Source organism: Streptosporangium canum (genome assembly GCF_900113865.1).
In the GTDB taxonomy this organism is placed as follows: Bacteria; Actinomycetota; Actinomycetes; order Streptosporangiales; family Streptosporangiaceae; genus Streptosporangium; species Streptosporangium canum.
In genome coordinates, this window is record NZ_FOQY01000044.1 from 4725 (window position 1) to 62202 (window position 57478).

Here is a 57478-nt window from a genome sequence, read left to right on the forward strand (position 1 = left end):
CTGGGAAGGCTGCTGGCCGTAGGCGGGCTGCTGCCCGTAGGCACCCGTCCCCTGCTGCCCGTACCCCTGCTGCTGGCCGTAACCCGGCTGGGTCTGGCCCGGACCGGTGTGCGGCTGTGAGGTCTCCGATCGATATCCCACAATTGTCATGTCGGGGTCGTGTTCGCCAGGGGCTCGACCCGCGTTGTGCTGTCCGTACTCCGGCTGCCCCGACGGTGTGCGATCGCGGTCGGGATCATCCTGATACGGCGGCTGTCCGGTGCTCACCGCGTCACCTCACTACTTCGACGGCGCATGTGGCCATATGCGAGACTCACATGCTTGCTGCAGCACAAGGTATCGACATAGGTATCAACAGTCATCTTTCCGATCGGTAACCGTCAAGGTCACGTCAGTCGCGATCCCGTGACAGGTGGAGCAGCATCCGGGTGTTTCCCAAGGTGTTCGGCTTGACGTGCTCCAGGTCGAGGAACTCCGCGACGCCCTCGTCATATGAGGCCAGAAGTTCGGCGTAGACCTCCGGTGAGACGGGCGTTCCCTGGATCTCGCGGAAGCCGTGCCGGGTGAAGAAATCGACCTCGAAGGTGAGGCAGAAGACCCGGCGGAGCCCGAGGCCGCCGGCGGTGCGGATGAGCTCCGAGACGATCCGGTGGCCGATGCCCAGCCCCCGGCAGGCGGGGTCGACGGCGACGGTGCGGATCTCGGCGAGATCCTCCCAGAGCACATGGAGCGCTCCGCAGCCCACGACGACGCCCGCCCGCTCGGCCACCCAGAATTCCTGGATGTCCTCGTACAGGGTGACCGTGGCCTTCTCCAGAAGGCGCGGGCCGGCTCCCCCGTAGGTGTCGACGAGCCGCCGGATGACGCGCACGTCCGGGGTGCGGGCCCGCCGTACCGTGATCTCCGCCGCGTCCGCCGCGTCCGCCGGGCGGTCCCGCGGATCCCGTTCCACGTCCGCGCCTCCGTCCCCGGCCACGGCGCGTCGTCCCGCGATCTCGGTGTCGCGAACGGCCGGGGTGGGGGAATGCTCCGCAACCTGCTCCATAACCGATCAGCGTACGTCCTCGGCACGTGCGAATTACGGCTCACCCTTAACTCGCGCCCCATGGCCAACAGATGACAGATGGTAGTCGGGTCGCGACACTGGGCTGCGGGCGCCGACAACGGGTCAAAACTCGCCTTTCGCATGGTCCCGGAGCTGCGAAGACCTCCACCTCCCGCAGACCGAGGACACATAAAACCAGCGCATGCACATGTTGATCATGAAAATGCGTGATCTTCCTGTGACGTTCCGGTTGTGAAAGCTCTACCGAGTTTGTAGTTCTGGTTGAGCATGAACCTCCAATTGCACTAATGTCCGTGCTCGATGTCAGCGACGTTAAAGCGCTGAACCGCCGAATCCCCGGACCCGGGGAACCGGGGACCCACCCTTTAGTCCCCTGGGGTGAATCCGAGGTGCCACCAGCACCTCGGTAGGGCTGCCTCCGGCCCGAACCCGTCAGCTAACCCGGTAGGCGGCCGAGAGAGGAGCCTGTTGGTGAAGCGCACGCGTGACCGTGGGGGGAAGAACGCGGGCAGACATGCCCGCTATCGAGAACACGCCCCGCGTGGACTCGCCCGCCGGATGGCGTTCATCGGACTGGCCTTCGCCACTCTGACCCTCGGCACCCCTCTCGTCGCGGCCACCGCCGACCCGGAGCCCAGCCTCCCGGAGCTCGCCAAGCAGGTCGAGAAGCTACACACCGACATCGAAACGCTCACCGAGCAGTACAACGGCGGGCGTGTCAAGCTCAAGCAGGCGCAGCGCGCCGCCGCGAGCGCCAAGAAGACCCTCGCGGTCAGCGAGTCCGAGCTGGCGTCCCGGCGCACCAAGGCCAGCCTCCTCGCGCAGAGCTCCTACATGTCGGGAGGTCTGGGCTCCGCCATGCTCTTCAGCCAGCCGACCGATCCCGACACCTTCCTCGACCAGGCCACCACGAACTATGCCCTCCAGCAGCAGCAGAGCGAGGAGGTCGCCCAGGTCGCACGGGCGATCGAGGCCGCCGAGCGGGCACAGGCCAGCGCCAAGGCCCGGACCGCCGAGGTCAAGAGCCTCCTGTCGGAGATCGGCACCAAGCGCACCAAGATCGAGCGGCTCGTCGACAAGGTCGAGAGCAACCTGTTCAGCGAGGTGCGCAGCCGGGCCAAGTCCAACAGCCGGGGCAGCCGGGTGAAGATCAGCGTGCCGATCGTCGGCAGCGGCAAGGCGGCCGAGGCCGCCCGCTGGGCACTCACCCAGCAGCTCAAGCCGTATGTCTGGGGCGCCGAGGGGCCCAACTCCTTCGACTGCTCCGGCCTGGTCATGTGGGCCTACCAGAAGGTCGGCATCAGCCTGCCGCACTACACCGGTGACCAGTGGACCGCGGGCACCCACATCTCCAGGGACGAGCTGCGCCCGGGTGACCTGGTCTTCTTCTACAACGACCTGCACCACGTCGGCATCTACATCGGCGCCGGACTGATGGTCCACGCGCCCCAGACCGGCGACGTCATCCACATCGCCTCGATCGACAACCGGCCCTTCGCCGGCGGCGTGCGCGTCGCGGACTGAACCGGGCGGCGGAAGATCGCCCGATCCGGCCGGACGGCGGACCGCCCGGCCGGATCAGACAGCGGACCATCCGACCCGATCAAGCGGCGGCGGACCGCGCGACCGGATCAGGCGGCCGACCGTCCGACCCGATCAGACGGCGGCGGACCGCGCGGCCAGGACAGACCGGGCGGCTAGATCAGACGGCGGCGAGCCGCCCAGGCCACGGCTTCGATCGCCGTGGCGACACCGATGCGGTCGCAGATTCCACGGAGCCTGCGCCGGACGGTCCGGCCGCTGATGTCGAGGCGACGCCCCACCCGGTCCACGGTGACGCCCTTGGCAAGCTCTGCCAGGAGCACGAGATCTTCGTCACTGAGACCGATCTCGCCCATGCCCAGGAGGCTGTCGCCGCGACGGGAATCCACTTCTGGATATGCCATCTAGAGTCGCTCCCCCCGCACTGGAACTCGGGCGCGAGTATGTTGGATATCAATGTCGCCCGTCAGGAACGGTAAACGCCTTGTTCAAAGGTCGTCAAGTTCCCCTCTTGATAGAGGTGACGAGCGCCATTGACATAGCGGGCGCTACGTGAAGTACTCATGATATGTCGGTGCCTTTGCGGTTAAGTCGTGGCCAAGCCAAGGCACGCACCCGCAACCGCCTGCTGGCCGCGGCTGCCGAAGTCTTCGCAGAACAAGGTTTCGCCGGGGCCTCCGTCGACGAGATCGCCTCCAGGGCGGGCCACACGGTCGGCGCCCTCTACTCCCATTTCACCGGGAAAGATGAGCTGTTCCTCACTCTCTTCGACGAGCACGCCGCCCACCGCCTTGACGGCGTCGAGGAAATCGCCTCCCAATGGGAGGAGGACCAGACCGTTTTCGTCGCGCTCGGTGAGTATCTGGCCGAGATCGCCGATCAGCACACGGTATGGAGCACGCTGGAAATGGAGTTTCTGCGCTACGCGCTGACCCGGCCGGAATTGCTCGACCGTCTGGCCGCCCGCTGGTGGGCTCCCCGTACGGCCGTCGCCCGCCTGGTGGCCCCGCACTGCGCCGCGCACGACCCGGTCGCCGTCTCGACCGCGATCATCGGGCTCTTCGAAGGGCTCGTCACGCAGCGCCGCGTCGACCGCGCCGCGGTGCCGTCCGAGCTGTTCGCCGAGGCGCTGCGCTGGCTGACGGCCGGACTCGCCCACTCTTCCGGACCGGCGGCCGCGAACACACCGCAGCCCCCTCGGCCGGCATGCCGGGAGACCGGCCGTAAGCGCACCCGGAGGACCTCGTGAACACGCCGGAGGACCCTCAGTGAGCGCGCCGGGGGATTCTCGTGAACACGCCGGGAGACCGGCCGTGAGGCGGCTGAAAGGCCGTCGGCCTCCGACGGCGGCACCGGGTCCGGCCCTGGCCAGGCCCGGCACCGCCGTACGGGATCACGGTGTAGGGAGCCGGCAGGCTCAGCCCGCCGGCTTGACCAGCGGGAACAGGATGGTCTCGCGGATGTTCTTGCCGGTGAAGGCCATGACGAGACGGTCCACGCCGAGCCCCATGCCACCGGTGGGCGGCATCGCGTATTCCAGGGCGGTCAGGAAGTCCTCGTCAAGCTGCATGGCCTCGGGGTCGCCGCCCGCGGCGAGCAGGGACTGCTCGGTGAGGCGGCGGCGCTGCTCGACGGGGTCGACCAGCTCCGAGTAGGCGGTGCCGAGCTCGGTGCCGAAGCCGATCAGGTCCCACTTCTCGGTGAGGAGCGGGTTGTCCCGATGCTGGCGGGTCAGCGGGGAGGTCTCCAGCGGGTAGTCCATGACGAACGTGGGCTGGATGAGGGTGTGCTCGACGAGCTCCTCGAAGATCTCCTGGACGAGCTTGCCCTGGCCCCACTTCGGGTCCCAGCGGATCTCGTGCGCGTCGGCGTGCTTGCGGACGTGCTCCAGCGGCGTCTCGGTGGTGATCTCCTCGCCCAGTGCCTCCGAGACCGCCCCGTAGAGGGTGATCCTCGGCCACTCCGGCAGTCCCAGGTCGATCTCCTGACCCTCGTGGGTCACCACGGAATGGCCGAGCGCGGCCACGACCGCGCTCTGGATCATCCGCTGGGTCAGGTCGGCCATGTCGTTGTAGTCGAGATACGTGCCGTAGGCCTCGAGCATGGTGAACTCGGGGTTGTGGGTGGCGTCCGCGCCCTCGTTGCGGAAGTTGCGGTTGATCTCGAAGACCTTCTCGATGCCGCCCACCACGAGCCGCTTGAGGTAGAGCTCGATCGCGATGCGGAGGTAGAGCTCCATGCTGTAGGCGTTGATGTGGGTCTTGAACGGCCGGGCCGTCGCGCCGCCGTGGATCGGCTGGAGCATCGGCGTCTCGACCTCGAGGTAGCCCTCACCGTGCCAGAAGTCACGCATCGCCCGCACCACGGCGCTACGGGTGTAGGCCATCTTCCGCGCCTCGTCGTTGACGATGAGGTCCAGGTAGCGCTGGCGGACCCGCGCCTCGGGGTCGGTGAGCCCGGCGTGCTTCTCCGGCAGCGGGCGCAGGCACTTGGAGGTGATCGCCCAGCGGTCGGCGAGGATGGACAGCTCGCCCCGGCGGGAGGTGATGACCTCGCCCTCGATGCCGACGTGGTCGCCGAGGTCGACGTCGCGCTTCCACGCCGCCAGGGACTCCTCGCCCACCTTGTCCAGGGAGATCATGACCTGGAGGTCGGCGGAGCCGTCCCGGACCGTGGCGAAGCAGAGCTTGCCTCCGGTCCTGGAGAGCATGATCCGTCCGGTGACGCCGACCCGGTCGCCGGTCGCGGTGTCAGCGGCGAGATCGGCGTATTTTTCACGGATCTCGCCGTTGGTCGCGGTGCGCGGGAAATTCACCGGGTAGGGGTCGACGCCCTCGGAACGGAGGCGGTCGAGCTTCTCCCGGCGCACGCGCATCTGCTCGGGCAGATCCTCGGCTGGGTTCGTCACTTCATCGGTCACAGGGCAAGGTTACCGATGTCCGTGCTAAGCGGTGTTGCGGTGATAGATCAGCCGGAGACCGATCAGTGTGAGCCACGGCTCGTGCACGTCGATCGAGCGCGCCTCGCTGACCACGAGCGGCGCCGCGCTGCCGGTCGCGACGACGGTGACGTCGTCCGGGTCGTCGGCCAGCTCGGCCGCCATCCGCTCGACGATCCCGTCGACCTGACCGGCGAACCCGTAGATGATGCCCGACTGGAGCGCCTCGACCGTGTTCTTGGCGATCACCGACCGGGGCCGGATCAGCTCCACCTTGTGCAGCTGCGCCCCGGCCGCGGCCAGCGCGTCCACCGAGATCTCGATGCCGGGGGCCGTCACGGCGCCGATGTACTCTCCCTTGGCGGAGACCGCGTCGAAGGAGGTCGCGGTGCCGAAGTCGACGATGATGCACGGCCCGCCGTACAGCTGGATGGCCGCCAGCGCGTTGACGATCCGGTCGCTGCCGACCTCCTTCGGGTTGTCCATCCTGACCGGCACCCCGGTCCGGATGCCGGGCTCGACGATCACCGCGGTGACGTCGCCGTAGTAGCGGCGGCACATCTCGCGCATCTCGTTGAGCACCGACGGCACCGTGGAGCAGAGCGCTATGCCGTCGACGTCGGCGCCTTTCAGCAGTGGCGACTGTCCGAGCAGTCCCTGCAGCACGACGGCTATCTCGTCGGCCGTGCGCCGGGCGTCGGTGGCGATCCGCCAGTGCTCGATGACCTCGTCGCCCTCGAACAGGCCGAGAACGGTGTGCGTGTTACCGACGTCGATGGCGAGCAGCATCAATTCCCCCGAAGGTCCAATGCGATGTCAAGAGCCGGCGCCGAGTGAGTGAGCGCGCCCACTGCAAGGTAGTCAACGCCTGTTTCGGCCACATCACGGGCGGAGTCGAGGGTCAGCCCGCCGCTGGACTCCAGCCGCGCCCTGCCGTCCACCAGCCGTACGGCCAGCACCAGGTCGTCCACGGTGAAATTGTCCAACAGGATCTCCTCGGCTCCCTCGGCGAGCACCGGCTCGATCTGGTCGATCCGGTCGACCTCGACCTCGATCGGCAGACCGGGGTAGGCGTCGCGCACCGCCCGGAACGCCTCGGCCACGCCACCCGCGGCCACCACGTGATTGTCCTTGATCAGCGCCGCGTCCGAAAGCGACATGCGGTGATTGACCCCGCCCCCGCACCGCACGGCGTACTTCTCCAGGGCCCGCAGCCCGGGCAGCGTCTTGCGGCTGTCCCTGATCCGCGCCCCGGTCCCCTCCACCGCGCGGACCCAGCGGTCGGTGAGGGTCGCGATGCCGGACAGGTGGGTGAGCAGGTTGAGCGCGGTCCGCTCGGCGGTCAGCAGGTCCCGCGTGGGGCCGGTGACGGTCATCAGCACGTCGCCCCGGGTGACGCGCTCGCCGTCCTTGACCAGCCGCTCGGCCGTGAGGCGGCCCTGGCTGAGATGGGAGAACGCGCCCTCGGCGACGGCGAGCCCGGAGACCACCCCGTCCGCGCGGGCCACCACGTCGGCGGTGTCGGTCTGCCCGGCCGGGATGGTGGCGAGGCTGGTGACGTCGCCCGGGGCCTGGAGGTCCTCGTCCGCGGCGGCCTGGAAGAGGGCCGTCACCGTGGCCGGGTCGAGCCCCGCCTCGATCAGGTCCGTCTCCACCCGGGGCGGCAGCACGGTCGCGCGCTGTCCGTGCGGCACGTACGTCATGGTCATTCCCTCCGCTGTCAGAGTCACGTCGAGGTGGCCCAGCCACCAGGCATCGTTGCGTTCGGGGAAGTCCTCGCGCCAGTGCGACCCGCGGGTCTCCTCGCGATTGCGGGCGGCCTCCACCAGCGCCGACGCGACCGTCAGCAGGTTGGTGGCCTCCCATGACTCGGTGCACGGCTCGACCGCCACCGGGGTCCACCGGGAGCTCACCAGTGCCCGGGCGACCTCGCTCAGGGACTCCTGGCCGCGCAGCACGCTCGCGCCCCGGCTCATGTGCCCCTGGATCCTGGGCCTGGCCCTGGGGTCGACCAGGCCGGTGGGCCGGTCGTCGGCCACCGGCTCGCCCGGCGCGGGCCGTACGGCGGCCGGGGCCGCGCCCGTCCCGTTCTCACGCGGATCCCGCGCCGCGCCGGAGCCCGCGGATCCGGCCCGTCGCCCGGCGTGGATGTCGGCGGCGATCCGCTCGGCGAAGACCAGGCCTTCGAGCAGCGAGTTCGAGGCCAGCCGGTTGGCGCCGTGCACCCCGGTGCAGGCCACCTCGCCGCAGGCGTACAGGCCCGGCACGCTGGTACGGCCGTGCAGGTCGGCGCGGACGCCGCCGCTGGCGTAGTGGGCGGCCGGGGCGACCGGGATGGGCTGGGTGACCGGGTCGATGCCGTGTTCCCGGCAGACCGCGTGAATCGTCGGGAAGCGGGTGCGCCACTTCTCCTCGCCGAAGTGGCGGGCGTCGAGATACATGTGGTCGGCGCCGGTCTCGCGCATCCGCCGCATGATCGCCTTGGCCACGACGTCGCGGGGCGCGAGGTCGGCGAGCTCGTGGACGTCCTTCATGAAGCGGACGCCCTCGGCGTCGACCAGCACCGCGCCCTCGCCGCGGACCGCCTCGGAGATCAGCGGCTGCTGGCCGGTGGAGTCCTCGCCGAGCCAGAGCACGGTCGGGTGGAACTGGACGAACTCCAGGTCCCTGACGACGGCGCCGGCCCGCAGCGCCAGCGCCACCCCGTCTCCGGTCGAGACGACGGGGTTGGTGGTGGCGGCGTAGACCTGGCCCATGCCGCCGGTGGCCAGCACCACGGCCCCGGCCCGGACCGCTCCGACGCCGTCGCGCTCGCCCTCGCCCATGACGTGCAGGGTCACCCCGGCGGCCCGGCCGCCGGAGTCCTTCAGGAGGTCGAGCACGAGAGCGTGCTCGATCACCTCGATGGACGACTCCCGGAGGGCCTGGACGAGCGCCCGCTGCACCTCCGCGCCGGTGGCGTCGCCGCCCGCGTGCACGATGCGGTTGCGCCGGTGGCCGCCCTCCCGGGTGAGCTGGAGCTCTCCCGAGTCGTCGGTGTCGAACCGGGCGCCCGCCGCGATCAGCCCGCGCAGCGCGCCGGGTCCCTCGGTCACCAGGACCCGCACGGCCTCCTCGTCGCAGAGGCCGACCCCCGCGACGAGCGTGTCGGACAGGTGCTCGGCCGGGGTGTCCTGCGGGTCGAGCACGGCGGCGATCCCGCCCTGCGCCCAGCGGGTGGATCCCGACGACAGCACGTCCTTGGTGACGACCAGGACCTTCGCCTCGGGGTCGAGACCGGCGTACCGCAGCGCCAGGGTCAGCCCCGCGATTCCGGATCCCACCACGACTACGTCGGCCTCGACCGTCCAGCCCGGGGCGGGCGCGGTCAACCTCTGGGGAATGGCAGGGATCGCCATGACCGTCTCCTCGCGGGGGTTGAGAGGCTTCATTTCGTCAACGTGACGATAACGTGCGCGTCCTCGTGCTTCTTCCCCGGGGGTGCCCCTGTCGAGTCCGTTCCGCGGTGCGGCCGGCGGGCGGCGGCCTCACACGCCGGCGGGTCGCGGGGGCGCGGGCCGAGAGCCCGCCGCGACCGCCGGGACTCCCCGAGACGCGTGTTCGGAGATCCGCGGCGTCAGGTCGGCCACTTCAAGGACCTGCGACTTTCTTGATCTTTATTCACCCGTCGTTGACATACACGCAACCTCCCTACATAACATGCATGTAGCCGATGATCATCCCCCACCCATCGCAGCGGAGGCATCGCCGTGGCCCCTGAACCAGAACCACAACAGTGGCGCGAGTGGGACGACGGACCTGAGCTCTCCCGCTCGTGGCCCTCCCCCCACGCGGACATCGATGTCGACACCGCCGGTCTCAGGAAGGTTGGCAACGCGATCACGATAGAGGTGGACGGCGCGCGCGGCTACGAATCCTCCGCCCTGAAGCCCTGGAGGGACATGGCCGCCGAGGTCGGCCACCTCGACATGGTCACGGAGCTCGAATCCCTGGCGTGGCTGGACTGGACTGCGTTCAGGACACTCGGGTGGACGCTGGGGCTCATCGGCGGCCGCGTCACAGACGGAACCCAGTCCGCCCTGGAGAGTTACGACAGCTTCGGCAACATGATCTTCGCGACCTCGGCGAACTACGCCATGGCCGACAGCGTCTTCGACAAGAACATCTCCGTGCTGCGATACGCCGTCAACGGCGCAGGCGTCCGCCACCAGACCTCGCCCACGAAGGACGGGTGGCCAGAGGACGACGTCTCAGGCTATGACGCGCCCAAGATCAAGTCCATGCTGGCCGGCATCGAGGTGGCGAGCATGCTGCGCAAGGGCGGCGCGTGCGCCGAACTGGCCACATGGTTGACCAACCTGCAGTCCCTCATCGAGGAGCACGCCAAGCAACTGGCCGGCGCCTGGCGGGGCGAGCCGGCCGAACTCGCCCTGGACGCCTTCCGCAAGGTGCACGCCACCACCAGAGCGCTGGCCCACTCTGTCGGCACGACCGGTGAAACGATCATCTGGCTGGCCAACGTGATCCACCGATATCAGGTGAACTTCGAATCCGTGGTCAAGCTGGGCGACTGGGAGTTCGACGACGACCTGCCGGACTGGCTGCTCCCGTCGGGCGGCGGCGCGCACGACCGCGCCCGCGACTACCTGCGCGACCTCAACCAGTACATGAAAGCCGCCTACGACATGCTTCCCGCGGAGATCGAGACCCTCCTCCCCACCGCCCGGAGCGATGACGCGAAGAGCGCCTACAAGGGTGACGGGCTCAAGGACGGCAGCGACTACTGGGATTCCATGATCACTTACCAGCAGCCTCTGGGCTCCGGCGAGCCGGTGTACTGACGGAGCCCGTCCGCATACGGGCGGCGGGAGGGGTTGAGAGGCGCCGGAGGGCCCTCCCCCACGCGTCTTCCCGCGAAAAAGGCTCTCAGCCCGCCGGCCGGTGGAGCACGTCACCGCGCAGGAGGTCGGTGACGGGCTCCGGGGCCGAGGCGGGGTCGTGACCGAGATCGACGATCCGGTTGCCGCGGTCGACGTGGACGACCCTGGGCCGGAAGGTCCGCGCCTCGGCGTCGTCGAGCTGGCCGTACGCGATGATGATCACCAGATCGCCCTGGTGGACGAGGCGGGCGGCCGCGCCGTTGATACCGATGACCCCGGAACCGCGGGGGCCCGCGATCGTGTAGGTCACCAGCCGGGCGCCGTTGTCGATGTCCACCACGTGGACCTGTTCGCCGGGGAGCAGGCCCGCCGCGTCCAGCAGATCCTCGTCGACGGTCAGCGATCCCACGTAGTGCAGATCGGCCTGGGTGACGGTGGCACGATGGATCTTGGACGTGAGCATGGTGCGGAGCATGTGTCGATCACCTCTCACTCGGTCGCGCCGCCTGGTGACGTGCACGCCTGCGCGGAATATATCCGACACCCCGGAGCCGCCGCAGTGCTTCCGTCCCCGGACTCCCCGAAGACCGGTCACCGCTGAAGGCCGGTCTCGGTGCCGGCCGCCTCTGAAGCCCGGTCACCGCTGAAGCCCGGCCGACCCCGAGAGCCTGCCGCCCCTGAAGACCGGCCGTCTCTAGAGGCCGATCGTCACGTTGTCGATCAGCCTGGTCGAGCCGACCCCGGCGGCCACGGCGAGGATCGCCTCGCCCGTGTGGCCCTCGCCGACCTCCGCGAAGGTCGCCGGGTCCACCAGGACCAGGTAGTCGACGGCCACCGAGGGCTCCTCCGCCAGCACGGCGCGCGCGACCCGCCGGATCTCCCCGGGGGTCCGCTGCCCGGCCCCCGCGAACAGGGCCCGGGACAGGACCGTCGCGGTCCCGCGCTCCTCCGGGGACAGGTAGCGGTTGCGGCTGGACAGGGCCAGGCCGTCGGCCTCCCGGAGCGTGGGCGCCCCGACGACGGAGATCGGCAGGTCGAGGTCGGCGACCATCCGGCGGATCATCGCGAGCTGCTGGGCGTCCTTCTGCCCGAACACCGCCACGTCCGGCCGGACCAGGTTGAACAGCTTGAGCACCACGGTCAGCACGCCGTCGAGGTGCCCCGGCCGGAACGCCCCCTCGACGATCGCGCCCATCTTCCCCGCCGAGACGCCGACCTGCCGGTCCGGCAGATACATGTCCTCGGCGGCGGGGGCGAACACCAGGCTCACACCCTCCGCGGCGCAGACCTCCAGGTCGTCGTCGAACGTGCGGGGATAGCGGGAGAAGTCCTCGCCGGGACCGAACTGCAGCGGGTTCACGAAGATGCTCACGGCCACGTGCTCGGCGTGCTCGCGGGCCAGCCGCATGAGCGAGCGGTGTCCCTCGTGCAGCGCGCCCATGGTCGGCACCAGCGCCAGGGCGGCCTTCCCCGGGGATGCCGGGCCGCCGATCCCCAGGGCCCGCCTCGCCTCGGCCAGCTCGGCGCGGTCACCCGCCACGATCACGTCCATATGTTGCCTCCCAGGGCGTCCAGGAGGCGCTCGGCGGCCTCGGGCTTGAGCAGCCCGGCCGCCAGCGCCCGGTCCGCCGTGAGCCTAGCGAGGGCCACATAGGCGTCCGCGGCCTCGGGGGCGGCCAGGATCAGCGCGTCCACGTGCTTGCGGACGGTCCCCGCGTCTCCGCGCACCACCGGGCCGGTCAGCCCGGCGATGCCGAGCCGCAGCACGTTCTCCAGGGCGGCGCCCAGCAGCGGGCCGAGCATCCGGCCCGGCTGCTCCACGCCGATCCTCTCCAGCAGCTCGGAGGACTCCGCGACGAGCGTCACCATGTGGTTGGCCGCTCCCGCCAGGGCCGCGTGGTAGAGCGCCCGGTCCTCGTCCTCGATCCAGACCGGCTCACCCTCCATCTCGATGACCAGGGCCTCGGCCACCGGACGGAGCGGGTCGGGCGCGGTGACGCCGTAGGAGATGCCGACGAGCCGGCGGAGGTCGTCGTCCTTGCCGGTGAAGGTCATCACCGGGTGGAGGGCCAGCGGGAGCGCCCCCGCCTTGATCGCCGGGTTCAGCACCGCCAGGCCGTACGCGCCGCTGGTGTGGGCCACCAGCTTGCCCCGCAGGTCGGCTCCGGTGCCGACCAGGCCGGAGACCAGGTCGGGCAGGACGTCGTCGGGGACCGTCAGGAGGATGAGGTCGGATTTCGAGACCACGTCCTCGGGGCGGGTGGGGATCAGGCCGAGCCGCTCCGCGGCCCGTTCCCTGGAGGAGTCGGAGACCCCGCTCGCGGCGACGACTCGGTGGCCCGCTCGCGCGAGCGCGGCGCCGAGTGCCGAGCCGACCCGGCCCGCGCCGACCACTCCGACGGCCAGCCGTGCCGGGCGATCACGTGTGTCCATCAGATGCCCATCAGATCTAGCGAGCGAACTGCCGGGTTTATCCGCCAGGGGAATCGCTTCATTGATCGCGTTCTTTCGTCCGAAACGGGCAGGGCTTGTCCGTCGCCCACCTCGGCTGAGGAAGGCGAGAAGCCACTCCCTTCAGGGAGTCGAGTGGTCACGACGTCCCGTCCTTCGACCATCTGGGCTCCTTGCCCAGGTGACCAGCGTAACGGGCCGAGCCGTTCCAGCCACGTCACGGCGTGAATCGGAGAACGGCGACGGGTGCCGGCCTCCCTTCAGCCCGGCGTCCGCCGGGTATCCGGCCGGTCATGGGGCGACCTGCGCCGTACTCCTCAGGTGAGCGGGCCGGGCGCTGTAGCGTCTGTTGACGTGTGGCTCACCTGGCGCGACGCGATGGAGCATGCGCTCTACGGCGACAACGGCTTCTACCTGCGGGAGCGTCCCTCGGGGCACTTCCGGACCTCGGTCGGCGCCTCCCCCGTCTTCGCCGAGGCGGTGCTGCGCGAGCTCGTCGCGGTGGACGACGTGCTCGGCGCCCCGCCGGCGATCGACCTGGTGGACATCGGCGCGGGCGAGGGCGTTCTGGCGGCCGGCGTGCTCGCCGCCGCACCGCCCGGCCTCCGCTCCCGGCTGCGGGTGACCGGGGTGGACCTGGCCCGCCGGCCCGCCCGGCTGCCGGAGGAGATCAGGTGGACGGCGTCCGTGCCGGACGGGATCCACGGGCTCGTGATCGCCAACGAGTGGCTGGACAACGTGCCCGTGGACGTCGCCGAGCAGACGGCGGACGGCCCCCGGCTGGTCCTGGTCGACCCGTCGAACGGCGCGGAACGGCTCGGAGACAGGCCGCAGGACGCCGACCTGGCCTGGCTGGCCCGCTGGTGGCCGATGCGGGCGGCGGGCGAGCGGGCCGAGATCGGCAGGCCACGCGACGAGGCCTGGACATCGGTGATCGCGGGGCTGGTAGGCGGGCGTGCGGTCGCGATCGACTACGCACACCCTGTGGACGACCGCCCGCCGTGCGGGACGCTGGCCGGTTACCGTGACGGGGCGGTCGTCGCGCCCGTGCCGGATGGATCGTGCGACATCACCGCGCACGTGGCCCTGGACGCCTGCGCGGCCGCCGGGGAGCGCGCCGGGGCCGCCACGACGGTTCTGACCACGCAGCGGCAGGCGCTGCGCGCCCTCGGCGTCACCGGCGCCCGCCCACCCGTCGAGCAGGCCCGCAGCGACCCGCGCGGCTACCTCCGCGCCCTGGCCAGATCCTCCGAGGAGGCCGAGCTGATCGCCGCCGAAGGGCTAGGCGGCTTCGGCTGGCTGTCCCAGACACGCTTTCCGGTTGCGCGGCCCGGTTAAATGAGGACATGCGTCCTGATCTGACTCTCCCCCCGAAGCTGACGGCCGGAGACCGGGTGGCGGTGGTCTCGCCCTCCTTCGCGGCGCCGGGGATGTTCCCTGCCGTGCATGAGCTGGCGATGCGGCGGCTCCGCGACGAGTTCGGGCTGGAACCTGTGGAGTATCCGACGACCCGCCGGTTGGGCGCCACGGCGCGGGATCGGGCGGCCGATCTGATGGACGCGTTCGCCGACCCGGGCATCCGCGCGGTGCTGGCCACGATCGGAGGGGACGACCAGCTCGGCGTGCTGCCCTTCCTCGATCCGGCCGTGGTCACCGCCGATCCCAAGCCGTTCGTCGGCTACAGCGACAACACCAACCTGCTCAACTGGCTGTGGAACCTCGGTGTGGCGGGCTATCACGGCGGGTCGACGATGGTGCACCTCGGCCGCGGTGGCGGTCTGCACCCGGTGTCGGCCGGTTCGCTGCGGGCGGCGCTGCTGACCGGCGGGGACATGGAGCTGCATCCGGTCGAGGTGTTCAGCGAGGACGAGCTCGACTGGGGCGATCCCGCGTCGCTGGACCGCGCGGCGCCGACCCTGCCCAGCCCCGGCTGGACCTGGCACCGGCCCGACCGGGTCGTCACCGCCCCCACGTGGGGCGGCAACCTGGAGATCCTGCACTGGAACCTGGCCGCGGACCGGTGGATCCGTCCGGTCGAGGACTACGCCGGGTGCGTGCTGCTGCTGGAGACCTCCGAGGAGATGCCCTCGGCCCAGGAGGTGTTCCACATGCTGCGCAACGCGGGCGAACGCGGGCTGCTCGCGCAGTTCCCGGCCGTCCTCGTCGGTACGGCCAAGGCCAGCAGCCTGATGCGCCGCACCACGCCCGAGGAGCGGGACGGCTACCGCACCGAGCAGCGCGAGGCGATCCTGCGGGCGCTGGACCACTACAGTCCCGAGGCCATGGCGGTGTTCGGCGTCGACTTCGGACACACCGATCCCCAGTGGATCCTGCCCTACGGCGGGCTGGTGACCGTGGACGGCCCCGCTCGCCGCGTCATTGCCCATTTCTGATCAGCCGTGCGCAGGTGGAACACCGTACCGACTGACCGTGGGCGGGCCCCACCTCCCAGCCCTGCCCTGACAGGGCGTAGACCACCTGGGGGCCGGAGCGCGGCCGTCCTGCGTCACCACGCTGGGCTCTCCCCACGTGACCTGGCTGCATGCCGCCGTACGGACCTGCGGGTCAGAAGTCTCCGTCGCGGACGCCCCTGAGGAAGTCACGCCAGACCGCCGGAGCGAAGGTCAGCACCAGCCCGGACGGGTCCTTACTGTCGCGCACAGCGACGACACCCGAAAGGTTCGTAGCCACCTCGACACAGTTGTCACCACCACCGCTGTAGCTGGACTTGCGGAACTCGGCACCGGATAGGTCAGGGGAGATCATGCTCACTCCTTACCGCAGCGATGAGCACTGCGGACTCCTGGGGGGACAAGCACGCACCGGTAAGGCGCTCGAATGTCAGCTTAAGATTCCGCACCTGGTCCGGCGCCTCTACATAGATCTCTCCACCCGGACACCCGGTATAGCCCGCATCCGGATCTTCATCATCGAATGACAGCAGAGAGAAAGCGCCCTCCAAGCCGCCGTGCGCACCAGACCGGAGCGGCAGGACCTGAATCGTGACGTTGGGCCGGTCCACGACCTGAAGAATCTCGCCAAGCTGGCGAGCCATGACGCCGGGCGGCCCAACGGGGCGGCGCAGGACACATTCGTCCATGAGAACATGCAGCGTCGGCGCGTGTGCGCCGACGATACTGATCTTCCGCGCCATCCGGGCGTCCACACGCCGGTCCAGTTCGGCACTGGCCAGTTCCGGACGCACGGCGTGGATGATCTCACGAGCATATTCTTCGTCCTGGAGCAGACCTGGCACCAGGAGTGGCTCCCAGGTACAGATGGCCGTCGCTTCGGCTTCCAAGCCGACATATGCACCGGCAAGCACATCACTGTAAGCAGTCCACCAGCCGCGACGGCCAGCATCACGACCGAGCTGGATCAATGCGGTCTTCGTCGGCAGGTCCACGCCGTACAGATCGCAGGCGTTGGCGATGTCCGTACCGCTGGGCATGGTCCGGGCGTTCTCGATACGGCTCAGCTTGGCCGTGGACCAGCCAAGCCGTGTGGCCACCTCCTCCAGCGTGAGGCTCGCCTTCTCGCGAAGTCCCCGCAGCTCACGACCAAGGCGGCGATGCCGCACAGTAGGACCCATAGAAGCCATGCCGCCAAGTCTGCCCGATCGCGGTCACCGTACGTCCGGCAGATGGAAAGCCGCTGCGGCTGCTTCTCCGAAGCTCCGCCCATGCCCATGGGCTGTGCCCTCTGCGGCCACCCGCCGTACGCCCACGGCTGCGCCGGCACCGTGCCCGATCACGACTACGCGCAGCCGTCCGGCACGCTGATCTCCGAGCGGCTGGAGACGCGCCGTCGGCTTGGGTCTCAGCAGTTGCCGCGCTTCACACCACCCGCCGTCGTAGCACCCGGCGAGGTGATCCCGCTGGTCCCCGCACAGCGCCGTCCCGAGCCGCCTCCGGCCGCCCTCGCCGTACCGGTACCACCGCCACCGCCGCTGCCGCTGCCCAAGAGAGCGCCCCACCCCGTACGGCGCGCGGCACCCCGGCCCGCCGCCACCACGCCGCCCCGGCGCGACGACGGACGGCGTTCGGGGCCCCGCCGCACCCGAGGGGCCGTTTCCCACGCGCGCGGCACCCGGTTCGCGCCGCCCCGGCACCGATCATCCGCCCCGTACGGCGCGCCCAAGCCCCTTCCCTCCCCCACAGAGCAGTCCCGCCCGGCGCTCGCGACTACCAGGCGAATCCTTGACCAGACAACGGAGGTCCGCCCCATGGAACATCCTGAATCCGCCGCACCGCCCCCGGCGATCCCGGCCGGCGGGTGATCCGCAGCGACGCCGGACGCTACTGGGCCAGCCGCGAGCGGCCCTTCCCCGAAAGTTCGATGTGGGACGGCCCGCCCTTCCGCACCGTGGACGCCGACACCTTCGAACAACTCCAGGCCGAGGCCGCCCGGCAGGAGGAGGCCGCCCGGGGAGTAGTCCCGTGATCCGGCGCGAGCCCTACCGCGTCCCCGGCCGACACCGCGCCGGGCAGGCCCACGCCGTCGTGCACCACCGCCTCTGGGACGGCCGGCCCGCGCCGAGGCCGAACGGCTGGACCGTGCCTGGCTGGGATGGACCGTCCTGTACGGCACGGGCAGCCGCTGCTTCTACGCCGTGGCGGCCTGGCCCGCACCGGAGTCACTGATCGTCTCCGACCCCACCCCGGGGGGCCTGGAGAAGCAGATGCGCGAGGCCGAGACGACCATGATCACCCAGCGCGGGCGCCGGGAACCGGCCCCGGACGGCGTGCGCGTCCCAACGCCGCCGGACGACCGGCGCCTCCCCTGACGCCGGGCGACCGGCGCCTCCCATGAACGGGCGCGGCGGCATCCTTCCCACGTTCCATGCCGCCGCGCCGCCGTACCCGCACCGGCCCGGCACGGAGGGGTGCACGGGCCCGTGTGTGACGCGGGCGGGCGGAGTCGTTACCCGACCCGCCCGCGTCGTCCCCTACATCCATCGGTTCCTCGACGAACGTCTACGACCTGCCGCCTCAGCACTCCTTGGCGGCCTGGCACAGCCGGGGCACCATCGCTCTGGCGTCGGCCGGCAGCTCCTTGAAATCGTGCCTGCCGACCTTGCCGATGGATCAGACCCGCACCTCAAGGGCGGTGAGCCCTCGGATGATGTAGCCCGGTCCCCACGAGGGCTCGGCGGTCAGTTCCAGCTTCGGCGCCCTGCGCAGCAGCGCGCCGAACGACTCGATCAGCTCGATCCTGGCCAGCGGCGCGCCCAGGCAGAAGTGGATGCCCGCCCCGAAGGAGATGTGCGGGTTGTCCACCCGGCCGACGTCCAGGCGGTCGGGGTCGGCGAACACCTCGGGGTCGCGGTTGGCCGAGCCGAACAGCAGCGCCACCTCCGTGCCGCGCGGGATGTCCACCCCGCCGACCGTGATGTCCTCAAGGACCCAGCGTTCGAACATCTGCAACGGGGTGTCCCAGCGCATCAGCTCCTCGATCGCCGTGGGGAGCAGGCCGTGGTCGGCGCGGAGCCGCTCCAGCTCGGCCGGGTTGCGGAACAGCGACCACCAGCCGTTGCCGGTGACGTTGACGGTGGCCTCGTGCCCGGCGTTGAGCAGCAGCACGCAGGTGCCGACCAGCTCCTCCTCGGTGAGCTTGTCGCCCTCGTCGGCCACCAGGGCCAGTGCGCTGATCAGGTCGTCGCCGGGGTCCGCCCGGCGGGCACGGGCCAGTCCGACGAGGTAGTCGGAGAACTCCTCGGCCGCGCGCACGGCGGTGTGCTGGGCCTCGATCGAGGGGTTGAGCTCGTACATCCCGCAGATGTCGGCCGACCAGGGCCGCAGCAGGTGCCGGTCGGCCTCGGGCACGCCGAGCATCTCGGCGATCACGGTCACCGGGAGCGGCTCGGCCACCTCCGCGATCAGGTCTCCCCCGCCGCGCTCGGCGAACCGGTCCACCAGCTCCCCGGCGATCCGGGCGACCTTGGGGCGGAGCGCCTCGACCATGCGCGGGGTGAACGCCTTGGACACCAGCCGCCGGAGCCGGGTGTGGACCGGCGGCTCGACGTCCAGCATCCCGGCCCTGACCACCCGCCAGAACGGGTCCTGGAACCCGGGGTCGTCCGGCCTGCCGAACTCCTGGTGCGTGGCCACGTGCAGGTAGGAGCGGCCGAGCCTGCGGTCGCGCAGCAGCGCGTTGACGTCGGCGTGCCGGGCGATCAGCCACTGGCCGGTCGGCTCGAAGAAGCTGACCGGCCGCTCCCGCCTCAGCTCGTTGTAGACGTCATAGGGATGGGCGACGAATTCCGGACTCCAAGGATCAAAGCGCACGTCAACATCGTAATGTTGACTTAAGACTCAGTCTGCTTGTCCGCCTCGTAACGCTGGTGCAGCTCGACCGGCTTCTCCCCGTTGGACTTGCCGCGCAGCCGGATGTTCAGCAGCTCCACGACGAGCGAGAACGCCATCGCGAAGTAGATGTAGCCCTTGGAGATGTGCTGCTCGAAGCCCTCGGCGATGAGCACGACCCCGATCAGCACCAGGAACGACAGGGCGAGCATCTTGATGCTCGGGTGCTTGTCCACGAAGCGGCTGATCGGGCCGGAGGCGAAGAGCATCACGACGACCGACACGACGACGGCCGCGACCATGACGCCGAGCTCGTCGACCATGCCGACCGCGGTGATCACCGAGTCGAGGGAGAACACGATGTCCAGGACCATGATCTGGAGGATCACCGAGGTGAAGGAGGAGGCGACCTTGCCGCTGGCGTGACCCGGCTTGCCCTCAAGGCTGTCGTGCATCTCGAAGACGCTCTTGCCCAGCAGGAAGAGACCGCCGAAGATCAGGATCAGGTCGCGCCCCGAGATCGGCTGGCCGAAGACCTCGAACATGGGCGATGTGAGTTTCACCACCCACGACAGCGCCAGCAGCAGCGCGAGCCGGCTCAGCAGGGCGGCGAGGAGGCCCAGCTTGCGCGCCTTGTCCCGCTGTTCCGGCGGGAGCTTCCCGGCCAGGATCGAGATGAAGATGATGTTGTCGATGCCGAGCACGATCTCCAGACCGACAAGGGTGACAAACCCTATCCAGATCTCCGGGTTGGTCACCCAATCCATCGTCTGCTCCTTCATCAGGCGTTACGGGGTCACTGCCTAGACGGGTGGAGACCTCCAGGAGTTCCTGATCCCGGATCACATCTGCGCATTTTGAAGACTTGCGGAGCCCGGCCGGCTGTCGGTTATAGTTCCCCTGTAGGTCATGAGTGCCAGTGACAAGCCCCGGCTCGCTGGCCGGCAACCCTCGCGTCCGCGGCGGGGTGCCCCGGGTGAGGACCTGGTCCGGCACGATGTGTGCCGGGCAAGCGCGGGCTCCACGCACCAATGCCACGGCTTGGGGTCCGATGACCTCTCAGGGAGCCTTGGCGTGTCCGCACTGACGATCTTCACCTCCGCCACCACCGCCGCAGCCGTGACCGTCCCGGCGACCCGCGCCTCCGAGGACCGGCGGATCCCCGCGGTGCTCGGCTCGGACCTCGAGGTCCCGGTCAAGGGCGGCAGGCTCGTCCCCTACGCCAACCTCGACTACGCCGCCAGCGCGCCCTGTCTGGAGCCGGTGAGCGCCGCCGTCGCCGCCGCGCTCCCGGCCTACTCCAGCGTCCACCGCGGCGCCGGATACGCTTCCCAGCTCACCACGGCCCGCTACGAGCAGGCCCGGCACACGGTCCGCGCCTTCGTCGGGGCCCGCCCCGACGACTCGGTGGTCTTCACCCGGAACACCACCGACGCCACCAACCTGCTGGCCCGCAGCCTGCCCGAGGGGACCACCGCCGTGGTCTTCGACACCGAGCACCACGCCTCGCTCCTGCCCTGGGCCGACGCCGTACGGCTCGCGCCCCCCGCCTTCCCCGGCGAGGCGGTCCGCGCCGCCGACGAGGCGCTGGCCGGGATCGACGGCCCCAAGCTGCTGGTGGTGACCGCCGCCTCCAACGTCACCGGCGAGCTCTGGCCGATCGCCGCCCTGGCCCACATCGCCCACCGCCACGGCGCCCGCATCCTCGTCGACGCCGCCCAGCTCGTCCCGCACCGCCGTCTCAACCTGACCGCGCTGGACCTGGACTACGTGGTCTTCTCCGGCCACAAGCTCTACGCCCCCTTCGGCACGGGCGCCCTGATCGGCCGGACGGACTGGCTGGCGGCGGCGGAGCCGTACCTGCGGGGCGGCGGCGCGGTGAAGGCCGTCAACGACGACGAGACCGAGTGGCACGCCGACCCCGAGGCCCGCCACGAGGCCGGCACCCCGAACGTCCTGGGCGCCATCGCCCTGGCCGCCGCCTGCGACGCGCTGAACGCCACCGGCTGGAGCGCCCTGCTCCACGAGGAGGAGCGCCTCATCGGCCGTCTCCGCGCCGGGCTCGCCGCCATCGAGGGCGTCCACGAGCTCTCCCTGTGGGGCCCCGACCACCCGCGCGTCGGCATCGTCTCCTTCGTGGTGGACGGCTTCACCGCCCGCGAGGTCGCCGAAGTCCTGTCCGGCGAGTACGGCATCGGCGTGCGCGACGGCAAGTTCTGCGCCCACCCCTTCGTCCGCCACCTTCTCGGCGCCAAGGACGGCGGCTGCGACGACGTCACCGCCTCCGCCGTCCGCGCCTCCATCGGGATCGGCACCACCGAGGAGCACGTCGACCGTCTGGTCGCCGCCCTGCGGGATCTCCTCAACCGGGACTGACGTGACAGCATGGCCCTATGACTGAGCGTCGTGTCGCAGGCCCGCCCCGGGAGATCAGCGTAGGGATGGGCGCCGGAGCGGACGCCGTGCACGGAGCGCGCGGCAAGGAGCTCGCGACCGAGGACATGGTCCTCAACATCGGGCCGCAGCATCCGTCCACGCACGGGGTGCTGCGGCTGCGGCTCACCCTGGACGGGGAGCGGATCAGCGCGGCCGAGCCGATCGTGGGCTACATGCACCGCGGCGCGGAGAAGCTCTTCGAGGTGCGCGACTACCGGCAGATCATCATGCTGGCCAACCGGCACGACTGGCTGTCGGCGTTCGCCAACGAGCTGGGCGTCGTGCTCGCGGTGGAGCGGATGCTCGGCATGGAGGTGCCCGTCCGGGCCGTCTGGATGCGCACACTGCTGGCCGAGCTCAACCGGGTCCTCAGCCACCTGATGTTCCTCGGCTCCTACCCGCTGGAGCTCGGCGCGATCACCCCGCTCTTCTACGCGTTCCGGGAGCGCGAGACCCTCCAGGCCGTGATGGAGGAGATCTCCGGCGGGCGGATGCACTACATGTTCAACCGGGTCGGCGGCCTCAAGGAGGACGTGCCCGAGGGATGGAACGGCCGGGCCTCGCGCGCCGTCGCGGACGTGCGGCGGCGGCTGCCCGACATCGAGAACCTGATCGCCGGGAACGAGATCTTCCTGGCCCGCACGGTCGGGGTGGGCGTGCTGGACCGCGAGACGATCATGCAGTACGGCGTGAGCGGCCCCATCGCCCGCGCCTCGGGGGTGGACATCGACCTGCGCAGGGACGAGCCCTACCTCGCCTACGGCGAGCTGCCGGTGCGGGTCGTGACCCGGTCGGCCGGAGACTGCCACTCCCGCTTCGAGGTGCTCCTGGAGCAGGTGAAGGTCTCCCTGGACCTGGCCGACGCCTGCCTGGAGCGGCTCCGGGAGCTGCCGCAGGGGCCCGTCAACCAGCGCCTGCCCAAGGTGCTCAAGGTCCCCGAGGGCCACACCTACGCCTGGACGGAGAACCCGCTCGGCATCAACGGCTACTACCTGGTCTCCCGCGGCGAGAAAACCCCGTGGCGGCTGAAGCTCCGCTCGGCCTCCTACAACAACGTCCAGGTGCTGCGCGAGATGTTGCCGGGCCATCTGCTCGCCGACATGGTGGCCATCCTCGGGTCGATGTTCTTCGTCGTGGGCGACATCGACAAGTGACCGCGCGGGCGGGCCCCTAGCGGTCCTCCTCCGAGGAGTCCTTCGGCACCTTGCAGCAGTACTCCAGGTAGAGGGCGGCGCACACCAGCACCACGCAGACGACGAACGAGCCGCCGGTGATGAGGAAGTCGCGGCGCGGCACGCCCTGCTCCAGCAGCTCGGCGGTGTAGAGGGTGAATCCGGCGAAGATCCCGCCGAAGATCGCCCCGCCGTACGCGGAGGCCTTGGCCAGGGCCGCGAGCCGGGCCACGGCCAGCGGTTCGACGGGTTTGGTGTCGCCCCTGCGCTCGATCCGGGCCTTGGTCATCCATCCGCTGTAGATCTCGCCGACGGCCAGCAGGAGCACCGTGGGGATCGCGGTCCACGGCACGGTCGGCAGGGACGAGTAAAGGGGCTTCAGCAGTGCCCAGGTGATGATCGCGAACACGACGAGGAGACCGACGAGCACGCCGGGGCGGGTCGGTTTCACATGGGCCTCTGCAGCGTCAGGTCGGTGCGGAGCCGTACGTAGTCCTGGTCCAGCGCGGCCAGCAGGTCGTCGACCCTGCGGCCGGACAGGACCGCGTCCGGGTCGGCCCGCGACCACGGCACCAGCACGAACGCGCGCTCGTGTGCCCGGGGGTGCGGCAGCGTCAGCTCGGGGTCGTCGGAGACGACGTCCCCCACGGTGATCAGGTCGACGTCCAGGGTGCGCGCTCCCCAGCGCTCCTCCCGGACCCGGCCGAAGGCGTTCTCCACACCTTGAGCACGATCGAGGAGCGTCCGGGGTTCCAGGGTGCTCTGCGCGATCACCACCGCGTTGAGGTAGGGCCCCTGCTCGGGGCCGCCGAACGGGTCGGTCTCGTAGACCGGCGACACCGCGACGAATTCGAGGCCCGGCGCGTCGAAGAGCGAGTCGAGCGCGCCCTGCAGCGTCTCGAACCGGTCGCCCAGGTTGCTGCCGAGCGCCAGCACGACCTTCATCCCCGGCTCCGCGTGATCGTCACGACCACGTCGTCGAACGGCAGCGGGATCGGCGCGGCCGGCTTGTGCACGCTCACCTCCGCCGACATCACCTGCTCGCGGGCCAGGCAGACATCCGCCAGGCGCTGGGCCAGGGTCTCGATCAGATTGACCGGCTCGCCCTCCACGACCTTCACCAGGTCCTGGGCGAGCTCGCCGTAGTGCACGGTCCTGGTCAGGTCGTCTCCGGCCGCCGCGGGCGCCGTGTCGAGGAAGAGCGTGGCGTCGACGACGAACTCCTGGCCGAGCTCGCGCTCGGCGGCCAGCACGCCGTGCCGCCCCCGCGCCCGCAGGCCCTTCACACTGATCCGGTCGGTCACGCGGCTTCCTCTTCCTCGTCCTCGTCGCCCTGCAGCACCGGGGAGCCGTGGTGCAGCCAGAGCCGCCACCCCGACTCCGTCCTGATGAAGGTGTTGCTCGCCACGACCTTGCCCGCGGCGAAGCTGGAGTCGCCCTCGTCTCCCGCGGTGAGGATGTTCTCCTCACAGGTGAGGATGGCCACATCACCCAGGACCATGACGCGGACGTCGGTCAGCACGAACTGGATGTAGGGGGTGTTGGCCATGATGAGCGCCCAGGAGCGCAGCACCTCCTGGCGGCCGTTCACGATCGGCCATCCCGGGTGCACGCAGCTCACCTGCTCGCCGTCGACGTCCTCGGCCCAGATCTCGGTCATCCTGTCGAGGTCGGCGTTCTCGATCGCGGTGTAGAACGCCTGGTTGACCGTCTCGACGGCGGTGGTGTCGACGCTCATGCTCTCGCTCCCTGAACTGCGGCAGCCACACGGACGGCGTCCGCGTTCGGACGTACGTCATGGACGCGCACGCACCATGCCCCCGCCTGTGCGACGAGGGCGGTCACGGCGAGCGTGGCGTCATCACTGCGACTGAAAGGACGCGGGGCGCCGTCCGGGTCCGCGAGCAGGCGGCCCAGGAAACGCTTCCGCGAGGCCCCGATGATCATCGGATAGCCCAGCTCGGCGAGCTGGTCCAGCCCCGCGAGCAGAGCCCAGTTGTGTTCGGGGTTCTTGGAGAAGCCCAAGCCCGGGTCAAGCACGATCTGATTGTCGGCCACCCCCTCGGCCAGCACGGAGGAGACCCGCTTGGAGAGCTCCTCCCGCACCTCGGTCACGACGTCGCCGTAGACCGCCCTGCTGTTCATCGCGTGGCTGTGGCCCCGCCAGTGCATCACCACGTACGGCACGCCGGACGCGGCGACGACGCGCGGCATCGCCGGATCCGCGAGGCCGCCGCTGACGTCGTTGACCAGCTTCGCCCCGGCCGCCACGGCCGCCTGGGCGACCTCGGCCCGCATGGTGTCGACGCTGACCGTGACACCCTCCCGGCTCAGCTCCCTGATGACCGGCTCGACCCTGGCCAGCTCCTCTTCGAGCGACACCCTCGCCGCCCCGGGCCTGGTGGACTCCCCGCCCACGTCGACGATGTCGGCGCCCTGCTCGACCAGCTCCAGGCCGTGCCGTACGGCCGTCGCCGGGTCGAACCACTGCCCGCCGTCGGAGAACGAGTCGGGGGTCACGTTGACCACGCCCATCACCAGGCATCGGCCCTCGTCGGGCATCCCCGGCACACTCCACGTAGTCATGCGGACAAGCCTAGGCGTAGTCCACTCTTCGCCCATCTCGCGGGTCCAGCTTGTGCCATCACGGAACAGCCCGTCCATCCCGGGGCGGACGACCGCCGAGACGACGGACCGACGTGGACAATCGGTGACATTTCTGGCGATCATCTCCCCGGTTGGGCCGCATCTGTCCCGGTCAACCGATCGGAGGGCATTCGGATCAGGAGTTCGGAGCATGCCGGACCTTGGCAAGTGTGGAGATATTAGCCCGAGCAAAGCGGGATTGGAGGGCTTTCGAACCGGGCCCCAAAACAGAAACCTTGTTCAGGCCGCCGTGGCGGCCCGAACAAGGCGAGGTATCTGCGGGCAAGGAGCGGGGATCAGCGGAGGATGAGCGCCATCGCTTCGGCGCGCGTCTTGTCGCTGTTGCGGAAATCACCGCGCACAGCCGAGGTGATGGTCTTGGCGCCGGGCTTGCGGACCCCGCGCATGGTCATGCAGAGGTGCTCGCACTCGATGACGACGATGACCCCGCGGGGCTCCAGCACGCTCATGAGCGCGTCGGCGATCTGGGAGGTCATCCGCTCCTGGACCTGGGGGCGGCGGGCGTAGACGTCGACGAGGCGGGCGAGCTTGGACAGGCCGGTGACCTGCCCCTTCTCGTTCGGGATGTAGCCGACGTGGGCGACACCGTGGAACGGCACCAGGTGGTGCTCGCAGGTCGAGTAGACCTCGATGTCGCGCACCAGCACCATCTCGTCGTGGTCGACGTCGAAGACCGTGGTCAGTACGTCTTCCGGGGACTGCCCCAGCCCGGCGAACTGCTCCGCGTAGGCGCGGGCGACGCGGGCCGGGGTGTCCTGCAGGCCGTCCCGGTCCGGGTCCTCACCGAGCGCGATCAGGATCTCGCGGACGGCTCTCTCGATCCGGGCCGAATCGACCTGCAACGGCTTCACACTCACACTCAGTTCCCGTCCCTGGGTACGGAGTCGACGTGACCCGCGCCCGCGGGAAGCGCGCCGTTGCCGGACTGCTCCTTCGGGGTCAGGATCGGCGGGCGGTCCGAGGGGAGCCGCTTGCCGTAGCCGGAGTAGGAGGGGCGCTTCTCCTTGACGACCACCGGCGCGAAGATCTGCAGCACCTGGTCGCGGGAGAGCGTCTCCTTCTCCATGAGTTCGAGCACCAGGTTGTCGAGCACGTCGCGGTATTCGACGAGGATCTCCCAGGCCTGGTCGTGGCCGGCCTCGATCAGGCGGCGCACCTCCTCGTCGATCGTGGAGGCGATCTTCTCGGAGTAGTCGCGCTCGTGACCCATCTCACGGCCGAGGAAGACCTCGGCGTTGCCGCTGCCGAACTTCCGCGCGCCGAGCTGCTCGCTCATGCCGTACTCGGTGACCATGCGGCGGGCGATGGAGGTGGCCTTCTCGATGTCGTTGGAGGCGCCGGTGGTGGGCTCGTGGAAGACGAGCTCCTCCGCCGTACGGCCGCCCAGCAGCATCGCGAGCTGGTCCAGCATCTCCGAGCGGGTCGCCAGGAACTTGTCCTCCATCGGCAGCGTCATCGTGTAACCGAGGGCGCGGCCGCGGGACAGGATCGTGATCTTGTGGACCGGGTCGGAGTTGGGCAGCGCGTGCGCGACCAGGGCGTGACCACCCTCGTGGTACGCGATGATCTTCTTCTCCTGGTCCGACATGACGCGGGTCTTGCGCTCCGGGCCGGCCATCACGCGGTCGATGGACTCCTCGAGCATCTCCATCGTGATCAGCTTCTGGTCCGCGCGGGCGGTGAGCAGCGCGGCCTCGTTGATCACGTTCGCCAGGTCGGCGCCGGTGAAACCGGGCGTCCGGCGGGCGATGATGTCGAGCTCGACGCCCTCGGCGAACGGCTTGCCGCGGCCGTGCACCTTGAGGATGCCCTTGCGGCCCTCCAGGTCGGGGCGGTCGACGGTGACCTGGCGGTCGAAACGTCCCGGACGCAGCAGTGCCGGGTCCAGGATGTCGGGCCGGTTGGTCGCGGCGATCAGGATCACGCCGCCCTTGACGTCGAAGCCGTCCATCTCGACGAGGAGCTGGTTCAGCGTCTGCTCGCGCTCGTCGTGACCGCCGCCGAGGCCGGCGCCGCGGTGGCGGCCCACCGCGTCGATCTCGTCGATGAAGATGATCGCCGGCGCGTTCGCCTTGGCCTGCTCGAACAGGTCGCGGACCCGCGAGGCGCCGACACCGACGAACATCTCGACGAAGTCGGAACCGGAGATCGAGTAGAACGGCACGCCTGCCTCGCCGGCGACGGCCCTGGCGAGCAGGGTCTTGCCGGTTCCGGGCGGGCCGTAGAGCAGGACGCCCTTGGGGATCTTCGCGCCGATCGCCTGGAACTTGGCCGGGGCCTGCAGGAACTCCTTGATCTCCTGGAGCTCCTCGATGGCCTCGTCGGCGCCCGCGACGTCGGCGAAGGTGGTCTTCGGGGTGTCCTTGGTGATGAGTTTGGCCTTCGACTTGCCGAAGTTCATCACCCGGGAGCCGCCGCCCTGCATCTGGTTCATGATGAACAGGAAGATCAGCACGATGATGACGATCGGCAGGAAGCTCACCAGGAGGCCGAGGAGGAAGTTCTCCTTCGGCACGTCGACGGTGTAGCCGCCGGTGAGCTTGCCGCTGGTCGCGGCGGATTCGAGCTTGTCTGCGAGCTGGACACCCTGCCCGGTCACCCACGAGGAGTAGTAGCGCTTCTTGTCGGTCAGAGTGACCTCGATGCGCTGGTCCTTGTCGATGATCTTCGCGTTGGCGACCTTGCCCTCGTCGATCAAACTAATGATCTTCGAAGTGTCGGCCTTCTCGTAGTTGCCGTCGCCGCCCCACATCGTGGTGACGAGCAGGAGCAGCACGACGATGCCCAGGATCCACAGCAGTGGCCCACGTGTAAATCGCTTGAGATCCATCCGATGCGGAACCCCGGCGGGCCCGTCCCTTCCTGACCAAGGCCTGGCACCCCGGGCGAACCCGGGGTTCGCGGTATCCCTAACCGCTCCAACTGACTCCCCAGAGACACCCCGAAAGGTCATCTCTTTGGTGTCCGAAGGTACACCGGCGTGCCGCGCAGAGTAACTGCCCGGGCGGTACCGGCTTTGCCCTACCAACGTACGTCAAGTAGCCCGGTGTTCCCCGCCGCTATGAGCAATGTCGACCCCCTTGGGGGGCACGCTTCGCGCAGGGCGTACTTTTCAGCCCGCTCCATACACATGCGGGGCGAGGGTCCCGATGAAGGGAAGGTTGCGATATCGCTCCGCGTAGTCGAGCCCGTAACCGATGACGAACTCATTGGGAATGTCGAAACCGATGTATTTCACATCGATCGGCACCTTGACCGCGTCCGGCTTCCGCAGCGCGGCGCAGATCTCGACCGAGGCGGGGTTGCGCGACTTCAGGTTGTGCACCAGCCACGACAGGGTCAGGCCGGAGTCGATGATGTCCTCGACGACCAGCACATGGCGGCCGGCGATGTCGGTGTCGAGGTCCTTGAGCACGCGCACGACGCCCGAGGACTTGGTGCCCGCACCGTAGGACGAGACGGCCATCCAGTCCATCTGAACCGGCACATGCAGTGCCCTGGCCAGGTCGGCCATGACCATGACCGCCCCCTTGAGCACTCCCACGATCAGCAGGTCCTTGCCCGCGTAATCCTCGTCGATCCGGCTCGCGAGCTCCTTGACCTTTGCCTGGAGCTCTTCCTCCGGGATGAGGACCTTCGAGAGATCCTTGCCCATGTCGGCTGCGTCCACCTGGGATTTCCTTACGAGACGGGGCTTGCTGGCTGTCTGGCGAATATCAGGGTGCCATACCGCCGGACCGCTCCCACCCCCCCGGGGACCTCCACGCGCCGCTGCCCCCGCCAGTCGGTGACCAGACGGTCCACCTGAAGGATGTGGGACGCGGCGAGCGTGCCCGGCGGGGCTCCGGCCTCGATCGCCGCCCGGCGCAACACCCGCCGCCGCACCGCGGCCGGCACGTCCTCCACCTCCGGTACGGCCACCGCCACCGCCCCGATATCGCTTAGAGCGGAATCGGAGACGACCGCCCGCGCGTAGACCGCGTCGGCCCAGCCGTCGAGAGCGTCGGCGTCGTCCCGGCACAGGGCGGCGGTCCGGGCGAGCGCCTCGGCGACCCCCGGGCCCAGCTCGTCCTCGAAGGCGGGCAGCAGCCGCTCGCGGACCCGGACCCGGGTGTAGCGGGGATCGAGATTGTGCGGGTCGTCCCACGGCGACAGCCCGAGCGCCGAGCAGGCCGCCACGGTCGTCCGCCGGCCGAGCTCCAGCAGCGGACGCCGGTAGAGCCCCGCCCGCGCCGGCATCCCCGCCAGCGATCGCGTCCCGCTCCCTCGGGCCAGCCGGAGCAGGACGGTCTCGGCCTGGTCGTCCCTGGTGTGCCCGAGCAGCACGGCCGCCGCCCCGAGCCGCCCCGCGGCCTCCGACAGCGCGGCGTACCTCGCCTCCCTCGCGGCCGCCTCGGGCCCTCCCGAGGTGCCGACCGAGACGCTCAGCGCCTCGGCGGGCTCGAGCCCGAAGGCGGGCGCGAGCCGTACGACGTCGGCGGCCCGGCACGGGGAGCCCTCCTGGAGACCGTGGTCGACGGTCAGCAGCCCGGCACGGAGCCCGGCGCGGGGCGCCACGAACCCCAGCCCGGCCGCGAGCGCCAGGGAGTCGGCGCCGCCGCTGCACGCGACCAGCACGAGATCGCCGGGCTCCAGGTCGTCCAGGGCATGCCGTACGGCACGGCGGACGTCGGCGACGGCGGGAGGCGGACCCATGCCGCCATTGTCCGGCCTCCGGTCAGCCCGTGGTGCCGTCGGCCTCGCTCCCGGTCGCCGTCTCGGTCGCAGTTTCGGTCTCGGTCTCGGTCTTGGTCTCGGTCTTGGTCTCGGGACGGGCGGTGGCGCCGCCGGACCCGGTTCCCGGAAGATCCGTGACGCCGTCGGCTCCGGCGCCGGGAAGGGCCGGAGCGCCGATCACCCTGGCGATCCAGCGGTCGGGGTGGGCGATCTCCTCCTGGGTCGGGAGGGTCTCCGCGGAGGTCCAGACCTTGTTGAAGCCGTCCATACCCACCCGGTCGACGACGGTGCGGACGAAGCCGGAGCCCTGGGCGTACTGCTTCATCTTGAGGTCGATGCCGAGCAACTTGCGGACCGTCCGGTCGAGACGGGAGCCTCCCTCACGGCGGTGGTGGAACTTGGCCCGGATGTCGGCGACCGAGGGGACCACCGAGGGGCCGACCGCGTCCATGACGTAGTCGCCGTGGCCCTCGACCAGGGTCATCACCGCGGTGAGCCGGTCGAGGATCTCCTTCTGCTCGGGGGTCTGGATCGCGTCGATCAGGTTGCCCTCGCCGCCCCGGACGGCGTCGGCGACCGCGTCGGCGGCCGAGCGGAGCCGCTCCAGGAGGGTGGGCAGGTCCAGGTCGGAGACGAGCAGGAACTCGGTCATCTGGGAGCGGATGTACTCCCGCAGCCAGGGGACGCCGGTGAACTGCACCCGGTGGGTCTCCTCGTGCAGGCAGACCCAGAGACGGAAGTCGCGCGGGTGGACGCCGAGCTCCTGCTCGGCGTGCACGATGTTGGGCGCGACCAGGGTGAGCCGGCCGGTGGCCTCCTGACCCGAGGGGTCGGGCGGGAGGAACAGTTCGTACTGCCCGAGGACGCGGGAGGCGAGAAAGGCCAGCACCGCGCCGACCTCGACCCCGGTGATGCGCGAGCCCACCGCGCTCACGATCGCCGGCGTCTGGTCCCTGCGCGCGGCCATCCGCTCGGTCAGCGGCTCCAGGACCACCCGGAAACCCTCGACGTTGGCCTTGATCCAGCCGGACCGGTCGACGATCGTGGCCGCCTGCGGCGCGGTCTCGGTGTCGATCCGGGTGAACTCCCGGACGTGCCCTTCGGCCTCACGGGATAGCTGTCGCAGCTCCGCGACCGCCTGCCGGGCCTCCTCTCGACTCACTTGCGGCCCGGGGCGCACCAGGCGCGTTCCGGTCGCTACGGCAAGGTCCCAGTCGATCACCTGCATACCGTCCACCGTACGCGGTCTCCTTCCCGGCCGCGCGCCCCAAGCCCATGGTCAGCTCGCGGCCACCGTGGCGGCGAGTCTGTCGAGGGCCGCCTCCGCGTTCCTGCCCGGGGGGATGTCGTCCGCCATGAAGGCGAAAGTCACCAGCCGGCCGTTCCTGGTGGTGGTCATACCCGCCAGCGTGCTGACCCCGTTGAGGGTGCCGGTCTTGGCGCGGATCAGCCCGTAGGCAGAGTGGATCTTGTCGAACCGGTGGCCCAGGGTGCCGCTGAACCCGGAGATGGGCATGCCGCTGACGATCGGGTGCAGGCCGGGATTCGCCGGGGAGGCCGCCACCGCGATCAGGCGGGCCATGCCCATCGGGGTGATGCGGTTCTTGGGCGACAGCCCGCTGCCGTCGAAGACCCGCACGCCCTCGCCGGCCTTCAGCCGGGTCAGCACCTGCTGGACGGCCGCCGCCGCTCCGTCGTAGGAGGCGGGCCTGCCCTCCTTGATCGCCACCTGCCTGGCCAGGGCCTCCGACAGGTCGTTGTCGCTCAGCGTCAGCGCCCGCTCGACCAGCGCGTAGACCGGGGCGGAGTCGACCCGGGCGATCTCCTGGGCGCCGGCCGGGGCCTTGACCCGGCGGGCGGACCTGGAGACCGCGATGCCCTGCTTCGACAGCATCGAGACGAACGCGCCGTGCGCCGTGCGGGAGGGGTCGGCGACCCGCTGGCGGACGCCGGGGGCGACCCTGCCCTCGTCGACCATGAGCGCCGTGACGGGGGCGGCCTCGCCGTCGGGCACGTAGTTGGGTTTCCACGTCGGGGAGATGGCCGGCCCGGTGTAAAGGCCGTCGTCGTAGGCCACCGTGACCTTGGTGGTCCCGGCGGCCTTCAGCGCCCTGGCCGTGCGCAGGGCGAGGGAGGCGAGCGAGGCCGGCTGGGGGTAGACGGGGACCTCGGACGGCCTGCGGGCCGTCAGGGTGGGGTCGCCGCCACCGACCAGGACGATCGAACCGGGCGAGGAGCCCCGGACCACGCGGGTGCTCAACCTGGCGTCGGGCCCCAGCGAGGCCAGCGAGGCGACCGCGGTGACCAGCTTGGTGGTGGAGGCCGGGGTGACGCCGCCGTCGGCTCCGTTGCCGAACAACGTGGCGCCGGTCTCGGCGTCGAGGATCGCGGCGCCGACGTGCCCGCCCAGTGCGGGGTCCCCCAGCGCCTCGGTGAGCCGCCCCGCCAAAGTACTCTTGGCCGGGAGAGGTCCGTTCCCCCCCGCGGCCAGCACCGGACTCGCGGTGATGACCGGGACGGGAGGCGGCTCCACCGGAGCGGCCGATCCGGTCGCCTTCTCGACCAGCAGTCCGCTGGTCAGCAGGTGGGCGCCGGCCGCGACGACGAAAAGCTGCAGCAAGACGAGAGTGACCAAGGCCACCCACCGCTCGCGCCGCATGACGTCGCCGACCTCTCATCAATCGGTATCCAACAGGTATTAACGCTTACGAGACACTAATGCCCAGCCGGGGGTGCCCGGGGGGCTTGAGCGGAGGAAAAGCGGTGGAGTTCGACGTTCTCGTTGAGATTCCCAAGGGGCAACGGAACAAGTATGAGGTGGACCACGAGTCCGGGCGGATCAGGCTCGACCGGATGCTCTTCACCTCCACGCAGTACCCCGCCGACTACGGCTTCATCGAGAACACCCTCGGCGAGGACGGCGACCCCCTAGACGCCCTGGTGCTGCTCCAGGAGCCGACCTTCCCCGGCTGCCTGATCAAGTGCCGCGCGGTCGGCATGTTCCGCATGACCGATGAGAAGGGTGGCGACGACAAGGTCTTGTGCGTTCCCGCCACGGACCCCCGGATGGAGCACATCCGCGACATCCACCACGTGCCGGAGTTCGACCGTCTGGAGATCCAGCACTTCTTCGAGGTCTACAAGGACCTGGAGCCCGGCAAGTCCGTCGAGGGCGCCAACTGGGTCGGCCGGGTCGAGGCCGAGGAGGAGATCGTCCGCTCCATCAGGCGCGAGAAGGACCACAAGCACTGAGCGTCAGTCCGGACGGGTCGCGCCGATGAGGTCCCTGCGCCATATCGGCGCGACCCGAACCACGTCCCCGGTCTGCGGGGCGTGCACCATCAGGCCCCTGCCGATGTAGATCCCCACGTGGGAGATGTCGCCTGGATTGCGGGTGATCCGTCCGAAGAACAGCAGGTCGCCCCGGCGGACCTGGCTGAGCTGGACGTGCCGCCCCGAGGTCCACTGGGTGCCCGTCCAGTGGTCGAGCCTGACCCCGGCCCGCGCCCACGCCTGCATGGTCAGGCCCGAGCAGTCGTAGCCGCCGGGCCCCGTGGCCGCCCACAGGTAGGGCTTGTCGAGCTGGGTGAGCGCCCAGTCGGCGGCGATGTCGCCCCGCGCGGCCTGCCAGGTCGTGTTCAGCGGCCAGGTCGGCACCGTCCCCCTGGCCGCCACGAACCGTGCCCTCTTCCGTGCCACCGCCGCGCTCCGGCGCTTGCCCTGCCGGGCGCGTTGCTTGGCGACCCTGGTCCACTTGAGCACGGCCACCCGCTTGCCGGCGAGCCGTTCGGCGACGATCGTCTCCGCCTTCGCCTGCCTGTCCAGCCGTGCCCTGTCGGCCTCGATCCGCCGGGTCTCGGCGGCCTGCCCGGCCACGGCCTCCTCGGCCGCCTTCCTCGCCGCGGCCGCCCGTTCCGCCGCCTTCCGCCGCTCGTACCAGGCGGCCTCCGCCGCGACGACCTCCACCCGGCCGTCCTCCGGCTCGACGGTCCCCGTCCGGACAGCCTCCGCCTCAGCGGTCCCCGGCTGACCGGCCTCCGTCTCAGCCGTCCCCGTCCGGGTCTTGAGGGCGGTCACGGCCTCCCGCGCGGGGATCGCGACCGTCCCGCCGTCACCCTGGCGCGGGATCATGACCGCTCCACCCCCCTGGGCACCGACCACGGCCGCCCCACCCCGCTGAGCAGGGACCACGGCCGCCCCACCCCCCTGGGCAGGGACCGCGGCTCCCTGGACATGGGCCACGGCCGCTCCACCCTCCTGGGCAGGGTTCCAGAGCGTCCCGCCGTCTCCCCGGACAGGGGTCACAGCCGCCTCGCGGACCTTCTCCGGCCTGCCGGCCTCGGCCCGTTCCCGCGCCTGCCGGAGAAGCTCCTCGGCTCGGGCGGCACTGGCGCGCTCGCCCTCGTAGATCTCGATCAACTTCCTGGCCCGGCCGCTCAGCTCACCGAGCTCAGCCTGGGCCTTCGCCAGCAGGGCTGTGGTCTCACCGAGCTGTTTACTCCGTTCACCGGCCTTGGACCGGGCCCTGGCGACCTCCTCGGCGGATGGCCCCACCCTGTCCCGCACGGCGACGGCCGGGACGGCCGCGCACGTGATCAGGCAGCAGGTCAGACCCGCCACCATCACACCGGCGCGACAGCACCTCTCGACGGACTGCATGCGCCCACCTCCTGAATCGCCGCGTATCGCTACATGTCGTTCCGTGACAATGATCTAGGGCAAGATTCCCCTTAGTCACTCTTCGCACACATGTAACTCACGTAACGTAATCAATATCGGCGGGAAACGCTTTTGGTCATGCCACCGCCGGCCCCGAGGGCGCGCCGGACGGCCGCCCGGCGGACTCGGCCGTCGGCCTCTCCGTTGACGCGGGCGGGTCGACGGACCGGGCAGGGGGGTCGGCGGACGTGGCGGGCGGCTGCCCGGCGGGACGGTCCGCGGGATCAGGCTTGGGTGCCGCAGGAGCGGGCCTGGCGGTCGTGGGAGCGGGCTCGGGGGGTGTGGGGGCGGGCCTGGCGGTCGTGGGAGCAGGCCTGGGGGCCGTAGGGGCGGTCGTGGGAGCGGGCTTGGAGGGTGTGGGGGCGGTCGTGGGCGGCGTGGGTCCGGGGACGGGGCTTGGCTCGGCGCGGGTGGGCGCGGGCCGGGGAGTCGTAGGGGCCCGACCGGGGGTGGCACGGCAGCGGCGGGGCGGCCTGCTCCCCTGGTGGTCACGTGGCGGGCCGGGCCTTTCCCACGCGCCCAGCCGGGGAGGACCGGGGAGCACCGGCGCGGGCTCCCGGGACGAGGAGGGTCCCGTGGGACTTGCCGTCGGGCCACTGGGCCGATCGGACGGCTCACCGGTCGACGTGGGCGCCGGGAAGAACCCCCGAACGCGCCGGTCAGACCCGGGGTCGGGCCTGGCGACGGCGATCGGCAGGGCCGGCCCGATGGAGCCGATCGGCGGGGCCGGACCGATCGGATAGGCGGACGACCCCTCATGGAGAGCCTCCAGGGCCGTCGGAGCGCCCCTCGGCTCCGAACTCCGAGGCAGGCGGACGCCCGGCGGCCCGCCGGTCGGTGACTCGCCCGGCGCGGTGCCGGCGGGCGGCTCGCCGGACGTCACGACGGGCTGGATGAAGATCAGAGCAATCGCGGCCACCGCCGCGACCGCGACCGCCGCAGCGACCGCCGCACGAGACCGGCGGCGGTTCCCGCGAACCCTCTCGACGGGAAACCCGGCGGCGTCCAGGATTCCCGTCCTGCGGGCGACGTAACGCCGGTAGGGGACGAGGTCGGGGTTGGCGAAGCCGCTCATCACCCGCATGCGCAGCGTCGGCGGCAGCGTGACGCCGGGCAGCAGGCCGAAGACCTTCGCCACCGAGACCTGTCCGTCCCGGTGGGGCGCGCAGATGTCGCAGCGGCTCACGTGGCGGATCATCCGCTCACGCGTGCCGGGCGTGAGCTCGCCCGTGAAACCGGCCGGCAGCCGTTCCCGGCTCACGCAGTCGTGCGGTCCCTTGCGTGCGAGGACCTCCACGGTGACCAGGTCGCGCAGCCGTTCCCGCGCCGATCCGTACATCCCGCCGGCGAGCCTGGCCGAGACTCCCAGCACCGCGGCGAGGTCCGCGACGGACAGGCCGTGCCGGGAGACCAGCTCAAGGACCTCGCGCTCCTCAGGCGACAGGCCCCGGGTGGCGTTGCGGGCCATGACCCGCAGGTCGGCGTCGCCGTTCCCTGCGGGCACCGGGCCCGCGTCCGCCGGGGCCGGCTCCGGCGCGGACGCCGGGCGGCGCCGTACGCACTCCCCCCGAGCGAGTGCGTACAGCCACGCCACCAGCCGGCCGGGGTCGGCGAGCGCGTGGACGTGGGCCTCGGCGGCGATCAGGGTGTCGCGGAGCGCCACCTGCGCGCCGTCGGGGCCGCCCAGCATGAACCAGCAGTATCGGTAGAGGCCCTCGGCATGCAGGTCGTAGAGCGCGGTGAGGGCACCCGCGTCCCGCGCGCGGAGGGCTTCGACCAGAACGCTGTCATTCATGTGACAGACGGTAAAGGTTTGATAACTAACAGTTCCAGCGATTTCCAGGCGTTGACGGGAACTGTGTCCATATAGTCATCCGCGTCAGTAAACAATGCCGTACGGCATGCACCCATAAAGATTTACAAATGGTTATTTATCAATCTGGACCGCGCTGAGTGATCTCCCGTCCAGGCTTCCGGGAAGAGGGATGCCGAGCTGGGCGAAGACGGTGGCCGCCACATCCACCTGGCGGGCTCCCCCTCCCCGCACACCCTGCGCGATCCCCGGCCCGGCGGCGAGCACGAAGATGCTGCGCTCCTGCGGGGAGACGCCCCCGTGGCCCCCCTCGTCCCGGTGGCCGTGATCGGTGGTGACGATGATCGTCCATCGCTCCGCGGCGAAGGTGCGTCTGGCGCGGATGGCGCCGAACAGCCGGCCGAGATAGCCGTCCACCGTCTCGATCGCCCGGCGATAGGCGGGGCCGAGCACTCCCGACCGGTGGGCGACGGCGTCGGTGACCTCAAGGTGCATGAACGCGATGTCGACCTGGCTGGTGCGGATGAGATCGGTCATCCGGTCGATGATGAAGGCGTCCTTGTCGCCGATCTCGTAGGGCTTGAGATGGCTGGTGGCGTGCCAGTCGACCAGGGCGCCGACCGCTCCGGTGTCCATCAGGTATCGCCAGCCGGTCACGGCCGCGGTGTGCAGGCTCGGCCGGACCCGCTCCAGCCGCGTGAGAAAGTCCGGATATTTCGTGAACTGGCGGCCCGCAAAGGAGTTGTTGTGCACGCCGTGCTTGCCGGGCGCCACCCCGGTCAGCACGGTCGACCACCCCGGACCGCTGCTGGAGCGGACCTTCTTCACCACCTCCAACCGGCCGGTGAGGAAGGTCCCCGCCCTCATGAGCTGCCGGAAGTGCACCGCCCTCGCGGCGAGAAGCCGGTCGTGGCGCACTCCGTCCAGCCCGACGACCAGCACCTTCGGCTGCGGCGGGACCGGGGGCGGGCTCGGCTCCGGCGTCGGGACGAGCGTCATCGACATGTACGGGATCGACGAGGGGGCGGTCACCGCCGCGACACTGGGCCGCGGCAGCGCCGGGGCGCCCGGCGCCTCCGGGACGTGGCCGCAGCCCGACGCCAGGACCGGGGCCAGGAGCAGAACCAGGGCTGGCGAGGCCGCCAGGGCCTTCGGCCACGGCCGGGGACGGCCGCTCACCTTCCGGCGGCCGGCACGACCGGCCCGCCACGCCGTACGGCACGCATGGAGGGCACGGTTACGGCCGGACGTCGCCGGCGGGCACGACCTGCCTGCCCCGGTCCTTGGCGAACGGCGCCGTCGTCGGCTTGGCCGTGTGCGGCGGGGCGATGCCCCCCAGGGCCAGTTCCTCGTAGGGGCGGCTGCTCGATCCCCAGGTCCGCGCGACCAGCTCGGCCTTTGCGATCTTGCTGGTGTCCCGGACGCTCTCGATGTTCAGGATGAACCGGCGCTTGCCGTTCGCGCGGACGTCGTCCACGAACGTGCTCCCGCCGCCGAGCAGCTTGCCGTTCTTGTCGCGCAGGAGCGCGGTGACCGCCAGGCTGCTGGCGGGCAGCCGGTACGGCGTGCCGACGTACCCGGTGATCAGGTAGCTGTCGTCCCTGCGCTCGGTCAGCACGTCGGAGACGGGGAACGGTCTGAAGGCCGAGACGATCCGGACCGCCTGGCGCCACTGGGCCGGGCGATACTGGATGCTCACCTGGGACGGCTTCTCCACGGCGACCACCTGGCCGGTGAAGGAGAGCGACCCGGCCGGCGGCACGGCGTCCAGGGGCTGTTCCAGCCGGACGACCTCCTTGCCCTTGGCGTCCTTGGCGATCACTGTGGCCACCACGTGCTCGCCGAAGTGCCAGGGGTTGCTGTTGACCAGCACCCCCGCCCAGTTCACCACATATCCGTCGTCTCCCTTGAGGATGGAGGAGGTCTCCTCCTTCACCGAGAGCGGCTTGAGCGAGGCGGCCTGCTCCTTCTCCGGGGATGAGGAGCATCCGGCGAGAAGCAGCAGCGCGAGAGCGCCGACGATTCGGGTGCTGTACGTCACCTAGTGGTGATAACCCGCGAACGCTCCCCTCTCCAGCGGACACGCCCAGGTCGGGCGGACTCTTTAACGCTGACGCGCCACCCTCGTCTCATCCCAGACCGGTTCGGGGGATTCGTATACCTTTCCATCCGAACCGAAGACGAGATAACGGTCGAAGTCGTCGGCGAACCAGCGGTCGTGGGTGACCGCGACCACGGTGCCGTCGAAGGCGTTCAGTCCTTCCTGCAGTGCTTCGGCGCTGGCCAGGTCGAGGTTGTCGGTCGGCTCGTCCAGCAGCAGCAACGTCGTGCCGGACAGTTCGAGCAGCAGGATCTGCAGCCGCGCCTGCTGCCCGCCGGACAGCGTCTCGAACCGCTGCTCGGCGATGGTCCCGGCCAGTTCGTAGCGGGACAGCGCCTTCATCGCCTCGTTCTTCAGCCGGGCGTGCTCGGTCATGACGATCTCGCAGGGAGTCCGGCCGACGAGCTCCGGGCGGGCGTGGGTCTGCGCGAAGTGGCCGGGGACGACCCGGGAGCCGAGCCTGGCCACGCCGGTGTGCCGGACGTCCTCACCGGCGACCAGGCGCAGGAAGTGGGACTTGCCGGAGCCGTTGGAGCCCAGCACCGCGACCCGCTCGCCGTACCAGATCTCCAGGTCGAACGGCTTCATGAGGCCGGTGAGCTCCAGGCTCTCGCAGATCACCGCCCGCTTGGCGGTCCGGCCGCCCTTGAGCCGCATGCTGATGAGCTGCTCCCTGGGCGCCGCCTCCGGCGGCCCGGCCTCCTCGAACCTGCGCAGCCGGGTCTGGGCCGAGTGGTAGGCGGCGGCCATGGTGTCCATGTATTTGGCCTTCTGCTTGAGCATGAGGACCAGCCGCTTGATCTTGGCGTGCTCCTCGTCCCAGCGCTTCTTCAGCTCGTCGAGGCGCTCGCTGCGATCCTTGCGGGCCTGGGCGTAGGTGCCGAACCCGCCGCCGTGGATCCAGATGTTGCCCGACTCGACGGTGACGATCCGGTCGGCCGCGTTGGCCAGGAGCTGCCGGTCGTGGCTGACCAGCACCACCGTCTTGGGCGTCTCGCGCAGCGCCTGCTCCAGCCAGAGTTTGCCCGGCACGTCCAGGTAGTTGTCCGGCTCGTCCAGCAGCAGCGTCTGGTCCGGCCCCCGCAGCAGCGCCTCCAGCACCAGCCGCTTCTGCTCACCGCCCGACAGCGTGTTGACCTCGCGGTATTTGCAGTCGTCGTACGGCATGCCGAGCGCGGCCATCGCGCAGGTGTCCCAGAGCACCTCGATGTCGTAACCGCCCGCGTCGGTGTAGTCGGTGATGGCCTGCGCGTAGCGCATCTGGGCCTTCTCGTCCTCGCGCTCCATCATCACCAGCTCGGCGGCGTCCAACTGCTCGGCCGCCTGCCGTACGCGCTGCGGGGCGACGCTGACCAGCAGGTCGTGCACCGTCCGGCCGTCGCGGATGCTGCCGATGAACTGGCGCATGATCCCCAGCCCGCCGGAGCTGGCGACACTCCCCTCGACCGGCTGCAGGTCCCCGGCGATCAGCCGCATCAACGTCGTCTTGCCCGCCCCGTTCGGCCCGACGAGCGCGGCCTTGACCCCTTCACCGATCCGGAAGGACACATCGTCCAGCAACGGCCGTCCATCCGGCAGTACGTACGTCAGATGGCCGACCTCTACGTGTCCCACGACGATTCCCTTCCCTAGGTCCTCGCGCAGGGTACCCGTGAACCGGTCCGGCGGACATTTCGATTTCCACCGTCCCGGTGCCGTCCGCCCGTCCCCCCATGACAGTGCTCTCACTTACGAAAACGAAAACGATTCGACATTGATCGACTACACAGAGTCACAGATATGCTATAGATGCATAGTACTATTCATCTATGAGGGAAATTCCGCCGTTGCTGCTTCCCCTGCTGCGGTCCAATGCCGTCGGCGAACTGCTCGCCTGGCTGTACCTCCACCCGGAGAAGGAGTACTCGACGACCGATCTCGCCAAACGGACAGGCGTGTCCCAGCCGACCGTGAGCCGTGAGATGGATCGCTTCGCCGCCGCCGGACTGACCCGGGAGAGACGGCACGGCAACCTCCGCCTCATCCGCGCCGACACCGACACGATCGTCGCCAGGCCGCTCACCGACCTGCTGGCGGTGACCTTCGGCCCGGCAGCCGTCCTGCCGCCCCTCCTCCGGCCGATCCAGAACATCGACGAGGCGTACATCTACGGATCCTGGGCCGCCCGGCACGCGAACCAGGCCGGGCCGCCCCCGCGTGACATCGACGTCCTCGTGGTGGGATCCCCGGACGAGGACGAACTGTACGACGCGGCACGAGCGGCGGAACACGTCCTCGGCCGCGAGGTGAACATCAGCCGGATCTCACCGGCGTCGTGGAATGCCGACCAGGGCGACCCGTTCGTGATGTCCCTGCGGAGCAAGCTCCTCCACCCCCTGATTCAGAGCCGGAGAACATCGTGAGATGGATGCAAGGACGCGACCGGGTCGACGCGATGCCGTCCACCGGCCAGTTGGAGCGGGTGCCGCCGAGTCGAGAGCACGCCGACACCATGCTCACCAGGCCGAACGGCACATCGCTCTCGCCCGTAGCGGTGTCGGGACGGACCCGACCGGGGCCTACCAACTCGTCTACGACGCCTCAAGGAAAGCTCTCGCGTCGATCCTGGAAAACCAGGGCCTGCGTGCCACGAGCCGGGGCGGACACCTCGCGGTGCTGGACGCGGTGACGGCTCAGCTGGATCCCCCGCTCGGTCAGGCACTACGGTCCTTCGACCGGATGCGCCGCCGTCGCAACAGCGCCGAATATCCGCGTCCGGACACCCCGGAGATCACTCCCGATGACGTCCTGCAGGACGTGGAGAAAGCCGAGCAGTTCATAGCCCTCGCCACCAAGGTACTGGACCAGATGAGCCCGTACTGAGACGCCCCTGCGAGAGTTCCAACCATCCCCCAGGGGGTCACGGCAGACGGCCACCACACCGGCCGGCGCCAGGCCTGTCAGCGGCAGCCTCTTATCTCTTCAGATCGCGCAGGCGATGGGATCGCAATCATGAAGTACAGCGCTTCTATCGGTGATTTACTCTGATCAACTGTCCTACAGGGCAAGACGGGCGAGGTGGTCATGACATCGGCGCAGCCTGGTCACATGGTCGGCGGACGCTACCGCCTGATCACCGAACTGGGGTCTGGCGGATTCGGACGGGTCTGGCGCGCCCATGACGAGACCCTGCACGTCGAGGTCGCGATCAAGGAGCTGCGACTACTGCCCGGGATGTCCCAGGCGGAGCAGGACAAGCGGCTGGAGCGCACCGCGCGGGAGGCCCGCAACGCCGTACGGTTGCGAACGCACGAGAACGTCCTGGCCATTCACGACATCGTCTCGGACGACGGCCTGCCCTGGATCGTGATGGAGCTGATCGACGGCCAGTCACTGGCCGAGCACATCGAGACGCACGGGCCGTTGCCGGTGGGCAAGGCCGCGGAACTCGCCACCGCGCTACTGGCGGCGCTCGGCGCGGCGCACCAGGCCGGCATCGTGCACCGCGACATCAAACCGGCCAACGTCATGATCTCCGCGGACGGCAGGGTGCTGCTCACCGACTTCGGAATCGCGATCCACACCACCGACACCACCCTGACGACCACCGGGATGCTCATAGGCTCGCCCGAGTACATGGCCCCCGAACGATTACGCGGCATCGACGGGCTCCCGGCCAGTGACCTGTTCTCCCTCGGCGTGACCCTCTACCAGGCCGTCGAGGGCGCCTCACCGTTCCGTCGCACCACTCAGCCGGCAGCGCTGACCGCGGTCATACTGGAAGAACCCCCACCGCCGCGACGGGCAGACCGGCTCGCGCCGCTCATCACCCGGCTGCTCGACAAGGATCCGAGCAGCAGGCCGACCGTCGATCAGGCACTGTCCCTGCTCGGCGAGCAGCAGCCGGGCCGAGACCGCGTACGGAACGGCACCAAGATCCTCCCGCCTGAAGAGGTCCCTCCGCAGGGGTGGCAGCACAAAGGTGTCGCGGCGATGATGGCGATCATCTTCGTGCTCGGTGTCGTCGGCCTCACGGACACCGGCGTCGCCTGGAACGAATTCGAGCGTATGACTGATGACGACGTCGAGGGCATCATGTGGGGCGCCATCGTCGCCAACCTCGGTCTGGCCGGCTTACTAGGAGCACAGGTCGCCCGGTTCGTACCGCCGGTCGCCGGTAAGACCGTTGCCTTCATCGTGGGTATCGTCGGGCTCCTCCTTGGTGGAGGCGTCACAGCTCTCGCCTTCGACGGCATATCCGTTCTCTCGATGGCGCTTGATCTCACGGATCGCGACGGCGAGGCCTGGCAGCTCTCGTTGGCTGTGATCACCATCGTCATGCTCATCACGGGGGGCTGGGCCTGGGAGTCGAGGAAGCTTCGACCCTCCAGGCGACTGCGGAGGCGCAAGACACCATCGCTGTGACGTTCCCTCCGGCGATCCGCGCCCCCCGAATGGTCGGCACCGATCGGGTGGACCATCACACCGAGATCGTCGATGACGCGTACGGCCGCCGCGAACTCCTCCGCCGTCAAGCGGCCCGCCAGAAGCCCCTTCTTGCGCAGCACTCCAGCCAATCCGGTCACCCCTCGCGGCCATCCTGAAGAGCCAGGGCCTGCGAGCCAGCATCAGGAGCGGACACCTCGTGATACTGGACGCGATCACACATTAGGGTCGGCTCCATGGAATCCGACGGCTTCAGCTACAGCACCGATCAGATGCACGGACTGGCCGGCGGGATCCGTGACACGGCCGTCAAGCTCTTCACCGTGCACGACCGTTTCGAAGAGGTCATGGCGTCCACGCGGGCCGCGCTCGGCGACGACGAGTTCGCCCACGCCTACTGGCAGTCGGGCGGGAGTCGGCTGGCCGCCATCGGTGAGGCCCTGGACCTGTTGAAAAAGGCGGTGGGCGCGCAGGAACCCAACGTCAGGGCGGCCTCCGCCAACTACCAGGCAAGCGATGAGGCCGGCACCATCCGCGGATGATCAAAAAATGAGAGATAGACCACGGCGTGACCGCCGGGGCGCTCCCGCGCTCGCCCTGTCAATGAGCTGGTCAGACGAGAGTGTTCACGGAACTCACCATTCGCGGCAACCGGAAGTTAACACGGGGGCAGCCGGAAGTTAACGTGCGGGCGGCGGCGCATCTCCGGATACGGACGATAATCCTGATGTGATCGAGACAGGAGCGATTCGTCTCACGGGAGTGGCACCGTGAGCATGGACGAGCCTTGGACGGTGCTTGAGAAGCTCGTCAAAGAGGTGAACCGGCAGACCGAGCAGGTCCAGGGCATGCACGAGAAGGCCCGGGACATGTCCGCCTCGGCCACGTCGGAGGATGGCATGGTGACCGTCACCGTGGGCGCGCGCGGGGACGTACGCAAGATCGACTTTGATCCGCGGGTCTACCGGAAACTGTCCCCGTCGGAACTGGCCGCCTCGCTCATCGAGCAGATCGGCGCGGCCACCCGGACGGTCTCCGGTGAGGTGAAGGAAGTCATGCAGCCGCTCGCGCCGGCGGACCTCCCCTTCGACGACCTGCTCGGCGAGGGAGTCGACTTCCCGTCCTTCCTGGCACAGGCCATGACGCCGCGCCCGAAGGGGCATGGAGAGCGCCCATGACGACGGCGCCCGCGCGGCGGCACGCATTCTGATGGGGCTGAATCTCGACTTCGTTCCCGACCTGGTCAGAAGCGTGGCACCGGCTCTGGCCGGAGGGGCGTTCCCCAAGGCCGACGTCGACCGGATCATGCGCGAGGCGGACGCGCTGGACCAGATCGCGGTCATGATCTCCCAGATCGAGGCCGAGGACGTCGACAGACTGCTCGCCTCCCTGCGCGGCCCCGGCTGGAAGGGGGAGGCGAAGAACGCCCTTCAGGCGGTGCTGGCGGAGCTCGCCGAGGAGGCTCCGCAAGGCGACATCTCGGGTGGGGCGCTGCTGAAGCGGCTGGAGGACTCGATCCGGGCAGAGGCCGCGAACCTCCGTGAGTACGGCGTGCAGATGGAGCACACCCAGTGGATGATCTACGCGTCGCTGGCGCTGCTCGCCCTCGCCATCGCGCGCCTGCTGGTGTGGATCTACGTCAACGGTCCGGCCGTCACGGCCGCGATCTACGAGCGGACCCTGCTCACGAGGATGTCGATCGACGAGCTGAAGCGCCAGGTGCTCGCCAACATGAAGAGGTTCGCCACAATCATGGGCGGTCTGGACTACGGCGTGCAGTCCATGCAGAAAGCAGTGGGGAACCGGGAGCACTATGACGTCGGCTCGCTCCTGCTGTCCACGGGCAGCGGCGCCCTCGCCGGCGCGGTGTTCACCGGGATGGATTTCGGCCTCAGCCGCCTGCTCGCGCGGGAAGTGCGATACGTCGCGTCGAGCGCCGAACTGGCCTTGCGGGAGAAGGTGGCCGCGTTCGGGCAGGCCCTGTACGGGCGCGCCCTGATGGGCGGCGTCGCGGGCACCGCGGGCAGCGTTCCCGGGCTCGCGATGAGCGGCCAGCTCGATTCGTCCCATCTGTTCTACAGCTTCGTCTCCGGAGTCGTGGGAGGCCTCGACGTCCCGGCCGGCGCCCGCTCCGCCTATCACCCGATGGCCGCCGTCGCCGACCTTGGCGGGTCCCCCGCCGGGGACCGGTCCGGCTCGTCCGGCACGCCGCCCCCCGGCAGCGGCGGCCCCTCCGCCGCCCCGCACACCGGCGAGGCGGGCCGCCACGCGGATCCGGCGCCCAGCGCTCATCAGACATCACACACGACGCCGGCCGGGCACAGGACGGTCGTCCAGCCCTCGCACACGACGCTGGCCGGCGTCGCGGACCCGTCTCCCGTGCAGATGAACCATGCCGGGCACGCCCCGGACGGCGGCCGCCCGGAGTCCGCGAGCACGGCGACGCGGCATGCCCCACCGGCCGAGCCGCGGCCCGATCCGGTGCGCGTCGACGCCCGCACCGTGGTTTACCCGGCCGGCACGCACGCCCCGGCACCCCGAGGCGACGGCGGCCCGGGAAGGAGTGGCTCCGGGGAAGGGGAGGGTTCCGGAGGGAGGCCCGCCGGCTCCGGCGACCGGCCGGCCGGTACGGGACAGACGATCGTGGGCGAGGTCGTACGGCGCCAGGATTCACCGCCACCCGCCGCTCCCGGTGACACGGCGCACGGCGCCCCCGCGGCCCCCAGGCAGCCGAACGAGGTGGACCTCGCAGGCGACCGGACCGGAGAAGCCACTACCGCAGTCCCCAGGCAGTCGAACGAGGTGGACCTCGCGGGCAACCGGACCGGAGGAGCCACTACCGCAGTCCCCAGGCAGTCGAACGAGGTGGACCTCGCAGGCGACCGGACCGGAGGAGCCACTACCGCGCCGCACCAGACCGGCGTCCCGGTCCGCCCGGCTCCCCCGCTGCTGCACCCCCCGGTGCCACCGGTGCCCCATGACGACCAGAACCAGACGGACACCGCTGCCGTGGCGGGTCGGTCCGCTCCGCGCTCCGGGGATGGGCGGGGGGAAACGCCGGGCGCTCCGCAGAGCCCGCCGCACGGCCCCGGACGCACCGGCACCGCACCTGCCCCGCGCCCGAGTATCGACGAGCTCATCAACCAGGGCCAGGGCAACGCGGTCCAGCTGATCACACCGGAGAGACCACCCGTCCGTTCCGCCCCCACCGGTGAGCTTCCTTCCGCCCAGCAGGGGCGGCCCTCCGGCGATCCCGTGTCCACAACAGGGAACTCCGGGAAGCCGGGTGTCGTGGCGACGGTTCCGCCGGCCCAGCCGCCCACGATCCATCCGCCCCGATACGTTGAGATCGGCGCCGTCGGAGAGACAGCGCTGCATGAGGTCCGGATCCCGGCGGATCCCGCAGACGCGGCGCAGAAATGGGTGGACGGCATTCCGGGCGATCTCAGCCCCGAGATCCGCACCAGGATCAAGACGTGGCTCGCCGACCAGCTGTCCAACGGCGATCGGGAGAAGTGGACCGATCTGCTGCAGAAGGGTGCGGCGCTGAGCGTCGGCGCCGATGTGGTGTACCTGAAGCCGGCGATGCGAGACTTCTCCCCCACCCAGACGCCGGACGGCCCGCGCCCCTATCCCGTCTCCTTCGGCGGTGACGGCGTGGAGAGCAGAGGGTCCACAAGCCGCAACTCAACACGGACCACCGGTGTCGCGAAGATGTGGGACACCACGGACGAGGTGGAGGCACTCGCGCTGCCCGGCGTGGGGGTCAGGCATTCGTCCCGCGCGAGCGACGCGAAGGGCGTCGATGTCATGAGCGGCCGCAAGCAGGTCGCCTTCCAGCACGACTTCTTCGACGCCGGGCTGTCGTTCGGGATCTACCGGAACGGATCGGAGATACCGTACGGCGCCGGCGTTCCCGACCTGTCCGTGGTCGTGCCCTTCCCCACCGACTTCCGCCGCACGGGGCAGCTCACCGGCGACGACAGGCCGCCGGCTCTCCCCCGGCACGAGGTCCCGTCCGATGCGGCCCGGAGAATACCGGACCACGGCGTTCTCGTCACCGCGGTGGACACCAGGCCGTTGGCGCTGGAGGTGCAGCGCCGGCTACTGGAGGCGGGCGTGCCGTCGCGCCAGATCGTCAAGATCGTCGATCACCTCATGTCCACCGCGCACAGCGAGCAGGCGATGAAGAACCGCAGCCAGTGGCTGCTGACGAGCGGATTCACCTCCGAGGCGGTGCGGTACAAGACCTCTCTGCTGCACTCCACCGAAGACGCCTTCCACGTCACCTCCACCGTCCTGCGCATGGAGCCCGTGACGGGGAACAGGCCGGGGAGCAGGGAGGTGCCGATCGAGACGCGCGTCCGCGACGATCTGGGGCGGCGTACGGCCGTGGGCTCGACGGCCCAGGAAGGCGACACGGTCAACGGTGTGGTCGGCCTGAAGATCGACGTGGGCCACTCCGACAAGATCGTCGTAAGGGCCGGCGCCAATGCCCGGATCGGGAAGAACCACACCATAGGGACATCTGATACAGACGTAACGAAGGTAAATTTCCTCGAAAAGGCTGACATCGTTCTCTATGACGCGGTAGTACGGCTCCACGTCACCTCGGAGAACATGAACTCCTTCGATGTCGACGTGCGGATGGAAATGGCGCTACCGGTGCGCGAGGCGGATCGGTTCGAGCGTGACATCTTCGGCGAGGAGCTGACCCCCGTACGGGAGGAATTCGCCAACATTCGGGATCAGCTCGACGGATTGCGGAACGAGCTCGCGGAGGTGCGGGAGGAGTTCGCCATCCCGCACACCGGATCCGTCCAGCCGCACGGTGCGGGCCCGCGCGCGGCGTACGAGCCCCATCCGCAGGAACCGTTGATGCTGGCCGCCGGACGTGGACCCGGGCTGGGCACACCCGCCCGTGTGACGGGAAGCGAGCACCTCGTCACGGGAATCCGCGCCGCCCTCACCGAGGCCGCGCCCGGCCTTCCACCGGCCGCGCTACGGCAGGTCCTCCGGGATCTCGACGCCCATTTCGGCCGTCCCGCTCTGGAAGCCGACCTCACGCATCTCCTGACCGGGATCGACTACCGGAACACGGTCAGTGGCCACCACATCGAGGTTTCGGCCCGTGGCACCCTCGACGCGCTGCACGGGGCCGAAGAGTATCCCCTGACGGTGAACGACCGCAGAACCGTGGGGGCCGCGCTGAACACCGGATGGACGACCGTCAAGGCGGCCGGTTTCGAGCTCTCCGGCAACCTGCGCCTCAAAGTGGACGTGAAAGAGATATTCGGGATCAAGCTTCCCAAGTTGGGAATCGACTTCCCCAAGATGCTGGTCAAGGCGATGGCGGGATCCACCGACAGGACGGCCTTCGCGTCCGGTCACAGTGTCTACCGCCGGACCGAGACCGAAGGCACGGTCACCGTGTTCAAACGGGCGGTCCCCATCGAGGTGGAACTGCGTGTCACGAGGAAGGGCGAGGAGGCCGTGGACGTCTCCTGGCGGGTGGACGGCGGCACGGCGGAGATCGTGGTGCCTCACCAGCATGTGCCGGAGCAGCCGGTGAGCGCGCAGGAGGTGGCGGGTGTGGGCCGCATCGAGCTCCTGGACCGCCGTCCCGGCGACGTGCTCGACCTCAGCGGGCATCCCGCCGGCATCATCCGCTTCGGGGCCATGCCCGACCTGGCCCTGGAGGTGGCCAGGGCGCACGCCGAGTGGACCGGACTGCCGTCGCCGCAGGGGCGTCGGGACGTTCCGTCCGAGATCCTGGAGCTCACCCGGTCCTCCTATCTGGAGGCCAACATCGGGCTGCTCACCTCGCCGGACGGCATGCCGATCGAACTGCCCGAACACGGGGGCTGGAACCAGGCGCTGCGCGTGAAGGTCGGCCTGGCCGGGCTGGAACACACCAGGTCGGGCTCGGAGGTGGAGTACGAGCATTACACGAACGCGAGCTCCAGGGTCATCACCGGCAAGGGCGGCACCAGGGGCCTGGAGGCGCAGGCGATGATCGGAACGCGCGCCACCCTGGGCGATTCCGGGGAAGCCGGGACCGAGCACAAACTCGTGGCGATGACCGCGGCAACCTTCTCAACCGGGCGAGTCTCGAACGAGAGCGCCTATGCCGGTGGCGCGGACGTCGCCCGCGCCACCTACGGCGCCGACTCCCACTGGTACCGCGGCGATCTGGTCGTGGAGGTGACCCCGATCCGGTGGAAGGGGAGCTCGGTCGAGCAGGGCCCGACCACCGGCCTCCGGGTGAACCAGATCATGGACTTCATGACGCCGGACCGGGTGGCGCGGCACCTCGGACTGGAAGGTCCCGCCCCCGCCGCGGCCGTCGTGCCGGAACCCCGCGCCTACGTCTCCCCCGAACTGGCGATGAGCTCGGCGTACGTCGAGCATCTCGCCGCGGGGAAGGTGCTCCCGGAGCTCGTCAAGATCTTCCACGAGCAGCGGATCCTGTTCGAAGGCGAGGAGCTCACCACAAGCCCGGTCATGGAGGCCCTGCGTTCCCAGTACAACGAACAGGCCCTGTCGGCGAACCTGTTGTCGCTCCGTACCGGAGTGACGACCTGGATCCCCGTCGAGCGTGGCCGTGGTCTCACCGACTACGTAGGGGTGCGGGTCAAGGCCGTGGTGCTGGACGGCGCGCACACCGCGGAACGTCCCGACGTCAAGCTCATGCTCCGCAGTGAGAACCTCAGTGGCGCCGGCACCATGCACGAGACCGGTTCCAGCCACGGAGCCAGAGCACTCGCGCGCTACGGCAGGTATGCCGAGAGCACCATCGGCGGAGCCGAGATGTCGGCCAGGATCATCTCCGACTCCGGCACCTCGCACGTCCGCAACGACAATGTGAAGGAGATCGACCGGGTTCAGACCTACGACCCTTCACGCGAGTTCACCCACCCCGTCCGGTACGAGATCGAGGTGGTGCGCAGTCAGGAGCCGCCACCCGGCCTGGAGCATCTGGCCCGCGGGGCCCGCGGCGCCCTGCACAAGTGGGCGGAGCTGACCGGTAACGACGCGGCCGAGAGGTTCTGGGACAGGCGTCATGCGGCATCGACGTCCACCGCGGTGACCGACGGCGAGCTCCGCCTGATCGTGCCCGAACACGTCACCGTGCCGGTCGCCGAGGGCACACCGGTTACGGCGCAGACGGTCGTCGCGGGCGAGGCGCCACGCTGGTCAAGGCCTGTCACCCCCCTCGCCGTGAACGCGACGCTGGGCGAGGTCGCCCATCAGGTCGCCGTTCCGGCGGCCCTCCTGATCGAGCAGTGGGCCCCGGTCGCCGCCCTGCCGCCGAAACTTCAGGGGCCGGTGCCCCGGCTGTCCGACCGCCCCCTCGGATACGAGCTCAGCCGCCCGCTCGGCATGCTCCTCGACGAGGCCGGCAGCCCGAGGACGGCGCGCGCCAACCTGAAGGCGCTGCTCGCGCACGAGTACGTGATCCCCGGTCTCGGAAAGGTCGGAATCCAGGTCCTGCGGGCCGAACCGGTCACCGAGGCGTCGGTCAAACAACGTGTGTACAGCCAGACGATGACGAGCACCGGCCATGGCCACAGCGACAGCAGGGAACGAGAGGGCCACGTCGGCCTGTCCGCCGGCCCGACCTCCGAGAGCACCGTAGGCATCCTCGGTGCCGGCGGGGGACGGGGATCCGGTGCGGAGACAGGGTCGCGCAACAGCAACATCCGCGAACGCAACCTGGAGACGAGCACCGAGACCACGTACTACCGATGCGCCACCAGCCTTGTCTTCCGAGGCGAGGGAAGGGATTTGATGGTCGACGTCCCCGACGGGCTGTACATACGGCTCTCGGCCGCCGATGTCGAGCGGGTCAACCGAGAGCATCCCGGGTTCATCTTCTCCCCGTAGGACGGAGCCTTCTCCCCGTAGGACGGGAACCCTCCCCGTAGGACGGGAACCCGACGAGGGCGACGTGGTGGCCGATCCACGCGGGTGTCTCATTCACCCCGGTAGCGCCGCCCCAGCGCCCCCACGAAGGCTCCGAGCAGGCGGGCGAACTCCCGCTGGTCGTGCTCCGGCCAGTCGCGCATCGCCGTACCGAAGATCTCGCGCCGGAACCGGTGGACCTGATCGGCCTGCTCGACGCCCAGGCCGGTGAGCTCCAGGGTGCTGCGGCGGCCGTCCTCGGGGTCGGCCACCCGCCGCAGCAGCCCGGCGTCGACGGCGCGGGCCACCAGGCGGCTGGCGCGGGGCTGGTCGATGCCCATGCGGTCGGCGACGGAGCCGACCGTCGGCGCCTCGGGGCCCTCCTCCACCGCGTCGATCACGCCGAACAGCGCGGGGTCGATCTGGGTGCCGCCCGCGACGCGCTGGATCGCGCGGCGGCTCTGGCTGCGCCGGATGGCCACCATCGCCCGTTCGACGGCGGCGACCGCCTGGGAGTCTTCCATGCCTCGATGATACATGTATAAATGCATGTTATTGTCAAAACACATATAAATTTAGCGAAGGGCGACACCATGGACGTCTCCGAGATCACCGGCCAGCGGCGGCCGATCGGCTACTGGATCAAACACCTCCACGGACTGACCGAGTCGTCGTTCGAGAAGCTCCTCGCCGAGGAGCACCTCACCCGCCGCCACTGGCAGGTGATGAACGTCGTCGCCAGGGAGCCCGCCACGGTCGAGAGCATCGACGCCGAGCTCAGCCCCTTCCTCACCGCCGAGCAGCCGTCCCTGCGCCCCGTCGCCGGAGAGCTGCGTGAGCGCGGCTGGCTCGACGGCGAAGGGGAGCTCTCCCTCACCGAGACGGGCGCCCGCGCACACGCGGACCTGCTCGGGAAGGTGACCGCCACCCGCACCCGGCTCACCGACGGCATCAGCGTCGAGGAGTATCAGGCCACGATCGATGTGCTGCGCCGGATGTCGGCCAATATGGGTGGCTAGTAGCCGGCGGTGAAGCGTTCCCGGACGAAGGCGCGCTCCTCCAGCGTGTCGACGAGGGCGGCGGCGAAGTCCGGGACCGTGATCCGGGTGTCGGGGCCGCCGATCGGGGTGTCACCCGCCTTGACCCGGTAGGCGCCGGTGCGCTCACCGTCGACGAGGTGGACCGGAGGCGGGCTGGCGTAGGACCAGTCCAGCGCGCCGCCCTCGGCGCGGAGCAGTTCGAGGGCCTCGCCCTGGGCGCGGGCCTCGGCCAGATACTCCTTCGGGAAGTTCGGGCTGTCGACGAACCGCTGCCCCGGGGCGTGCTCCAGGCTTCCGCCGCCGCCCACGACCAGCAGCCGCCGCACCCCGACCCCGGGCAGCACGTCGATCAGGGTCCGGACCGCCGCCGGCACGGTCTCGGGCCCCTTCACCGCCAGCACCACCGCCTCGTGCCCGGCCAGGACCTCCGCGATCGACTCGTGGTCGAGCACGTCGGCGTCGACCCCGCCGCCCAGCGAGGAGGCGTCCCTGGCGACAGCCGTGACCTCGTGGCCACGCTCGCGGGCCTCACGGACGACGGCGGAGCCGATGTGGCCGCTGGCCCCGATGACTGCGATCTTCATTTGCTGTCCTTTCCGGCACGCTCCAGGAAGTCCGCGATGAGGGGGGCGATCTGCGGCAGCTTCTCTTCAAGTGCGAAATGCCCGGTGTCGAACAGGTGCAACTCCGCTGTCGGCACATCCTTGAGGAAAGCCCGCGCCCCCTCCTCCACGAAGAAGGGGTCGTTCCGCCCCCACACGATCAGGGTCGGCGGCCGGTGCTCACGCAGCCACGCCTGCCACTCGGGGTAGAGCGCGACATTGCTCTTGTAGTCGAACGCCAGGGCGATCTGGATCTCCTTGCGGCCCGGCAGGTCGAGGAAGTGCTGGTCGAGGGTCCACCCGTCGGGGGCGATCGCGGCGGGGTCGGACGCGCCGCCCTCGTACTGCCCCCGGGTGGCCTCCAGGGTCAGCAGCGGGAGCACCTGATCCTCCTCGCCGGGCCCCAGGGCGACGAACCCCCGCGCCGCCGCGCTCAGCCCCTCCTCGTAGACGTTGCCGTTCTGCACGACCAGGCCCGCGATCCACTCCGGACGCCGTACGGCCAGGCGGAACCCCACAGGCGCCCCGAAGTCGAACGCGTAGAGCACGAACCGGTCCAGGCCGAGCGCGTCCACGAACCCCTCGACCACGTCGGCGAGGCGGTCGAAGGAGTAACCGAACCCGGCCGGCGCCTCGCTGTTCCCGAAGCCGGGGTAGTCCGGCGCGACCAGGTGGTAACGGGTGCCGAGGGCGTCGATCAGCCGGGCGAACTGGTGGGACGCGGACGGGAAACCGTGCAGCAGGAGCAGCGTGGGCGCGTCGCGGGGACCCGCCTCCCGGTAGAAGACCCGGACCCCGCCCACGTCCACGGACCGGTGGGCAACATTTGGCACATCCATCTCACATGCTTCTTTCCCTCGAAGATGCATTAGTTATAGCCCGCCGACTTCTAACGCGTCAACCGGTCGCATACCATTAGAAACATGCACCTCCCGCTGACCGGCGAACCGGTCGCGCTTGATCTGATCAACACCCTCGGCGCCTCCCCCGACGGGCCCGTGGACCACCTGACGACGGTGGACGCGCTGCGGGCATGGCTGCGGGCGCAGGCACACCGTCTTCCCCAGCCCGGAGCGCCCCTCACCGATGCCGATCTGGCGGCCGTCCTGGACCTGCGCGAGATCGTCGGCACGGTGGTCGACCACACGCGACGAGGGGCCGAGCCTCCGGCCCCGGCACTGCGCGCGCTGAGCGCGGCCGACCGGCTGGCCCCGCCGTACCGGACTCTGAGCTGGGAGGACGGCCAGATGGCTGTCAGCGTCGGACGCGCGGGCGACTACCGGTCCACGCTGGTCGCGACACTCGCGGGTGCGGCGATCGACCTGCTGGCCGGGCCGATCGCGTCGGTACGCGGATGTGAGGGGCCCGGCTGTCGCATGCTCTTCCTGCCCGCCCACCCCCGGCGGCGCTGGTGCTCTCCCGAGCTGTGCGGCAACCGGGTCCGGGTGGCGCGCTACTACCAGCGCCACAAGGCATGAGCCGCCCCACCTCGGCATGAGGCTGTGGCGGCCGGATCCGTGCCCGGGCACCCGTCGGGACGGCCCGGATCAGGCCTCCCGGAACCCGCCTGCCGGGGTGACGCGGATCAGGCCTCCCGGGGCCGCCCCGACAGCCGCCGGTGCACCTTCGCCGCGTAGGTGGGGTTGAGCGCGTCGCCGGCGTCGGGCACCCGCGGCAGCAGTCCGGGCTCGGTCGTCAGCGCGCGGAAGAGGAACGCGATCGTCACCTCGTGGCCGGGCCGGGAGACGACCTCGATGCCGTCACCCGCCTGGATCTCCCCCGGCTCGATGACGCGGAGGTAGGCGCCGGGCATCGCGGCCTGCGTGAACCTCTTCACCCATCCCTGCTCGTCCAGCCAGCCCGCGAACGTGCGGCACGGGATGCGGGCCGAGGTGACCTCCAGGATCAGGTCCGCCCCGATCCGCCACCGCTCACCGATCAGGGCGCCGTTGACGTCGAGGCCCGAGGTGGTGAGGTTCTCGCCGAAGACCCCGTTGGGCAGTTCGCGCCCCAGCTCCTTCTGCCAGGTGTCGAGGTCCTCTCGGGCGAAGGCGTACACCGCCTGGTGGTCGCCGCCGTGGTCGCGAAGGTCGTACACCACGTCTCCCGCGACACCGCTGCCCGCCGTCCCCATCGGGCCGGGGGCGGCCACGGCCACCGGTCCGGCCGCGGGGCGCTTGTCGATCCCGGTGAAGTCGGCATCGGTGTAGTCGGCGGAGTGCAGGTGGGCGAGGTTCACAGAGAGAAGCAGAGGCATGATTCGCACTTTATAAGGGGTATGAAACCTTCCTCACATGGTGAATCTCCCGGCCGGGGAGGTAGTGCCAGGTATACCCCCGACTCTCGCTTCAGCGCCCATGTGCCCGGGGACCGCCGCCGATTCAATGATCCACATGACGATCGCCGAAACCCCGCGGACCTCCTCGCTCGACCGCACGACGCTTCCCGGGCCATGGGCCGAGGGCGTCAGTCTGATCCTCGGGCCGCCGCTGCTCCTGGCAGGCGTGCCGGCGCGGATCGAAGAGAACGACTTCTTCCCCGGTCAGCTGGCCGCCTACGCCGCCCAGCCGGGGCAGATGGCCCTTTCCTACGGCCTCTTCACCGCGGGAACCGTACTCCTGTGGCCCGCGGTGACCTCTCTGTCCCGCAGAATCGGCGTCTCCCACCCCGGCTGGGCCAGGTGGGGGGTCACACTGGTGGTGCTCGGCCTGTTCGGCCGGATCTTCCACGCGGGAGTCAGCCACCTGGCCTTCCAGATGGTGGACACCCTCGGCCTGGAGGCGGCGAGGAAGGCCGTCGGCGACACCTACGGCGCTTTCCACGTCTTCAAGGCGGTCAACGTCTTCATCATGACCGGCTGGATCGTGCTCGCCGCCGGCGCCTTCCGCGCCAAGGCCCTCGGCGGCGGCGCGGCCGGCGTCACGCGCTGCGCGGCCCTCGCCCTCGCGGCGGGACTGCCGCTGGGCGTGCTCAAGGGCAGCAGCGACCCGATCTCCCTGGCGGCCCTCCTCGGCCTGGCCCTCGCGCTCGTGCCCCTCGGCGTCACCGTCCTGAAGGAGACCCGCCGCCCCAGGTGGTGGGCCGTCGCCCTGACCGTCGCCCTGATCCCGGCCGCCTTCTTCCTCGGCATCTCCGGCTGACGACCTCTCCTCGGCTGCTCCGCGGATGTCATGATCGCTGGAGCGACGAAGACGACGGACCGGAGAGATCGGCGAGATCGGCGTTCGCGCTGCCCGGCCCCGGGCCCACAGGCGGGGCTGCAGAGCGGCTCAGGACGAGGACAGGAACCCACCGGCGGCAAGGGCGCGTGTCGCATGCCGAAGCCTCGTGTCTACGCCTCCTGCCGGGCTGCCGGGCGGTAGTCCAGGACGATGGCGCCGGAACCGAAGGTGTGGGTGCCGGCGAGCTGCCAGGTCTTGGTGTCGACGCCGTCGGGGAACAGGCGCTTGCCCTTGCCGACGATGACCGGGTGGAGAAAGAGCTTGAGCTCGTCGATGAGGTCGTGCTTGATCAGGTAGTTGACCAGATCGCCGCTGCCGTAGACGAGGAGGTCCTTGCCGTCCTCGGCCTTCAGCTTGGCGACTCCCTCGGCGACGTCGCCTTCGATGACGGCGGCGTTCCACGTCGGCTCCTTGAGCGTGGTGGAGGCCACGTGCTTCGGGATGCTGTTCATCTCGCCCACATCCTCGCCGGCCGCCTCCATCGCTGGCCACGCCTCGGACATGCCGTCATAGGTGACGCGGCCGAGGAGCAGGGCACGGCTCTGGGAGAGCTGGCCGGCCTGGAACTTGCCGTGGTCGTCGTTCCAGAACGGCCCGGTCCAGGCGGGCGCCTCCACGACGCCGTCCATCGAGATGTAGATGACTGCGACGACCTTGCTCATGTTCTGCTCCTCAAGGGTGACGGGTCTGTCCGGCCCGCCGTTGCGATGCGCCTTCAGCAGGGTGACGGGTCTGTCCGGCCCGCCGTTGCGATGTGCCTTCAGCCTGGCGGAACCCGTTTACGGATTACTTACGGCCTCCTTCAGGCGCTGGGACCTCCGGGCCGAAGGAGGCCAAGAACCCCCGGCGCGTGGAACGTCGACGAGGCGCGGAAGTCCCTTGAGCCCCTGCGCACGGTGAGGGAACCGCGCTACACGGCGTAGGAGCTGCTCCTGATTCTCGGCCTGCGGCGGGGTGAAGCGCTCCTGGTCTGGGAGTGCGTCGACCTCCTCGACACCCGGACTGATCGTTGGACGCCGTTGCCGTACGGCATGCAAGAGGCCCTCCCGGATCATCCGGGAGGGCCTCTGAGCTGGAGCCGCCCTGGGGAATCGAACCCCAGACCCCTTCATTACGAGGGAAGGACAGACACCTCGTCAGCGGGATCTCGCCCTGCTCAGACGGTGGTCATGGATCAGTGGAGAGCGATCCTGTAAGGCGGCGTTGCCGTATCGACTGCTGTACACCGCCTCCGTGGACGCAACCGGGTGTTCAATCCTGCGGAAATAGTCCCAGCTTGTGTCATCCCGTTCCATCACCTTGCTGTCCTGATGGGACGACCAAGGAAGGCGGCGAGCCGATCGATGGCGGGTGCGTCATCGGCGACGGTCTGGGCGGGAGGTGAACCGCCCGGCGCGCGGCCGCGTGGCGAGCTCGGTTCGCCTACCTACAACCTCTGCTCCAGCCGATGCTGTACCCGACCAAAACCCTGGCCTTCGA

Annotated in this window: 53 protein-coding genes, 1 tRNA gene and 2 riboswitches (1 of these 56 running past the window's edge); of the genes, 19 read left to right on the forward strand and 35 right to left on the reverse strand. The window is 69.9% G+C overall.

Translation table 11 applies throughout. From position 1 onward, the window contains the following. Positions 1–391 precede the first annotated feature (391 nt). Positions 392–952, reverse strand: a complete 561-nt coding sequence (locus BM085_RS38025) for an amino-acid N-acetyltransferase (protein WP_093891664.1) — start codon at positions 950–952, stop codon at positions 392–394. A gap of 430 nt (positions 953–1382) precedes the next feature. Next, positions 1383–1532: riboswitch (cyclic di-AMP (ydaO/yuaA leader) on the forward strand. 5 nt (positions 1533–1537) lie between these two features. On the opposite strand from BM085_RS38025, the gene BM085_RS38030 reads away from it, so the two are divergent. Then, positions 1538–2590: a C40 family peptidase gene (locus BM085_RS38030; RefSeq protein WP_245789931.1), complete on the forward strand. Its 1053-nt coding sequence runs from the start codon at positions 1538–1540 to the stop codon at positions 2588–2590. A gap of 173 nt (positions 2591–2763) precedes the next feature. Here BM085_RS38030 and BM085_RS38035 read toward each other — a convergent pair whose 3' ends face one another. Further along, positions 2764–2964, reverse strand: coding sequence for a LuxR C-terminal-related transcriptional regulator (locus BM085_RS38035; protein ID WP_031157992.1), 201 nt, complete (start codon positions 2962–2964; stop codon positions 2764–2766). Positions 2965–3182: 218 nt separating this feature from the next. Here BM085_RS38035 and BM085_RS38040 point away from each other — a divergent pair, with 218 nt between their 5' ends. Then, positions 3183–3857, forward strand: a complete 675-nt coding sequence (locus BM085_RS38040; RefSeq protein ID WP_177245478.1) for a TetR/AcrR family transcriptional regulator — start codon at positions 3183–3185, stop codon at positions 3855–3857. Positions 3858–4025: 168 nt separating this feature from the next. On the opposite strand, the gene lysX is transcribed toward BM085_RS38040, so the two are convergent. Genes lysX through BM085_RS38055 form a run of 3 tightly spaced genes read right to left on the reverse strand, consistent with a single transcriptional unit; the run spans position 4026 to position 8977 of the window. Then, entirely contained in the window at positions 4026–5528 is a 1503-nt protein-coding gene (gene lysX, locus BM085_RS38045) for a bifunctional lysylphosphatidylglycerol synthetase/lysine--tRNA ligase LysX (RefSeq protein ID WP_093891625.1), read from the reverse strand. Between the two features lie 24 nt (positions 5529–5552). Continuing rightward, positions 5553–6335: a type III pantothenate kinase gene (locus tag BM085_RS38050; RefSeq protein WP_012895503.1), complete on the reverse strand. Its 783-nt coding sequence runs from the start codon at positions 6333–6335 to the stop codon at positions 5553–5555. Continuing rightward, positions 6335–8977: an L-aspartate oxidase gene (locus BM085_RS38055; RefSeq protein ID WP_093891626.1), complete on the reverse strand. Its 2643-nt coding sequence runs from the start codon at positions 8975–8977 to the stop codon at positions 6335–6337. The genes BM085_RS38050 and BM085_RS38055 overlap by 1 nt, the downstream gene beginning before the upstream one ends. A 318-nt stretch (positions 8978–9295) precedes the next feature. On the opposite strand from BM085_RS38055, the gene BM085_RS38060 reads away from it, so the two are divergent. After that, a complete protein-coding gene (locus BM085_RS38060) occupies positions 9296–10387 on the forward strand; it encodes a hypothetical protein (protein ID WP_143121257.1) in 1092 nt (363 codons plus the stop codon). An 85-nt stretch (positions 10388–10472) separates the two neighbouring features. On the opposite strand, the gene panD is transcribed toward BM085_RS38060, so the two are convergent. From panD to BM085_RS38075, 3 genes are all read right to left on the reverse strand, one after another. Continuing rightward, positions 10473–10901: an aspartate 1-decarboxylase gene (panD, locus tag BM085_RS38065; protein WP_093891628.1), complete on the reverse strand. Its 429-nt coding sequence runs from the start codon at positions 10899–10901 to the stop codon at positions 10473–10475. Positions 10902–11120: 219 nt separating this feature from the next. Further along, entirely contained in the window at positions 11121–11978 is an 858-nt protein-coding gene (panC, locus tag BM085_RS38070; RefSeq protein WP_093891629.1) for a pantoate--beta-alanine ligase, read from the reverse strand. Further along, on the reverse strand, positions 11969–12859 hold the full coding sequence (locus BM085_RS38075) for a Rossmann-like and DUF2520 domain-containing protein (RefSeq protein WP_093891630.1): 891 nt from the start codon (positions 12857–12859) through the stop codon (positions 11969–11971). The genes panC and BM085_RS38075 overlap by 10 nt, the downstream gene beginning before the upstream one ends. A gap of 372 nt (positions 12860–13231) precedes the next feature. Between BM085_RS38075 and BM085_RS38080 the strand changes: the two genes are divergently transcribed. Next, complete coding sequence (locus BM085_RS38080; RefSeq protein ID WP_093891631.1) at positions 13232–14215, forward strand: SAM-dependent methyltransferase; 984 nt, start codon at positions 13232–13234, stop codon at positions 14213–14215. 8 nt (positions 14216–14223) lie between these two features. Continuing rightward, positions 14224–15270 carry a S66 family peptidase gene (locus BM085_RS38085; RefSeq protein ID WP_093891632.1) on the forward strand — a complete coding sequence of 349 codons (1047 nt, stop codon included), beginning with the start codon at positions 14224–14226 and terminating at the stop codon, positions 15268–15270. A 172-nt stretch (positions 15271–15442) separates the two neighbouring features. On the opposite strand, the gene BM085_RS38090 is transcribed toward BM085_RS38085, so the two are convergent. Continuing rightward, on the reverse strand, positions 15443–15643 hold the full coding sequence (locus tag BM085_RS38090; RefSeq protein WP_093891633.1) for a DUF397 domain-containing protein: 201 nt from the start codon (positions 15641–15643) through the stop codon (positions 15443–15445). Continuing rightward, positions 15630–16478 carry a helix-turn-helix domain-containing protein gene (locus BM085_RS38095; RefSeq protein WP_093891634.1) on the reverse strand — a complete coding sequence of 283 codons (849 nt, stop codon included), beginning with the start codon at positions 16476–16478 and terminating at the stop codon, positions 15630–15632. The genes BM085_RS38090 and BM085_RS38095 overlap by 14 nt, the downstream gene beginning before the upstream one ends. A 674-nt stretch (positions 16479–17152) precedes the next feature. Here BM085_RS38095 and BM085_RS44975 point away from each other — a divergent pair. Together BM085_RS44975 and BM085_RS44980 are read left to right on the forward strand one after the other, a co-directional pair. After that, entirely contained in the window at positions 17153–17320 is a 168-nt protein-coding gene (locus tag BM085_RS44975; protein WP_177245479.1) for a hypothetical protein, read from the forward strand. A gap of 169 nt (positions 17321–17489) precedes the next feature. Further along, on the forward strand, positions 17490–17663 hold the full coding sequence (locus BM085_RS44980; RefSeq protein ID WP_177245480.1) for a hypothetical protein: 174 nt from the start codon (positions 17490–17492) through the stop codon (positions 17661–17663). 301 nt (positions 17664–17964) lie between these two features. Here BM085_RS44980 and BM085_RS38100 read toward each other — a convergent pair whose 3' ends face one another. Together BM085_RS38100 and BM085_RS38105 are read right to left on the reverse strand one after the other, a co-directional pair. Further along, complete coding sequence (locus BM085_RS38100) at positions 17965–19164, reverse strand: cytochrome P450 (protein WP_093891635.1); 1200 nt, start codon at positions 19162–19164, stop codon at positions 17965–17967. A 20-nt stretch (positions 19165–19184) separates the two neighbouring features. Further along, entirely contained in the window at positions 19185–19949 is a 765-nt protein-coding gene (locus BM085_RS38105; RefSeq protein WP_093891636.1) for a TerC family protein, read from the reverse strand. Between the two features lie 138 nt (positions 19950–20087). Then, a riboswitch (SAM riboswitch) is annotated at positions 20088–20203 on the forward strand. A gap of 53 nt (positions 20204–20256) precedes the next feature. Between BM085_RS38105 and BM085_RS38110 the strand changes: the two genes are divergently transcribed. Then, entirely contained in the window at positions 20257–21558 is a 1302-nt protein-coding gene (locus tag BM085_RS38110; protein WP_093891637.1) for an aminotransferase class V-fold PLP-dependent enzyme, read from the forward strand. Between the two features lie 17 nt (positions 21559–21575). Further along, positions 21576–22772, forward strand: a complete 1197-nt coding sequence (locus BM085_RS38115) for an NADH-quinone oxidoreductase subunit D (protein ID WP_093891638.1) — start codon at positions 21576–21578, stop codon at positions 22770–22772. Positions 22773–22788: 16 nt separating this feature from the next. Here BM085_RS38115 and BM085_RS38120 read toward each other — a convergent pair whose 3' ends face one another. From BM085_RS38120 to dacB, 11 genes are all read right to left on the reverse strand, one after another. Further along, positions 22789–23241 carry a DUF3180 domain-containing protein gene (locus tag BM085_RS38120; protein WP_093891639.1) on the reverse strand — a complete coding sequence of 151 codons (453 nt, stop codon included), beginning with the start codon at positions 23239–23241 and terminating at the stop codon, positions 22789–22791. Beyond that, positions 23238–23735 carry a 2-amino-4-hydroxy-6-hydroxymethyldihydropteridine diphosphokinase gene (gene folK / locus BM085_RS38125; RefSeq protein ID WP_093891640.1) on the reverse strand — a complete coding sequence of 166 codons (498 nt, stop codon included), beginning with the start codon at positions 23733–23735 and terminating at the stop codon, positions 23238–23240. The genes BM085_RS38120 and folK overlap by 4 nt, the downstream gene beginning before the upstream one ends. After that, the gene (folB, locus tag BM085_RS38130) at positions 23732–24094 is read right to left on the reverse strand and encodes a dihydroneopterin aldolase (RefSeq protein ID WP_093891641.1); all 363 of its coding nucleotides are present in this window, start codon (positions 24092–24094) and stop codon (positions 23732–23734) included. Before folB ends, folK begins: the two co-directional genes overlap by 4 nt. Then, complete coding sequence (locus BM085_RS38135) at positions 24091–24528, reverse strand: nuclear transport factor 2 family protein (protein WP_012895518.1); 438 nt, start codon at positions 24526–24528, stop codon at positions 24091–24093. The genes folB and BM085_RS38135 overlap by 4 nt, the downstream gene beginning before the upstream one ends. Continuing rightward, positions 24525–25376, reverse strand: coding sequence for a dihydropteroate synthase (gene folP / locus BM085_RS38140; protein WP_031158039.1), 852 nt, complete (start codon positions 25374–25376; stop codon positions 24525–24527). Before folP ends, BM085_RS38135 begins: the two co-directional genes overlap by 4 nt. Before the next feature lie 356 nt (positions 25377–25732). Then, positions 25733–26314, reverse strand: a complete 582-nt coding sequence (folE, locus tag BM085_RS38145) for a GTP cyclohydrolase I FolE (RefSeq protein WP_086567807.1) — start codon at positions 26312–26314, stop codon at positions 25733–25735. A 2-nt stretch (positions 26315–26316) separates the two neighbouring features. After that, positions 26317–28287, reverse strand: a complete 1971-nt coding sequence (ftsH, locus tag BM085_RS38150; protein WP_093891642.1) for an ATP-dependent zinc metalloprotease FtsH — start codon at positions 28285–28287, stop codon at positions 26317–26319. A gap of 282 nt (positions 28288–28569) precedes the next feature. Continuing rightward, complete coding sequence (gene hpt, locus BM085_RS38155; RefSeq protein WP_218158942.1) at positions 28570–29127, reverse strand: hypoxanthine phosphoribosyltransferase; 558 nt, start codon at positions 29125–29127, stop codon at positions 28570–28572. An 11-nt stretch (positions 29128–29138) separates the two neighbouring features. Beyond that, a complete protein-coding gene (gene tilS, locus BM085_RS38160) occupies positions 29139–30152 on the reverse strand; it encodes a tRNA lysidine(34) synthetase TilS (RefSeq protein WP_093891643.1) in 1014 nt (337 codons plus the stop codon). Positions 30153–30174: 22 nt separating this feature from the next. Continuing rightward, positions 30175–31401, reverse strand: coding sequence for a zinc-dependent metalloprotease (locus tag BM085_RS38165; RefSeq protein WP_245789932.1), 1227 nt, complete (start codon positions 31399–31401; stop codon positions 30175–30177). Positions 31402–31452: 51 nt separating this feature from the next. Then, the gene (gene dacB / locus BM085_RS38170; RefSeq protein WP_245789939.1) at positions 31453–32814 is read right to left on the reverse strand and encodes a D-alanyl-D-alanine carboxypeptidase/D-alanyl-D-alanine endopeptidase; all 1362 of its coding nucleotides are present in this window, start codon (positions 32812–32814) and stop codon (positions 31453–31455) included. A gap of 122 nt (positions 32815–32936) precedes the next feature. Between dacB and BM085_RS38175 the strand changes: the two genes are divergently transcribed. Next, entirely contained in the window at positions 32937–33425 is a 489-nt protein-coding gene (locus tag BM085_RS38175; RefSeq protein ID WP_086567801.1) for an inorganic diphosphatase, read from the forward strand. 3 nt (positions 33426–33428) lie between these two features. Here the strand turns inward: BM085_RS38175 and BM085_RS46525 are convergent, their stop codons facing one another. The 5 genes from BM085_RS46525 to BM085_RS38200 all read right to left on the reverse strand — a co-directional run bounded on the left by BM085_RS46525 (position 33429) and on the right by BM085_RS38200 (position 40420). After that, positions 33429–34832, reverse strand: coding sequence for a C40 family peptidase (locus BM085_RS46525; protein ID WP_093891645.1), 1404 nt, complete (start codon positions 34830–34832; stop codon positions 33429–33431). Between the two features lie 136 nt (positions 34833–34968). Next, positions 34969–36687 carry an RNA polymerase sigma factor gene (locus tag BM085_RS38185; RefSeq protein WP_093891646.1) on the reverse strand — a complete coding sequence of 573 codons (1719 nt, stop codon included), beginning with the start codon at positions 36685–36687 and terminating at the stop codon, positions 34969–34971. Between the two features lie 132 nt (positions 36688–36819). Beyond that, a complete protein-coding gene (locus tag BM085_RS38190; protein WP_093891647.1) occupies positions 36820–37884 on the reverse strand; it encodes an alkaline phosphatase family protein in 1065 nt (354 codons plus the stop codon). A gap of 58 nt (positions 37885–37942) precedes the next feature. Continuing rightward, positions 37943–38746 carry a hypothetical protein gene (locus BM085_RS38195; RefSeq protein WP_093891648.1) on the reverse strand — a complete coding sequence of 268 codons (804 nt, stop codon included), beginning with the start codon at positions 38744–38746 and terminating at the stop codon, positions 37943–37945. A gap of 63 nt (positions 38747–38809) precedes the next feature. After that, the gene (locus tag BM085_RS38200; protein ID WP_093891649.1) at positions 38810–40420 is read right to left on the reverse strand and encodes an ABC-F family ATP-binding cassette domain-containing protein; all 1611 of its coding nucleotides are present in this window, start codon (positions 40418–40420) and stop codon (positions 38810–38812) included. A 194-nt stretch (positions 40421–40614) separates the two neighbouring features. Between BM085_RS38200 and BM085_RS38205 the strand changes: the two genes are divergently transcribed. The 6 genes from BM085_RS38205 (at position 40615) to BM085_RS38230 (ending at position 51118) form a co-directional block, all read left to right on the forward strand. Next, positions 40615–41208, forward strand: a complete 594-nt coding sequence (locus BM085_RS38205; RefSeq protein WP_093891650.1) for a MarR family transcriptional regulator — start codon at positions 40615–40617, stop codon at positions 41206–41208. A 262-nt stretch (positions 41209–41470) separates the two neighbouring features. Then, on the forward strand, positions 41471–41668 hold the full coding sequence (locus BM085_RS45555; RefSeq protein WP_218158943.1) for a hypothetical protein: 198 nt from the start codon (positions 41471–41473) through the stop codon (positions 41666–41668). Positions 41669–41893: 225 nt separating this feature from the next. Next, positions 41894–43210, forward strand: a complete 1317-nt coding sequence (locus BM085_RS38215) for a serine/threonine-protein kinase (protein WP_177245481.1) — start codon at positions 41894–41896, stop codon at positions 43208–43210. Between the two features lie 257 nt (positions 43211–43467). After that, positions 43468–43773: a hypothetical protein gene (locus BM085_RS38220; protein WP_093891652.1), complete on the forward strand. Its 306-nt coding sequence runs from the start codon at positions 43468–43470 to the stop codon at positions 43771–43773. 234 nt (positions 43774–44007) lie between these two features. Further along, the gene (locus BM085_RS38225; RefSeq protein ID WP_093891653.1) at positions 44008–44409 is read left to right on the forward strand and encodes a YbaB/EbfC family nucleoid-associated protein; all 402 of its coding nucleotides are present in this window, start codon (positions 44008–44010) and stop codon (positions 44407–44409) included. Then, a complete protein-coding gene (locus BM085_RS38230; RefSeq protein WP_093891654.1) occupies positions 44393–51118 on the forward strand; it encodes a hypothetical protein in 6726 nt (2241 codons plus the stop codon). The genes BM085_RS38225 and BM085_RS38230 overlap by 17 nt, the downstream gene beginning before the upstream one ends. 89 nt (positions 51119–51207) lie before the next feature. Here the strand turns inward: BM085_RS38230 and BM085_RS38235 are convergent, their stop codons facing one another. After that, entirely contained in the window at positions 51208–51660 is a 453-nt protein-coding gene (locus BM085_RS38235; protein WP_245789933.1) for a MarR family winged helix-turn-helix transcriptional regulator, read from the reverse strand. Positions 51661–51681: 21 nt separating this feature from the next. Here BM085_RS38235 and BM085_RS38240 point away from each other — a divergent pair, with 21 nt between their 5' ends. Beyond that, on the forward strand, positions 51682–52155 hold the full coding sequence (locus BM085_RS38240; RefSeq protein WP_245789934.1) for a MarR family winged helix-turn-helix transcriptional regulator: 474 nt from the start codon (positions 51682–51684) through the stop codon (positions 52153–52155). On the opposite strand, the gene BM085_RS38245 is transcribed toward BM085_RS38240, so the two are convergent. Together BM085_RS38245 and BM085_RS38250 are read right to left on the reverse strand one after the other, a co-directional pair. Further along, positions 52152–52760: an NAD(P)-dependent oxidoreductase gene (locus tag BM085_RS38245; protein WP_093891657.1), complete on the reverse strand. Its 609-nt coding sequence runs from the start codon at positions 52758–52760 to the stop codon at positions 52152–52154. The two genes, BM085_RS38240 and BM085_RS38245, sit on opposite strands and share 4 nt — an antisense overlap. Beyond that, positions 52757–53617 (reverse strand): alpha/beta fold hydrolase, encoded by an 861-nt coding sequence (locus tag BM085_RS38250; protein ID WP_245789935.1) that lies wholly within the window; start codon positions 53615–53617, stop codon positions 52757–52759. The genes BM085_RS38245 and BM085_RS38250 overlap by 4 nt, the downstream gene beginning before the upstream one ends. Before the next feature lie 84 nt (positions 53618–53701). Here BM085_RS38250 and BM085_RS38255 point away from each other — a divergent pair, with 84 nt between their 5' ends. Continuing rightward, entirely contained in the window at positions 53702–54256 is a 555-nt protein-coding gene (locus BM085_RS38255) for a CGNR zinc finger domain-containing protein (protein ID WP_093891659.1), read from the forward strand. A gap of 107 nt (positions 54257–54363) precedes the next feature. Here BM085_RS38255 and BM085_RS38260 read toward each other — a convergent pair whose 3' ends face one another. Beyond that, a complete protein-coding gene (locus BM085_RS38260; protein ID WP_093891660.1) occupies positions 54364–55035 on the reverse strand; it encodes an MOSC domain-containing protein in 672 nt (223 codons plus the stop codon). Between the two features lie 136 nt (positions 55036–55171). Here BM085_RS38260 and BM085_RS38265 point away from each other — a divergent pair, with 136 nt between their 5' ends. Then, positions 55172–55918, forward strand: coding sequence for a hypothetical protein (locus tag BM085_RS38265; RefSeq protein ID WP_245789936.1), 747 nt, complete (start codon positions 55172–55174; stop codon positions 55916–55918). Positions 55919–56109: 191 nt separating this feature from the next. Here the strand turns inward: BM085_RS38265 and BM085_RS38270 are convergent, their stop codons facing one another. The 3 genes from BM085_RS38270 to BM085_RS38275 all read right to left on the reverse strand — a co-directional run. After that, complete coding sequence (locus tag BM085_RS38270) at positions 56110–56661, reverse strand: dihydrofolate reductase family protein (protein ID WP_093891662.1); 552 nt, start codon at positions 56659–56661, stop codon at positions 56110–56112. Between the two features lie 411 nt (positions 56662–57072). Further along, positions 57073–57201, reverse strand: a tRNA-Thr gene (locus BM085_RS44985). Positions 57202–57425: 224 nt separating this feature from the next. Next, positions 57426–57478, reverse strand: part of the annotated coding region (locus tag BM085_RS38275) for a GNAT family N-acetyltransferase (protein WP_143121259.1) (this coding region is incomplete at its 5' end). Its footprint extends 397 nt past the window's final position; 53 of its 450 annotated nt are in view.

What these genes read in the sequence shown, in the direction of transcription:
- BM085_RS38135 (WP_012895518.1), bottom strand. Translation starts at nt 24,528, where the DNA reads ATGAGCGTCGACACCACCGCCGTCGAGACGGTCAACCAGGCGTTCTAC.
- BM085_RS38255 (WP_093891659.1), top strand. Translation starts at nt 53,702, where the DNA reads ATGCACCTCCCGCTGACCGGCGAACCGGTCGCGCTTGATCTGATCAAC.
- BM085_RS38105 (WP_093891636.1), bottom strand. Translation starts at nt 19,949, where the DNA reads ATGGATTGGGTGACCAACCCGGAGATCTGGATAGGGTTTGTCACCCTT.
- BM085_RS46525 (WP_093891645.1), bottom strand. Translation starts at nt 34,832, where the DNA reads ATGCAGTCCGTCGAGAGGTGCTGTCGCGCCGGTGTGATGGTGGCGGGT.
- BM085_RS38240 (WP_245789934.1), top strand. Translation starts at nt 51,682, where the DNA reads ATGCATGTTATTGTCAAAACACATATAAATTTAGCGAAGGGCGACACC.
- BM085_RS38050 (WP_012895503.1), bottom strand. Translation starts at nt 6,335, where the DNA reads ATGCTGCTCGCCATCGACGTCGGTAACACGCACACCGTTCTCGGCCTG.
- BM085_RS38055 (WP_093891626.1), bottom strand. Translation starts at nt 8,977, where the DNA reads ATGAAGCCTCTCAACCCCCGCGAGGAGACGGTCATGGCGATCCCTGCC.
- BM085_RS38250 (WP_245789935.1), bottom strand. Translation starts at nt 53,617, where the DNA reads ATGGATGTGCCAAATGTTGCCCACCGGTCCGTGGACGTGGGCGGGGTC.
- BM085_RS38220 (WP_093891652.1), top strand. Translation starts at nt 43,468, where the DNA reads ATGGAATCCGACGGCTTCAGCTACAGCACCGATCAGATGCACGGACTG.
- panD (WP_093891628.1), bottom strand. Translation starts at nt 10,901, where the DNA reads ATGCTCCGCACCATGCTCACGTCCAAGATCCATCGTGCCACCGTCACC.
- ftsH (WP_093891642.1), bottom strand. Translation starts at nt 28,287, where the DNA reads ATGGATCTCAAGCGATTTACACGTGGGCCACTGCTGTGGATCCTGGGC.
- BM085_RS38035 (WP_031157992.1), bottom strand. Translation starts at nt 2,964, where the DNA reads ATGGGCGAGATCGGTCTCAGTGACGAAGATCTCGTGCTCCTGGCAGAG.
- BM085_RS38165 (WP_245789932.1), bottom strand. Translation starts at nt 31,401, where the DNA reads ATGCAGGTGATCGACTGGGACCTTGCCGTAGCGACCGGAACGCGCCTG.
- BM085_RS38230 (WP_093891654.1), top strand. Translation starts at nt 44,393, where the DNA reads ATGGAGAGCGCCCATGACGACGGCGCCCGCGCGGCGGCACGCATTCTG.
- panC (WP_093891629.1), bottom strand. Translation starts at nt 11,978, where the DNA reads ATGGACGTGATCGTGGCGGGTGACCGCGCCGAGCTGGCCGAGGCGAGG.
- BM085_RS38205 (WP_093891650.1), top strand. Translation starts at nt 40,615, where the DNA reads ATGAGGGAAATTCCGCCGTTGCTGCTTCCCCTGCTGCGGTCCAATGCC.
- BM085_RS38085 (WP_093891632.1), top strand. Translation starts at nt 14,224, where the DNA reads ATGCGTCCTGATCTGACTCTCCCCCCGAAGCTGACGGCCGGAGACCGG.
- BM085_RS38270 (WP_093891662.1), bottom strand. Translation starts at nt 56,661, where the DNA reads ATGAGCAAGGTCGTCGCAGTCATCTACATCTCGATGGACGGCGTCGTG.
- BM085_RS38090 (WP_093891633.1), bottom strand. Translation starts at nt 15,643, where the DNA reads ATGATCTCCCCTGACCTATCCGGTGCCGAGTTCCGCAAGTCCAGCTAC.
- BM085_RS38260 (WP_093891660.1), bottom strand. Translation starts at nt 55,035, where the DNA reads ATGCCTCTGCTTCTCTCTGTGAACCTCGCCCACCTGCACTCCGCCGAC.
- BM085_RS38185 (WP_093891646.1), bottom strand. Translation starts at nt 36,687, where the DNA reads ATGAATGACAGCGTTCTGGTCGAAGCCCTCCGCGCGCGGGACGCGGGT.
- BM085_RS38265 (WP_245789936.1), top strand. Translation starts at nt 55,172, where the DNA reads ATGACGATCGCCGAAACCCCGCGGACCTCCTCGCTCGACCGCACGACG.
- tilS (WP_093891643.1), bottom strand. Translation starts at nt 30,152, where the DNA reads ATGGGTCCGCCTCCCGCCGTCGCCGACGTCCGCCGTGCCGTACGGCAT.
- BM085_RS38245 (WP_093891657.1), bottom strand. Translation starts at nt 52,760, where the DNA reads ATGAAGATCGCAGTCATCGGGGCCAGCGGCCACATCGGCTCCGCCGTC.
- BM085_RS38075 (WP_093891630.1), bottom strand. Translation starts at nt 12,859, where the DNA reads ATGGACACACGTGATCGCCCGGCACGGCTGGCCGTCGGAGTGGTCGGC.
- BM085_RS38215 (WP_177245481.1), top strand. Translation starts at nt 41,894, where the DNA reads ATGGTCGGCGGACGCTACCGCCTGATCACCGAACTGGGGTCTGGCGGA.
- BM085_RS38115 (WP_093891638.1), top strand. Translation starts at nt 21,576, where the DNA reads ATGACTGAGCGTCGTGTCGCAGGCCCGCCCCGGGAGATCAGCGTAGGG.
- BM085_RS38235 (WP_245789933.1), bottom strand. Translation starts at nt 51,660, where the DNA reads ATGGAAGACTCCCAGGCGGTCGCCGCCGTCGAACGGGCGATGGTGGCC.
- BM085_RS38095 (WP_093891634.1), bottom strand. Translation starts at nt 16,478, where the DNA reads ATGGCTTCTATGGGTCCTACTGTGCGGCATCGCCGCCTTGGTCGTGAG.
- folK (WP_093891640.1), bottom strand. Translation starts at nt 23,735, where the DNA reads ATGAAGGTCGTGCTGGCGCTCGGCAGCAACCTGGGCGACCGGTTCGAG.
- folP (WP_031158039.1), bottom strand. Translation starts at nt 25,376, where the DNA reads ATGACTACGTGGAGTGTGCCGGGGATGCCCGACGAGGGCCGATGCCTG.
- BM085_RS38225 (WP_093891653.1), top strand. Translation starts at nt 44,008, where the DNA reads ATGGACGAGCCTTGGACGGTGCTTGAGAAGCTCGTCAAAGAGGTGAAC.